The 53,924-nt window shown below is 70.6% G+C and carries 39 protein-coding genes; 28 read left to right on the plus strand and 11 right to left on the minus strand.

What is annotated here, in order from left to right; all coding sequences use genetic code 11:
* The first annotated feature begins 245 nt into the window (after positions 1-245).
* On the plus strand, positions 246-3,776 hold the full coding sequence (gene dnaE, locus ABZU91_RS28825) for a DNA polymerase III subunit alpha (protein WP_355247079.1): 3,531 nt from the start codon (positions 246-248) through the stop codon (positions 3,774-3,776).
* A gap of 45 nt (positions 3,777-3,821) precedes the next feature.
* On the opposite strand, the gene abc-f is transcribed toward dnaE, so the two are convergent.
* Entirely contained in the window at positions 3,822-5,459 is a 1,638-nt protein-coding gene (gene abc-f, locus ABZU91_RS28830; protein WP_355247082.1) for a ribosomal protection-like ABC-F family protein, read from the minus strand.
* A 680-nt stretch (positions 5,460-6,139) separates the two neighbouring features.
* Here abc-f and ABZU91_RS28835 point away from each other — a divergent pair.
* From ABZU91_RS28835 to ABZU91_RS28845, 3 genes are all read left to right on the plus strand, one after another.
* A complete protein-coding gene (locus ABZU91_RS28835; RefSeq protein WP_355247084.1) occupies positions 6,140-7,957 on the plus strand; it encodes a DUF1800 domain-containing protein in 1,818 nt (605 codons plus the stop codon).
* Entirely contained in the window at positions 7,954-9,330 is a 1,377-nt protein-coding gene (locus ABZU91_RS28840) for a DUF1501 domain-containing protein (RefSeq protein ID WP_355247087.1), read from the plus strand. Before ABZU91_RS28835 ends, ABZU91_RS28840 begins: the two co-directional genes overlap by 4 nt.
* Before the next feature lie 101 nt (positions 9,331-9,431).
* The gene (locus ABZU91_RS28845) at positions 9,432-11,486 is read left to right on the plus strand and encodes a PQQ-dependent sugar dehydrogenase (RefSeq protein ID WP_355247089.1); all 2,055 of its coding nucleotides are present in this window, start codon (positions 9,432-9,434) and stop codon (positions 11,484-11,486) included.
* Between the two features lie 67 nt (positions 11,487-11,553).
* Here ABZU91_RS28845 and ABZU91_RS28850 read toward each other — a convergent pair whose 3' ends face one another.
* Both ABZU91_RS28850 and ABZU91_RS28855 read right to left on the minus strand, forming a co-directional pair.
* Complete coding sequence (locus ABZU91_RS28850; protein ID WP_355247092.1) at positions 11,554-12,249, minus strand: response regulator; 696 nt, start codon at positions 12,247-12,249, stop codon at positions 11,554-11,556.
* On the minus strand, positions 12,246-13,829 hold the full coding sequence (locus ABZU91_RS28855; protein WP_355247094.1) for a sensor histidine kinase: 1,584 nt from the start codon (positions 13,827-13,829) through the stop codon (positions 12,246-12,248). Before ABZU91_RS28855 ends, ABZU91_RS28850 begins: the two co-directional genes overlap by 4 nt.
* Before the next feature lie 83 nt (positions 13,830-13,912).
* On the opposite strand from ABZU91_RS28855, the gene ABZU91_RS28860 reads away from it, so the two are divergent.
* The 3 genes from ABZU91_RS28860 (at position 13,913) to ABZU91_RS28870 (ending at position 19,423) form a co-directional block, all read left to right on the plus strand.
* Positions 13,913-15,289, plus strand: a complete 1,377-nt coding sequence (locus tag ABZU91_RS28860) for a cation:dicarboxylase symporter family transporter (RefSeq protein WP_355247097.1) — start codon at positions 13,913-13,915, stop codon at positions 15,287-15,289.
* A gap of 286 nt (positions 15,290-15,575) precedes the next feature.
* Positions 15,576-17,726, plus strand: a complete 2,151-nt coding sequence (locus ABZU91_RS28865) for a serine/threonine protein kinase (RefSeq protein ID WP_355247100.1) — start codon at positions 15,576-15,578, stop codon at positions 17,724-17,726.
* A 278-nt stretch (positions 17,727-18,004) separates the two neighbouring features.
* Positions 18,005-19,423, plus strand: a complete 1,419-nt coding sequence (locus ABZU91_RS28870) for an FAD-dependent oxidoreductase (RefSeq protein ID WP_355247103.1) — start codon at positions 18,005-18,007, stop codon at positions 19,421-19,423.
* A gap of 337 nt (positions 19,424-19,760) precedes the next feature.
* On the opposite strand, the gene ABZU91_RS28875 is transcribed toward ABZU91_RS28870, so the two are convergent.
* On the minus strand, positions 19,761-22,889 hold the full coding sequence (locus ABZU91_RS28875) for a COR domain-containing protein (RefSeq protein ID WP_355247106.1): 3,129 nt from the start codon (positions 22,887-22,889) through the stop codon (positions 19,761-19,763).
* 169 nt (positions 22,890-23,058) lie between these two features.
* Between ABZU91_RS28875 and ABZU91_RS28880 the strand changes: the two genes are divergently transcribed.
* On the plus strand, positions 23,059-24,096 hold the full coding sequence (locus ABZU91_RS28880; RefSeq protein ID WP_355247108.1) for an aminotransferase class V-fold PLP-dependent enzyme: 1,038 nt from the start codon (positions 23,059-23,061) through the stop codon (positions 24,094-24,096).
* Positions 24,097-24,102: 6 nt separating this feature from the next.
* On the opposite strand, the gene ABZU91_RS28885 is transcribed toward ABZU91_RS28880, so the two are convergent.
* The gene (locus ABZU91_RS28885) at positions 24,103-25,275 is read right to left on the minus strand and encodes an acyl-CoA dehydrogenase family protein (protein ID WP_355247111.1); all 1,173 of its coding nucleotides are present in this window, start codon (positions 25,273-25,275) and stop codon (positions 24,103-24,105) included.
* A gap of 98 nt (positions 25,276-25,373) precedes the next feature.
* Here ABZU91_RS28885 and ABZU91_RS28890 point away from each other — a divergent pair, with 98 nt between their 5' ends.
* From ABZU91_RS28890 to ABZU91_RS28905, 4 genes are all read left to right on the plus strand, one after another.
* Complete coding sequence (locus ABZU91_RS28890) at positions 25,374-26,039, plus strand: TetR/AcrR family transcriptional regulator C-terminal domain-containing protein (RefSeq protein ID WP_355247114.1); 666 nt, start codon at positions 25,374-25,376, stop codon at positions 26,037-26,039.
* A gap of 100 nt (positions 26,040-26,139) precedes the next feature.
* Positions 26,140-27,594: an aldehyde dehydrogenase family protein gene (locus tag ABZU91_RS28895; protein WP_355247116.1), complete on the plus strand. Its 1,455-nt coding sequence runs from the start codon at positions 26,140-26,142 to the stop codon at positions 27,592-27,594.
* Positions 27,591-28,730: an alcohol dehydrogenase catalytic domain-containing protein gene (locus tag ABZU91_RS28900; protein ID WP_355247119.1), complete on the plus strand. Its 1,140-nt coding sequence runs from the start codon at positions 27,591-27,593 to the stop codon at positions 28,728-28,730. Before ABZU91_RS28895 ends, ABZU91_RS28900 begins: the two co-directional genes overlap by 4 nt.
* A gap of 41 nt (positions 28,731-28,771) precedes the next feature.
* Positions 28,772-29,308, plus strand: a complete 537-nt coding sequence (locus ABZU91_RS28905; RefSeq protein WP_355247122.1) for an alpha/beta hydrolase — start codon at positions 28,772-28,774, stop codon at positions 29,306-29,308.
* 6 nt (positions 29,309-29,314) lie between these two features.
* On the opposite strand, the gene ABZU91_RS28910 is transcribed toward ABZU91_RS28905, so the two are convergent.
* Positions 29,315-30,061, minus strand: coding sequence for a phosphotransferase (locus tag ABZU91_RS28910; RefSeq protein ID WP_355247125.1), 747 nt, complete (start codon positions 30,059-30,061; stop codon positions 29,315-29,317).
* A gap of 112 nt (positions 30,062-30,173) precedes the next feature.
* Between ABZU91_RS28910 and ABZU91_RS28915 the strand changes: the two genes are divergently transcribed.
* Both ABZU91_RS28915 and ABZU91_RS28920 read left to right on the plus strand, forming a co-directional pair.
* Entirely contained in the window at positions 30,174-30,539 is a 366-nt protein-coding gene (locus ABZU91_RS28915) for a PadR family transcriptional regulator (RefSeq protein ID WP_355247128.1), read from the plus strand.
* Positions 30,536-31,912, plus strand: a complete 1,377-nt coding sequence (locus tag ABZU91_RS28920) for a permease prefix domain 1-containing protein (RefSeq protein ID WP_355247131.1) — start codon at positions 30,536-30,538, stop codon at positions 31,910-31,912. The genes ABZU91_RS28915 and ABZU91_RS28920 overlap by 4 nt, the downstream gene beginning before the upstream one ends.
* Before the next feature lie 126 nt (positions 31,913-32,038).
* Here ABZU91_RS28920 and ABZU91_RS28925 read toward each other — a convergent pair whose 3' ends face one another.
* On the minus strand, positions 32,039-32,896 hold the full coding sequence (locus ABZU91_RS28925; RefSeq protein ID WP_355247134.1) for an SPFH domain-containing protein: 858 nt from the start codon (positions 32,894-32,896) through the stop codon (positions 32,039-32,041).
* A 151-nt stretch (positions 32,897-33,047) separates the two neighbouring features.
* On the opposite strand from ABZU91_RS28925, the gene ABZU91_RS28930 reads away from it, so the two are divergent.
* The 3 genes from ABZU91_RS28930 (at position 33,048) to ABZU91_RS28940 (ending at position 36,011) form a co-directional block, all read left to right on the plus strand.
* Positions 33,048-33,701 carry a transcriptional regulator gene (locus tag ABZU91_RS28930; RefSeq protein WP_355247137.1) on the plus strand — a complete coding sequence of 218 codons (654 nt, stop codon included), beginning with the start codon at positions 33,048-33,050 and terminating at the stop codon, positions 33,699-33,701.
* A 121-nt stretch (positions 33,702-33,822) separates the two neighbouring features.
* The gene (locus ABZU91_RS28935; RefSeq protein ID WP_355247140.1) at positions 33,823-35,391 is read left to right on the plus strand and encodes an MFS transporter; all 1,569 of its coding nucleotides are present in this window, start codon (positions 33,823-33,825) and stop codon (positions 35,389-35,391) included.
* Between the two features lie 11 nt (positions 35,392-35,402).
* Complete coding sequence (locus ABZU91_RS28940; protein ID WP_355247144.1) at positions 35,403-36,011, plus strand: TetR/AcrR family transcriptional regulator; 609 nt, start codon at positions 35,403-35,405, stop codon at positions 36,009-36,011.
* A 40-nt stretch (positions 36,012-36,051) separates the two neighbouring features.
* Here ABZU91_RS28940 and ABZU91_RS28945 read toward each other — a convergent pair whose 3' ends face one another.
* Entirely contained in the window at positions 36,052-37,971 is a 1,920-nt protein-coding gene (locus tag ABZU91_RS28945; RefSeq protein WP_355247147.1) for a helix-turn-helix domain-containing protein, read from the minus strand.
* Positions 37,972-37,985: 14 nt separating this feature from the next.
* On the minus strand, positions 37,986-38,768 hold the full coding sequence (locus tag ABZU91_RS28950; RefSeq protein ID WP_355247150.1) for a 3-hydroxybutyrate dehydrogenase: 783 nt from the start codon (positions 38,766-38,768) through the stop codon (positions 37,986-37,988).
* A 319-nt stretch (positions 38,769-39,087) separates the two neighbouring features.
* Between ABZU91_RS28950 and ruvC the strand changes: the two genes are divergently transcribed.
* The 8 genes from ruvC to ABZU91_RS28990 all read left to right on the plus strand — a co-directional run bounded on the left by ruvC (position 39,088) and on the right by ABZU91_RS28990 (position 48,572).
* Positions 39,088-39,615, plus strand: a complete 528-nt coding sequence (ruvC, locus tag ABZU91_RS28955; protein ID WP_355247153.1) for a crossover junction endodeoxyribonuclease RuvC — start codon at positions 39,088-39,090, stop codon at positions 39,613-39,615.
* Entirely contained in the window at positions 39,612-40,214 is a 603-nt protein-coding gene (gene ruvA / locus ABZU91_RS28960) for a Holliday junction branch migration protein RuvA (RefSeq protein WP_355247156.1), read from the plus strand. The genes ruvC and ruvA overlap by 4 nt, the downstream gene beginning before the upstream one ends.
* On the plus strand, positions 40,211-41,278 hold the full coding sequence (gene ruvB / locus ABZU91_RS28965; protein ID WP_355247159.1) for a Holliday junction branch migration DNA helicase RuvB: 1,068 nt from the start codon (positions 40,211-40,213) through the stop codon (positions 41,276-41,278). Before ruvA ends, ruvB begins: the two co-directional genes overlap by 4 nt.
* 138 nt (positions 41,279-41,416) lie before the next feature.
* Positions 41,417-41,755: a preprotein translocase subunit YajC gene (gene yajC, locus ABZU91_RS28970; protein WP_354856026.1), complete on the plus strand. Its 339-nt coding sequence runs from the start codon at positions 41,417-41,419 to the stop codon at positions 41,753-41,755.
* 279 nt (positions 41,756-42,034) lie between these two features.
* Complete coding sequence (secD, locus tag ABZU91_RS28975) at positions 42,035-43,933, plus strand: protein translocase subunit SecD (RefSeq protein WP_355247162.1); 1,899 nt, start codon at positions 42,035-42,037, stop codon at positions 43,931-43,933.
* Between the two features lies 1 nt (position 43,934).
* Positions 43,935-45,131 carry a protein translocase subunit SecF gene (secF, locus tag ABZU91_RS28980; protein WP_355247164.1) on the plus strand — a complete coding sequence of 399 codons (1,197 nt, stop codon included), beginning with the start codon at positions 43,935-43,937 and terminating at the stop codon, positions 45,129-45,131.
* 102 nt (positions 45,132-45,233) lie between these two features.
* A complete protein-coding gene (locus ABZU91_RS28985) occupies positions 45,234-45,800 on the plus strand; it encodes an adenine phosphoribosyltransferase (RefSeq protein WP_355247167.1) in 567 nt (188 codons plus the stop codon).
* 246 nt (positions 45,801-46,046) lie between these two features.
* Complete coding sequence (locus tag ABZU91_RS28990; protein WP_355247170.1) at positions 46,047-48,572, plus strand: bifunctional (p)ppGpp synthetase/guanosine-3',5'-bis(diphosphate) 3'-pyrophosphohydrolase; 2,526 nt, start codon at positions 46,047-46,049, stop codon at positions 48,570-48,572.
* A 66-nt stretch (positions 48,573-48,638) separates the two neighbouring features.
* Here the strand turns inward: ABZU91_RS28990 and ABZU91_RS28995 are convergent, their stop codons facing one another.
* Both ABZU91_RS28995 and ABZU91_RS29000 read right to left on the minus strand, forming a co-directional pair.
* Positions 48,639-49,478 carry a peptidylprolyl isomerase gene (locus ABZU91_RS28995; RefSeq protein WP_355247173.1) on the minus strand — a complete coding sequence of 280 codons (840 nt, stop codon included), beginning with the start codon at positions 49,476-49,478 and terminating at the stop codon, positions 48,639-48,641.
* 59 nt (positions 49,479-49,537) lie between these two features.
* Positions 49,538-50,410, minus strand: coding sequence for a peptidylprolyl isomerase (locus tag ABZU91_RS29000; RefSeq protein ID WP_355247176.1), 873 nt, complete (start codon positions 50,408-50,410; stop codon positions 49,538-49,540).
* A 266-nt stretch (positions 50,411-50,676) separates the two neighbouring features.
* Here ABZU91_RS29000 and ABZU91_RS29005 point away from each other — a divergent pair, with 266 nt between their 5' ends.
* The 3 genes from ABZU91_RS29005 (at position 50,677) to ABZU91_RS29015 (ending at position 53,799) form a co-directional block, all read left to right on the plus strand.
* Positions 50,677-51,387, plus strand: coding sequence for an MBL fold metallo-hydrolase (locus ABZU91_RS29005; RefSeq protein ID WP_355247178.1), 711 nt, complete (start codon positions 50,677-50,679; stop codon positions 51,385-51,387).
* Positions 51,388-51,458: 71 nt separating this feature from the next.
* Positions 51,459-52,787 carry a histidine--tRNA ligase gene (gene hisS / locus ABZU91_RS29010; protein WP_355247181.1) on the plus strand — a complete coding sequence of 443 codons (1,329 nt, stop codon included), beginning with the start codon at positions 51,459-51,461 and terminating at the stop codon, positions 52,785-52,787.
* 70 nt (positions 52,788-52,857) lie between these two features.
* Positions 52,858-53,799 (plus strand): acyl-ACP desaturase, encoded by a 942-nt coding sequence (locus tag ABZU91_RS29015; protein WP_355247184.1) that lies wholly within the window; start codon positions 52,858-52,860, stop codon positions 53,797-53,799.
* The last annotated feature ends 125 nt before the right edge of the window (positions 53,800-53,924 follow it).

Genomic DNA, 53,924 nt, shown 5'->3' on the forward strand with positions numbered 1-53,924 from the left:
CACCGCCCAAGCCTCGTCAGTCAGCTCACCACGACGTACCACCGGCACATCGTCAACGATCAACCACTACAAGATCGGCAGGACACGCCCTAGGCGCTGCCCGGTCGGCGGGCTGCTGCCGGCTGTCCGGGGAGACGCGGACCACGACCCTCGGCGCGGACGGTGGAGCCGCCGAGATCACCTCGGTAGGGTAGGTCCCGGTCGGCTCCGACCACCTAGATCCACACCGCCGGGGGGCGCCACGCATGGCTGATTCGTTCGCGCATCTGCACGTGCACACCGAGTACTCGATGCTCGACGGAGCGGCCCGGTTGAAGGACCTGTTCGCCGAGGCCAACCGGCTGGGCATGCCGGCGGTGGCGATCACCGACCACGGCAACATGCACGGCGCGAACGACTTCTACAACCAGGCGATGGCCGCCGGGATCACCCCGATCCTGGGCGTCGAGGCGTACGTGGCGCCGGAGTCGCGCTATCACAAGGCGCGGGTCAAGTGGGGTCGGCCGGAGCAGAAGAGCGACGACATTTCCGGTAACGGCGCGATCACCCACAAGACCATGTGGGCCAAGAACGCGCAGGGGCTCAAGAACCTCTTCACCCTCAACTCGCGCGCGTCCATGGAGGGGCACTACGTCAAGTGGCCCCGGATGGACATGGAGCTGATCGCCGAGCACGCCGAGGGCATCATGGCGACCACCGGCTGCCCGTCCGGCGCGGTGCAGACCCGCCTGCGGTTGGGGCAGTTCGACGAGGCGCTCAAGGTCGCCGCGAGCTACCAGGACATCTTCGGCAAGGACAACTACTTCCTGGAGATCATGGACCACGGCCTCTCCATCGAGAGCCGGGTCCGCGAGGGGCTCACCGAGATCGCCCGCAAGCTGGACATCCCGCCGGTCGTCACCAACGACTCGCACTACACGCACGAGGCGCAGGCGACCGCGCACGACGTGCTGCTGTGCGTGCAGACCGGCAGCAACATCGACGACCCGAACCGGTTCCGCTTCGAGGGCGGCGGCTACTTCGTCAAGAGCGCCGACCAGATGCGCGCTGTCGACTCGTCCGAGCTGTGGCAGCAGGGCTGCCGCAACACCCTGCTGGTGGCCGAGAAGGTCGACCCGAAGGGCATGTTCGAGTTCCACAACCTGATGCCGCGCTTCCCGGTGCCCGAGGGCGAGACCGAGGAGTCCTGGTTCCGCAAGGAGACCTTCGTCGGGCTGGCTCGCCGCTACCCGAACGGCATCCCGGAGGGGCACGTCGTCCAGGCCGAGTACGAGCTGGGCGTCATCAACCAGATGGGCTTCCCGTCGTACTTCCTCGTGGTCGCCGACTTCATCCAGTGGGCCAAGAACCAGGGCATCGCGGTGGGTCCGGGTCGTGGCTCGGCCGCCGGCTCGCTGGTGGCGTACGCGCTGGGCATCACCGACCTGGACCCGATCCAGCACGGTCTGATCTTCGAGCGGTTCCTCAACCCCGAGCGGGTCTCGATGCCGGATGTCGACATCGACTTCGACGAGCGTCGGCGCGGTGAGGTGATCAAGTACGTCACCGACAAGTGGGGTGAGGACAAGGTCGCCCAGATCGCGACCTTCGGCACGATCAAGGCGAAGGCCGCGATCAAGGACTCGGCCCGGGTGCTGGGTTTCCCGTACGCGGTCGGCGACCGGATCACCAAGGCGATGCCACCGGCCGTGATGGGTAAGGACATCCCGCTCACCGGCATCTTCGACCCGAAGCACCCCCGTTATGCCGAGGCCGGCGAGATCCGGGGTCTGTACGACTCGGACCCGGACGTGCGCAAGGTGATCGACACGGCCAAGGGCATCGAGGGGCTGATCCGCCAGACCGGTGTGCACGCCGCAGGCGTCATCATGTCCGCCGAGCCGATCATCGAGCACATCCCGTTGACGCGCCGTGACGCCGACGGGGCGATCATCACGCAGTTCGACTACCCGACCTGCGAGTCGCTCGGGCTGTTGAAGATGGACTTCCTCGGCCTGCGCAACCTGACGATCATCGACGACGCGGTCAAGAACATCGAGCTGAACCACGGCCTCAAGCTCGACCTGCTGGGCCTGCCGCTGAACGACAAGGCGGCGTACGACCTGCTGGCCCGCGGTGACACGCTGGGCGTGTTCCAGCTCGACGGTGGCCCGATGCGGTCGCTGCTGCGGCTGATGAAGCCGGACAACTTCGAGGACATCTCGGCCGTCCTGGCGCTGTACCGGCCCGGCCCGATGGGCGTCGACTCGCACACCAACTACGCGCTGCGCAAGAACGGCCTCCAGGAGATCACGCCGATCCACCCGGAGCTGGAGGAGCCGCTGCGGGAGATCCTGGCACCGACGCACGGCCTGATCGTCTACCAGGAGCAGGTGCAGCGCGCCGCGCAGATCCTCGCCGGCTACACGCTCGGTCAGGCGGACCTGCTGCGCCGGGCGATGGGTAAGAAGAAGAAGGAGATCCTCGACAAGGAGTTCATCCCGTTCCGGGACGGCTGCCGCGAGCGCGGCTACTCCGACGAGGCGATCCAGGCCGTGTGGGACGTGCTGGTGCCGTTCGCCGGGTACGCCTTCAACAAGGCGCACTCCGCCGCGTACGGCCTGGTGTCCTACTGGACGGCGTACCTCAAGGCGCACTACCCGGCCGAGTACATGGCCGGACTGCTCACGTCCGTGGGTGACGACAAGGACAAGATGGCGCTGTACCTGTCCGAGTGTCGCCGGATGCGCATCCAGGTGCTGCCGCCGGACGTCAACACCTCGGCCGGGCCGTTCACCCCGGTCGGCAAGGACATCCGCTTCGGTCTGGCGGCGGTGCGCAACGTCGGCGCGAACGTGGTCGCCTCGATCATGCGGTGCCGGGACGAGAAGGGCGAGTACGCCGACTTCTACGACTTCCTGTCCAAGGTGGACGCGGTGGTCTGCAACAAGAAGACGATCGAATCGCTGATCAAGGCGGGCGCGTTCGACTCCCTCGACCATCCGCGCAAGGGCCTGCTCACGGTGCACGCCGACGCCATCGACGCGTACGCCGACGTGAAGCGCAAGGAGGCCGTCGGCCAGTACGACCTGTTCGGCGCCGGCTTCGGCGACGCGGACACCGGCAGCACGACGGTGATGCCGATCATCGGCGACAGCGAGTGGGAGAAGCGCGACAAGCTGGCCTTCGAGCGCGAGATGCTCGGGTTGTACGTCTCCGACCACCCGCTGTTCGGCCTGGAACACATCCTGGGCGCGGCGGCCGACACCACCATCGCCTCCCTCGCCGAGGACGGCGCGGTGCCCGACGGGGCGGTCGTCACCCTCGCGGGCATCCTGTCCGGGGTCCAGCGGCGGGTCACCAAGCAGGGACGGGCCTGGGCCTCGGCCACCCTGGAGGACCTGGCCGGCGGCGTGGAGACGCTGTTCTTCCCCAACACCTACGAGGTGATCGGCCAGTACATCGCCGAGGACGCCATCGTGGTGGTCAAGGGCCGGGTGGACCGCCGCGACGACACCCCCCGCATCATGGCGATGGACATGTCCATGCCGGACGTCAGCACCAGCGCCACCAACAAGCCGGTCACCCTCACCATCCCGGTGCACCGCTGCACGCCGCCACTTGTGGAACGCCTCAAGGAAACCCTGGTCCTGCACCCCGGCGACACCGAGGTGCACGTCAAGCTCCTCAACGGCGGGCGTACCACCACCCTGCGGCTGGGTCCGTTCCGGGTGGCGGCGACCACCGCGCTGATGGGTGACCTGAAGAGCGTCCTGGGCCCGGCCAACGTGAGCTGAGCTGGGCCTCGGTCCGGCCGGCATGCGCCGGCCGGACCGTCGAGCTCAACCCCGGTCGGGGGCCGCGATCTCGCGGAGCTGGCCGTCGGCCAGCCGCAGCCAGCGCTGCACGCCGATCTCGGCGAGGAACCGCTCGTCGTGGCTGACCACGACAAAGGCGCCCTGGTACGCGCTCAGCGCGCTCTCCAACTGGGCGACGCTGACCAGGTCCAGGTTGTTCGTCGGCTCGTCGAGCAGCAGCAGTTGCGGTGCCGGTTCCGCGCAGAGCACACACGCCAGGGTGGCGCGCAGCCGCTCACCGCCGGAGAGCACCCCGACGGGCAGGTTGACCCGGGTGCCCCGGAACAGGAAGCGGGCCAGCAGGTTCATCCGCCTGGCATCCGGCAGGCTCGGCGCGTACGCGGCGAAGTTCTCCGCCACCGTCCGGTCGAGGTCCAACAGGTCCAGGCGCTGCGACAGGTACGCGATCCGCCCGTCGGCCCGCTTGATCTCACCGCCGGCCGGTTCGAGGTCGCCGTTGACGAGCCGCAGCAGGGTCGACTTGCCGACGCCGTTCGCCCCGGTGAGCGCAATCCGCTCCGGGCCCCGGATCACCAGGTCGGCGCCGTCGCCACCGAACAGATCCCGGTCGTCGAAGCGGGCCCGCAGCCCCGTACCGGAGAAGACCGTCCGTCCGGCCGGGACCGTGGTGTCGGACAGGTCGACGGTGATCGTGTCCTCGTCCCGGACCGCGCGACCGGCCTCGTCGAGTCGGGCCTTGGCCGAGCCGAGCCGGGCGGAGTGGGTCTCCTGCGACTTGCCCGCCGACTCCTGTGCGCTGCGCTTGAGCCCTCCGGCGACGATCCGGGCCAGACCGGCGTTCTTCAGGTTCTTGGAGGCGTTGCTGGCCCGTCGGTCGGCCCGCTCACGGGCCTGCTGCATCTCCCGCTTCTCCCGCTTGACCTCCTGCTCGGCGTTGCGCAGGTTGCTCTCGGCCACCTCCCGCGCCGCCTGCACCGCCTCGGTGTACGCGGTGAAGGTGCCCCCGTACCAGTTGATCTCGCCGCGTTCCAGCTCGGCGATGCGGTCCATCCGGTCCAGCAGCTCCCGGTCATGGCTGACCAGCAGCAGGCAACCGGTGAAGTCGGTGAGCACGTCGTAGAGCTTGTGCCGAGCGGCCACGTCCAGGTTGTTGGTGGGCTCGTCGAGCAGCAGCACGTCCGGGCGGCGGAGTAGCTGCGCGGCCAGGCCGAGGGAGATCACCTGACCGCCGCTGAGTGTGTGCAGCGGCCGGTCGAGCGACAGGTCACCGAGCCCGAGCCGGTCCAGCTCGGACCGGGTGCGCTCCTCGACGTCCCAGTCGTCGCCGATCGTGGCGAAGTGCGCCTCGTCGGCGTCGCCGGCCTCGATGGCGTGCAGCGCCGCGATCCGTTCGGCGACGCCGAGCACCTGTGCCACGGCCAGGTCACCGGCCAGTGAAAGGGTCTGCGGCAGGTATCCGAGCAGCCCGTCGACGGTGATGCTGCCGCCGGTGGGTTGTAGCTCCCCGGCGATCAACCGCAGCAGCGTGCTCTTGCCGGCGCCGTTGGGTGCGACCAGGCCGGTGCGACCGCCGGGGACGGTGAAGGACAGCTCCGAGAAGACCGGGGTGTCGTCCGGCCAGGAGAAGGACAGGTTCGAGCAGACGACGAAGGCGTCAGACATTGCGGGTGACCTCAGAGGGTGGGCTGGGCGTGCGTGAGCCGCCCGACGACGAACGGGACCGGTGGAACGACGACATGGCCACGCCGGCCGCGCGCAGGCGCGCCGAACCGATGGCCGAACACGTCCGGTCTCACCCGGAGATGTCGTCGTCACCCGCCATGTCTGGTCTCCCTGGTCGTACCTCTCATCCAACCGGGCCAGTCTAACAACGAATCTGCGGCCCGCCAGCGGGTTCCCGGGTGGCCGCACACGGCCCCGCCGGCGCCGAACCGTGCACCGCCCTCGGCGTCGGTGCGGACCCGCGCTGCGCCGTGCGGAACGGCCGGCGAAGTTGAGGAGAGCGTTAAGTTTGTCAGCTTGCGTACCGTCCGTCGGTGGCCTTCGGTGTGCCGGCGCACCGGTGGTCGTGGGCGGGGTGGTACACCGACGGTGGCCTGCGCCCGAGGGTCGTTCGTCTCCCCGATGCCCGGACCGTTCCCGGGCCTCCAGAGCCCGGCGGAATCACCCTGGGCACGCCGATGGCCCGCGCGAAATCAAGAGGACGTCCAGTGGCCATCCATTGGCCGTTGTCACAGTGCTCGCCGCAGGTGAGGCACGACAATCCACATCGTTGTCGGCCATCCGGAAAAGGCGGATCATCAGCGACCTTTCCCACGGTTTGAGCAGCTCCGGAAGGTTTCATGACCCCCCAACATCGCCCCGAACATCGATCTGCGACGCCGCGCCTCGGTCGCCGGTCCTTCGCCTCCCTCGTCGGCTTCGCCTCGGTCGCGGCCGGCGGCGCGGTCGTCGCCTCCAATTCGGACCGACTACCGTTCTTCGGTGCGGACGGTCCGCCGCCGAGCGACGTGGGGCCACGGACCGAGGCGGTCAGCCTCAACACCTCCGCCAACACGTCCGTCGAACAGAGCTACATGGACGCCAAGTCGGCGACCGAGCTGCGCAAGGCCGCGGAGGCGAGCGCCTCGGACGTCATCCTGTCCCGGCCCTCCGCCGCCGCCGCGCAGGCGAAGGCATCGGTGCCGGAGGGCTTCCCCAACGATCCGATCCTGCACCTCGCGAACCGGGCCACGTTCGGCGCGACGCCCGCGCTGCTCGCCCGGATCAAGTCCATGGGCATCGACGCCTGGATCGACCAGCAGTTGAAGCCGGACTCGATTCCGTACACGACGGCCGAGGTGAAGATCAAGGAACTGCCCGGGATTCATCTCACCCTGGCCCAGGCCTCCGCCACGATCCACACGAACAAGGTGATGGACAGCCTCGCCGACGAGTACCTGTGGGCGACGACGGCGCGCATGATCTGGTCCGACCGGCAGTTGTTCGAGCGGGTCGTCGACTTCTGCACGGACCGGATCAACGTCCCCATGCACTTCGACTTCGGGTCGGTGAGCGCGCCGTACTTCGGGCGGGACGTCATCCGCAAGCACGCGTTCGGCAAGTACGCCGACATGCTCGTCGCCGCGGTGCAGCACGCCGGCCTGGTCATCTACCTCAACCAGTCCCAGTCGCAGAAGGCCCGGCCCAACGAGAACCTGGCTCGGGAACTCCTCGAACTGCACACCGTCGGGGCCGGCGGTGGCTACACGGAGGAGGACGTCCGGCAGGCAGCCCTGCTGCAGACCGGCCTGGGGGTCATCGGTGGAAAGGTGGTCACGGACGCCGGGCACTACACCTTCGCCTTCCGCCCCAACAACCACTACACCGGGCCCATCAAGATCATGGGCTTCAGTCACCCGAACGCATCGGCGGACAAGGGTCTGGAGGTGATCAAGGCCTACGTGAACCACGTCGTGCGCCTGCCGGCCGCCGCCAAGAGCTTCGCCCGCGAGCTGGCCACGAAGTTCGTGTCGGACAAGCCGTCGGACGCCCTCGTCGACAAGCTGGCCAAGGTCTACCTGGACAACGACACCGCGATCGTCCCCGTCGTCCGGGCGATGTTCAGCTCGGTGGAGTTCTGGGCCTCACCGTTCGCGAAGATGCACCGACCGAGCGAGTACCTCGTCTCGATCTACCGGAAGCTGGGGGTGCAGCCGCAGACGGCTCCCGGCTACAAACCGCCGAGCGCCCCCGCGCGGACGCCGTTCGCCGACGGGCTGCGGGGGATGGGCACCGTGCTGAACAACATGGGTCAGGTGCCCGTGCACCGCGGCACACCGGACGGCTGGTCCGATGTCGCCACCGCCTACCTCGGCATCTCGTGGATGTCCACGGCGTGGACCGAGATCGACTTCGTGTTGCGCGGAGGCCGTCCGGCACTGCGTTTCCCCACCGCGGCCAACCTGTTGCCGAGTCCACAGCCCGCCACCGCCGGCGCCTGCGTCGACGCCCTGGCGCAACGACTGGTCGCCCAGAAGCCGACGAGCGCGCAGCGCGCCCTCCTGTTGTCCATTGCCGAGGTCGGTGCCGACAGTCCGGCCAGCGCCACGGCTTTCCAGGGTGCGCTCGTCGACATCGCCAAAGCCCTGCTCGCCTCGCCGCAGAGTCTCCTTCGATGATGGGAAGCAACGTGTACCCCAACGGCCGTGGGCAGGAGAAGCTGCCCGACCCCGCAGAGGTGGCGCTGCGTGCCGCGTACGAGGCCACCGCCTCGAACAACGCCGCGATCCGCGACGACTTCCTCCGACTGTCGGATGTGGAGGAGGCCCAGCAGGAGGGTCGTGGCGTGACCCGACGCGCGGTCGTCGGCGGTGCCGTCGGGGCGGCAGCCGCCCTGGCGACCGCCGAGTTCGCGGTCACGAAGGCGGCGTACGCCGCGGCGCCGACCGGATCAGGCAAAACGCTGATCAACATCTTCCTCGTCGGCGCGTGCGACGGGTTGGGGCTTCTCGCGCCGGGCGACGACGCGATACTCAAGGCCGTCCGACCCAACCTGCTGCTGGACCGCACCGCCATCCCCCTCGAACGGGGGTTCGTGCTCAACAGCGCGTTCACGCCGCTGAAGCCGCTGATCGACGCCGGTCGGGTGGCCTTCGTACCGGCCGTGTCGGACAACAAGCTGCCGCGCAGCCACTTCCAGAGCATCGACATCTGCAGTCTGGGTGGGCTGCCCTCGGAGACGAAGGGCACCGGTTGGCTGGACCGTCTGCTGGACAACCTCGGACCGACCACCACGTTCCAGGCCGTCAACATCGGGGCGCAGACGTCCCGGACGCTCGTCGGCAACCACGTCCCGCTCTCGATCGCCAGTCTCAAGGCCCTCGGAGTACGAGGTGACGCGCGCTACCACGAGCGGACGTTGAAGGCCATCGAAGGGCTCTTCCACGGGCTCGCCCACCCGGCCGGTGACGTGATCGCCAACGGGATGCAGGCCATTCGGACCGCCGAGAAGCTGACCTCCACCGCGTACAAGCCGGCCAACGGAGCGGTGTACACCGGTGCGGTCGGCACCGGGTTGCAGTCCGTCGCCCAGCTGCTGCGGGGTGACGTCCCGGTGGAGGTGATCAACATGGCCTTCGGCGGGTACGACACCCACGCCGCCGAGGGAGTCAACTCCGGTGGTCACCTGTACAACCTGCTCTCCGACCTCGCCAAGGGACTGGCCGCCTTCTTCGCCGACCTGGGTACGAAGGCACAGAACACCACTGTCATCGTCACGACCGAGTTCGGTCGCCGGGTCGCGCAGAACAACGACGGGACCGACCACGGGCACGGTGGCGTCGCGATCGTGGTCTCCGGTCGCAAGCTCGCCGGCAAGGTCATCGGCGGGTGGAAGGGGCTGAAGGAACTCGACAACGGCGACGTGCCGGCGACGAACAACATGTTCGGGCTCTACGGCAAGGTCGCCCAGGGCGTCTTCGGCCTCACGGACTCGGCGGTCAAGAAGGTCTTCCCCAACAACCCGGCGGTCTCCTTCTCCATCTTCGGCTGACCGCCACTTTCGTCGTGCTGCCCGCGGTCGAGTCGGCCGTGGGCGGCACGACGGCATCGGACCGCACCGGTCGATGCCTCTCGACAGAAGAACGGATACGAATGCTCACTCGGATCAACCCGCGTCGCCTGGTGGCGGCAATGGTCACGGCGGCGCTGGTCGCCGTGGCCGTCGCCGTACCGGCAGCGGCGGCCGGACCGTCGACAGTGGTCGGCGTGGCCAGTGGCCGTTGCCTGGACGTGGTCGGCAACCTCAAGACCGCCGGCACCGGCATCAACATCTACGACTGCAAGGGCTCGGCGAACCAGGCGTGGACGCTCACCTCGACCGGTGAGCTGCGGGTCTACGACGACACGATGTGCCTGGACGTCGTCGCCCAGGACACGTCCTCACCGGCCACGGTGCAGATCTACGGCTGCACCGGCGGCGCGAACCAGCGGTGGCGGATCAACACCGACGGGACCATCGTCGGTACCCAGTCCGGTCTGTGCCTGGATGCCGCCGGTACGGCCAACAGCGCGCTCGTCAGCCTGTTGACCTGCACGGGGCAGGCCAACCAACGCTGGACGACGGCGCTGGGCAGCACGGACACCCAGCCGCCCAGCACGCCGGGCAGCCCGCGGGTGAGCGGCCTGACCTGCAACTCGGTGACGTTCGCCTGGAACGCGTCGACGGACAACGTCGCCGTGGCCTTCTACGACGTCTACCACGACGGTCAGTTGATCAAGTCGGTGAGCGGCTCGACGGTGTCGACCAGCCTGACGGTGGTCGGCGGGGCGACCTGGGGGCTGTACGTCAACGCCCGCGACGCCGCCGGCAACGTGTCGCAGGCCAGCTCCACCGTCTCGATCTCCCCACCGCCCTGCCAGGCGGACACCCAGGTGCCCACCGCGCCGCAGCAGCTCACCGGTGTCGCCTCGGGTACGACGGTGACGCTGAGCTGGGTCGCGTCGACGGACAACGTCGGGGTCGCCGCGTACGACGTGTACCGCGCTGGCGTGAAGGTCGGCACGGTCGCCGGTACGCCGCCGGCCACCACCTTCATCGACAGTGGACTCGCGGCGACCACGGCGTACCAGTACTACGTGGTGGCCCGGGACGCGCAGGGCAATGTCTCGTCGCGCAGCGGCACGACGACGGTGACCACCGGCGCCGCGTGCGCCAACCCGGTCTGCACCGTGCGGCAGGTGGCCACCGACACCGACATTCCGTGGGGGTTGGTGACGTTGCCGGACGGCAGCGTTCTCTACAGCCGCCGGGACGCGCAGGACATCGTGCAGCTGAACCCGACGACCGGTGTCAAGACGTCGGTGGGCACGGTGCCGAACGTGCAGAGCACCGATGGTGAGGGTGGCCTGCTGGGTCTGGCGATCTCGTCGAGCTTCGCCAGTGACCGGTGGTTGTACATCATGCACACGTCGCCGAGTGACAACCGGATCGTGCGTATCAAGCTGGAGAACGGTCGGTTGACCACCTCCAGCGAGCAGATCCTGATCAGCGGGATCCGGCGCAACAAGTTCCACAACGGTGGCCGGCTGCGGTTCGGTCCCGACGGCAAGCTGTACGCCAGTACGGGTGATGCGCAGAACGGCACGTACGCGCAGGATCGCGCGGCCCTGGAGGGCAAGGTGCTGCGGTTGAACCCGGATGGCAGCGTGCCGTCGGACAACCCGTTCGGTAACTACGTGTGGAGTTACGGTCACCGCAACCCGCAGGGGTTGGCGTTCGACTCGCAGGGCCGCCTGTGGGAGCAGGAGTTCGGCAACTCCATCATGGACGAGACGAATCTGATCACCAAGGGTGGGAACTACGGGTGGCCGGCGTGTGAGGGCACCAGTGGCACCTGTGGCACGGCGGGCTATATCGCGCCGGTGCGTACGTATCCGACGGCCGAGGGTTCCTGCTCGGGTATCGCGGTGGTGCGGGACGCCCTGTATGTCGCCTGCGCTCGTGGTACGCGCCTGTACCGGGGTGTGATCAGTGGTAGCAGTCTGACGAACGTGCAGACGTACTTCAGTGGCACCTACGGCCGGCTGCGCACTGTCGAGCCGTCGCCCGACGGCGGCCTGTGGCTCACGACCACGACCACCGGTGACAAGGACAGCATCCCGAACAACAGCAACGAAAAGATCCTGCACGTCACCCTCGGCAGCTGATCCGTTGTGCCCCCGCCGACCCGTCGGCGGGGGCACAACGGCATCCGCCGACGCCACCCCGGCCCGCTCAGCGGGGGCGGTACTCGACCTCGGGGCGGCCGGGGGTGCCGTAGCGGGGGGTGCGGACGGCCCGGTCGATCGTCACCAGGTACTCCAGGTAGCGACGGGCGGTCACCCGGGAGATCCCGGTCGCCGCGCTCACCTCGGTCGCCGACAACCCCGCCTCCGGGCCGGCGCCGTCGGCCAGCGCCGCGCGTACCCGGGTGAGGGTCTGGGCGTCGAGCCCCTTGGGCAGGCTGTGTCCGGCGGTGCCCCGCAGGGTGGCGAACATCCGGTCCACGTCGTGCTGGGCGGCCACCTCGCCGTCGGCGAGCGCCTGGGCGCGGTAGTCCGCGTAGCGTTCCAGCTTGTCGCGGAACGCCGCGAACGTGAACGGTTTGAGCAGGTAGTGGGTCACCCCGAGGGACACCGCGGTGCGCACCACCGCGAGGTCCCGCGCGGAGGTCACCGCGAGCACGTCGACGCTGCTGCCGGCCGCGCGCAGCGCCCGACAGACGTCCAGGCCGTGCAGGTCGGGGAGCCGAAAATCCAGGAGTACGAGGTCCACGTCGCCGCCGTCGTTGGCGCGCAGGGCCGCCATCGCCGCCCGTGCGGTGTGTGCCACCCCGACCACCGCGAACCCGGGGACCCGCCCGGTGTACGCGGCGTGCGCCTCGGCCAGCAGCGGCTCGTCCTCGACGACCAGTACCCGGATGTCGGTCATCGCGTGCCGCCGAGCGGTAGTCGGACCGTGAACAGGCTGCCGCCGTCGTCCGAGCGGGTCACCTCGGCGCTGCCGCCGTGGCGGCGCACGACCTGCCCGATCAGCGCCAGACCGAGGCCCCGCCCGGTGCTCTTGGTGGACCAGCCGCGTCGGAACGCGTCCGCCACCCGGTCCTTCGCCAGTCCTGGGCCGCTGTCGGCGACCCGGACCACCAACTCGTCGTCGACAGCGCCGACGAAGACCCGCACGGTACGCGGCGGGGGCGTACCGGCGACCGCCTCCAGGGCGTTGTCGACGAGGTTGCCGACGACGGTGAGCAGGTCGTTCGTCGGCAGCGGGCTGTCGTCGAGGCGGCAGTCCGGCTCGATCACCAGGTCCACGCCGCGCTCGCCGGCCTGTGCGGACTTGCCGAGCAGCAGCGCGGCGAGGGCCGGCTCGGTGACCGCGTCGACCACCCGGTCGGTGAGCTGCTGGGCGAGGGTCAGGTCGCGGGTGCCGAGCCGGACCGCCTCGTCGGCGCGGCCCAGCTCCACAAGCGTGAGCACGGTGTGCAGACGGTTGGCCGACTCGTGGGTCTGCGCCTGCAACGCCTCGGTCAGCGCGCGGACCGAGTCCAGCTCGCTGGCGAGGGCTCGCAGCTCGGTCTGGTCGCGCAGGGTCAGCACGGTGCCGAGCGCCGAGCCCTCGAAGCGGGCGGTTCGCTGGTTGGCCACCAGCACCCGGTCACCGGCCAGCATGGGTTCGTCGAGGGCGTCGCGGCCGGAGCCGAGCAGCTCGGCCACCGCGGGTGGCAGGTCCACGCCGGCGACCGGCTGGTCGATGACCGGCTCGTCCGCGTCCAGCCCGAGCAGCCGTCGGCCCTCGTCGTTGATCAGGGCCACCCGCCGGTCGGTTGTCAGCACGACGAGACCCTCGCGCACCGAGTGCAGGACCGCGTCGTAGTACTCGTACATCCGGGTCATCTGCGTCGGTCCGAGGCCGTGGGTCTGGCGGCGCAGGCGTCGGCTGAGCAGCCACGAACCGGTTGCGGCGAGCGCGAGCGCCGGCGCGGCGACGCCGAGGAGCACGGGAAGCTGGCGCAGCAGCTTGCGGTTGATCGCCCGGGTGGTGATGCCCACCGAGACCAGACCGATGATGCGCTGCTGCTCGTCGTACACCGGAACGACCGCGCGCACCGACTCGCCGAGCGTCCCGACGTTGGTGGTGGTGAACGGATGGCCCGCCAGGGCGGGCCCGATCTCGCCGACGAACGGCTCGCCGATCTGCCTCCGGGTGGGATGGGAGAAGCGGGTGCGATCGGGGGCCATCACGACCACGAAGTCGGTGCCCGTGGCGTGCCGGGTCGACTCGGCGTACGGCTGGAGGGTGCGGGCGGGGTCGGCGGTCGTGAGGGCGGCGCGGACGTCGGGGGAGTTGGCCACGGTCTGCGCCACCGCGAGCACCTCCTCCTGCGCGGCCTGGCGGGAGTCCGTGCGGGCCAGCCAGACGGCACCCGCCGCGCCGGCCAGCACGAGCAGCGTGACCACCACCGCCTGGAGCGCGAAGAGCTGCCCGGCGATGCTCCACTGGCGTCGGGCCACCTCCAACACCTCCCTGAGGTTTTCGCGGTGAACAGAATGACCGCAAGGCTGTCAACGGGTGAGACGCGCTTCACATTGTCGACATGGACACCACCGCACCCACCACCACTGCGGAGCCGCCGGCCCGCCGGGACCGTACCCGCTTTTTGTATCTGGCCGTCATCGCGGCCGTGCTCGCCGGCATCGTGGTCGGCCTGGTCGCTCCCGATTTCGGCAAGGAACTCAAGCCGATCGGCACCGGCTTCGTCAACCTGATCAAGATGATGATCAGCCCGGTCATCTTCTGCACCATCGTGCTCGGGGTCGGGTCGGTCCGGCAGGCCGCGAAGGTCGGCAAGGTCGGCGGCCTCGCCCTCGGCTACTTCCTCACCATGTCGACGGTCGCGCTCGCCATCGGCCTGGTCGTCGGCAACCTCATCCACCCCGGCTCCGGCCTGAACCTGGGCCCGGACCTCGCGGGCGCGGGCAAGGCCGCCGCCGGTGGCGAGGCCGCCGGTACGACGGAGTTCCTGCTCGGGATCATCCCGACCACGATGCTCTCCGCGCTCACCGAGGGCGAGGTGCTCCAGACGCTGCTGGTGGCGCTGCTCGTCGGCTTCGCCGTGCAGGCGATGGGTCGGCGTGGTGAACCGGTGCTCGGCGCGATCGCCGTCATCCAGCGGGTGGTGTTCAAGGTTCTTGCCATGATCATGTGGTTGGCGCCGATCGGCGCGTTCGGGGCCATGGCCGCCGTGGTCGGCGCGACCGGCATGGACGCCCTCAAGAGCCTCGCCCAGATCATGCTCGGCTTCTACGCCACCTGTCTGATCTTCGTGCTGGTGGTCCTGGGCGCGCTGCTCTGGTTCATCGCCCGGATCTCGATCTTCTCGCTGCTGCGGTACCTGGGCCGGGAGTTCCTGCTGATCCTGTCGACGTCGTCGTCGGAGTCGGCGCTGCCCCGGCTGATCGCCAAGATGGAGCACTTCGGCGTCAGCAAGCCGGTCGTCGGCATCACGGTGCCGACCGGCTACTCGTTCAACCTGGACGGCACGGCCATCTACCTGACGATGGCGTCGCTGTTCATCGCCGACGCGCTGGGCAATCCGCTCTCCATCGGCGAGCAGGTGTCGCTGCTGCTGTTCATGATCATCGCGTCGAAGGGTGCGGCGGGCGTGACCGGGGCCGGCATCGCCACGCTGGCCGGTGGCCTCCAGTCGCACCGTCCGGACCTCGTCGACGGGGTAGGGCTGATCGTCGGCATCGACCGGTTCATGTCGGAGGCCCGCGCGCTGACGAACTTCGCCGGCAACGCGGTGGCGACCGTGCTGGTGGGCACCTGGACCGGCGAGTTCGACCGGGAACGGGCGACCGCGGTGCTGCGCGGCGACGACCCGTTCGACGAGGCCACCATGCTCGACGACCACGACGACGAGCCGGCGCGGCGTCGGTCCGACGACGGGAAGGTGACCACCCCGGCCTGAGTCCGGGTCGGCGGCGAGATCGGGGTGTCCGTGTTCCAGGGAGCCCCGCCGTCGCCGCACTCGTTTCGATCACCATGAGTCCGTAGCGGGGTGGCGAGCCCTGCGCATTGACAGCCGCATATTTCGTTCATGCGTGGTGGTAATGTCACTCTAGGCGACGATAGTGAAATTGCGTCAAGGTGACATGTTTGGTTACGCGCCGACAATATTTGTGACTTACCTAACCGTTTTCTTCTCTATTGCGTCACGAATTGGGTGCGTAAACAGCGCCCGGTATCTTCCCTGAGTGCCTGACGCCTCTCGACAGTTGATTGCCGACCGTTACCGGCTGGTCCGTCCACTCGGCCAGGGTGGGATGGGCCGCGTGTGGCTCGCCCGGGACGAGATGCTCCACCGGGACGTCGCCATCAAGGAGCTGGTGGCGTCGCCCGGTCTGCCGGACGGCGAGCGCCGGGAGATGCGGGAACGGTCTATGCGCGAGGCGCGGGCGGTCGCCCGGCTGGGCCACGTCAACGTGGTACGGGTCTTCGACGTCCTGCACTCGGGCGACGACCCGTGGATCGTCATGGAACTGGTCCCGTCCCGGTCCCTGCAGGAGGTGCTCACGGCCGAGGGGTCGATGTCGGCGTCCCGTGCCGCGAGGATCGGGTTGGGCGTGCTGGCCGCGTTGCGCGCCGCGCACCGGGCCGGCGTTCTGCACCGGGACGTCAAGCCGGCCAATGTGCTGCTCGCCCACGACGGCAGAGTGGTGTTGACCGACTTCGGCCTGGCAACGCTCCCCGGCGACCCACGGATGACCCAGACCGGGATGGTGCTCGGCTCGCCGGCGTTCCTCGCCCCGGAGCGAGCCACCGACGGTACGGTGGGCCCAGCCGCGGACCTCTGGTCGCTCGGTGCCACCCTCTATGCGGCGGTCGAGGGTCGCACCCCCTACCAGCGGTCGTCATCGATCGCCACACTGGCGGCGCTCGTGACCGAGCCGCCGCCGCAAGCCCAGCGGGCCGGTCAGCTGACCCCACTGCTTGAAGGGCTACTGCGCCGGGAGCCGAACCAGCGGATCAGTGGCGAGGAGGCTGAGCGGCTGCTCCGCCAGGCCGTCAACCTGAGCGAGCAGGACGCTCCGGAGGGCAGCAACGTCGACGACCCGGTCGCTGCGGGGAATGGCGACGGCGACGGTTCGATCGCCGGGGCGGACGACATCCGTAGGGCGCTCCGGCCGGAGATCGTGCCCGGGCTGGTCACCGCCGAAGTCAGCCCGCCCGCGCCGGGAGGTGCTACCGACGTGCCCTTATCGACGGGAGGGCGCATGCGTCGGGCCCGGCTGAGCGGCGCACTGGCCGCCGGCCTACTGCTGGTGGTGCTGGTGACCGCGACGGTGCTCAACGGTGGGCTGCGCGGCGACGTGAGCGACAAGTCGGCTGCGGCACCGACCGCGAACCCGTCGGCGAGCGGCTTGTCGGAGATCAGGGCGCTGCCGCCTGCGGGTTGGCACTACTACCACGATGATCCCCGCTTTATCCTGCCGTTGCCGGACGGCTGGCAGGCACAGCGTGACGGTGGGCGGGTCGAGTTCCGTGAGCCGGACGGCAGGCGGCTGCTCGTCGTCGACGAACTCCGGCCCATCCCCGGGGACCTTCCTGGCGACCTGCGGACGAGGGAAGCGGCCGAACGCGAGCGGTACGCCGACTACCGGCAGGTGCGGCTCACTGCGCTACGTCTTCAGGTGCGGGCCGCAGAATGGGAGTGGACGTACACCGACGAGGACGGCACGCCGATGCGGGCGGTGAGTCGGGCGTTCGTCGCCCAGAACGGGCACGGCTATTCGATCCGCTGGACCACCCCGGCCGCCGAATGGTCCGCGAGCACGGACCTCTATGCGCTCATCACGGATGGCTTTGGAGGCTTGCCGGTGGTGGGCGTCCCCCGGTCTGGACCCGCCGTGGGGCCGTCCTCGGCCGCGTCCGGGAAGTCCGCGCCGGAAAGCGGCCCCGGCGCGGCGGTCGCAAGAGATCCGGCCCAGCAGTCGGCGGCCCCGTCGCAGGGCGCCACTGACCCAGGGAAGCAGATCCTCGGGTTCGCGAGCAGTCGTTGCATCGAGATTCCGGGCGGCAACGCCACGGCTGGTGTCCGACTGCAGATCGGGGACTGTAGCCGGACGGCGAAGCAGCTGTGGACTTTTCCCGGTGACGGTACGGTCCGCTCGATGGGCAAGTGCCTGGACGTCGCCGGTGGCTCCACCGCGGAGGGCGCCGCCGTTCAACTGGCTGACTGCTCTGGCGCCAGTTCGCAGAGGTTCAACCTGAACAAGGCCCACGACCTGGTCAACATCCAAACGGCCAAGTGCGTTGACGTGCTCGACGCGAACATGGACAACGGTGCCCGGCTGCAGATCTGGCAGTGCAATGGCAAAGCCAACCAGAAATGGCGGACCAGTTGAGCGCCCACGCCGTCGGCGACGGATCGGTTCTGCCCCGCTGTCGGTGACGGAGGTTTCAGTTGACCAGCGTGCATCGAAATGCGGTCCATTATAGAGCGACAACTTTATTTTTGGTTTATTCCCAGCTGGGGGCCCGTTCTCGGCCGCGATCGAGGGAAACTGTTGACAGGCGGCTTTCCCGAATCGAATAATTTCCCTGCCTTGCTGCGAGCCGCACTTGGCATCCCACTGTGCTCGACTGTTGATACCTAGTCTTTCCGGAAGGGGAGGATCGGTAGATGACCAACTACCGCAGTTCACCGCAGCTTTCAAGGCGGGGTGTTCTTGCGTCGGCGGGTGCCGGTGCGGCGGCGGCGCTGCTGGGCGCCGCTGGTCGGCCGGGGGCCGCCGAAGCAGCCTTGCCCGGTCGTGCCGGGACGCGGGTCGTGGTGATCGGCGGTGGGATCGCCGGGGTCGCCGCTGCTTGGCTGATGGATGGGTATTGCAATGTGACGCTGCTGGAGGCGGCGTCCACGCTGGGCGGTCACAACGCCACCGTCCAGCTCGACGTCGATGGCCGTCAGGTGGCCGTCGATCTCGGTGCGCAGTTCTTCGGGTCAGCCTCACACCCGATCTATCACAAACTCGTGACGTCGGTTCTGCAGTTGCCGACCGTACCGAACGCCTTGTACAACACCGTCGCGCAGTATGGGGTGCCCACCCCGGTGATGGTCTCACCCTCGGCCGGGCGTCCGATCACCGACGTGCTGCCCTACCTGCCCGGGCTGCAGGCTATCGGCGCGGTCATGGCCGGGGCAAAGGACCTGGAGACTCGCCAAGACTGGGATACCACCGTCGGCGAGTTCGTCGAGGCATTGGCCATCGATGAAACTCTGAAACAGAGCCTTGTCTATCCGTTTGTGGCGTCCGTGAATGGCGCTTCGATCCCCCAGGCCAAGGCTTTCTCGGCGCGCGCCGCGTTGGCGCTCGGAGTTCGGCCGCTTGTCGGCGACGGTGCCGAGCAACGGACGGAGTACGTCAACGCAAGGGACGGTCTGCAAGCTGTCATCGCGGCTCTCGCCGGTGAGTTCACCACCGTGACCGCGCTGACCAACTCGGCTGCCACTGGGCTTTCTCGGAACGGTGCGCTGTACCGGGTCGTCGATGCCGCAGGTCGAGTGCACGTCGCGGAGCACGTGGTGCTGGCGCTACCACCGGAGCCGGCGACGACGCTGGTCGCTCAACTACCCGGTGCCGATCCGCTCGTTCGAGCCTACCGTCGCTTCGGGTACATGCCGGCGCGGATCGTCGTGCATCGGGACCCCGTTTACATGCCGGCTGCGTCCACGGACTGGTCGTCGTTCAACATCCTGCGAGACGGCGACCACGCAGAGGCGTCGATCGCCTTCCAGCAACTGCGCGGCGACGTCACCCTCTACAAGAGTTGGGCCCTGAACCGCCGGCAGGAGCCGGAGCAACTGCTGGCGGAGACGACCTTCCGCCACCCCGTGATCACGCCGGACTTCATCCGGGCGCAGTCCGTGCTGCACAGCAGAAACGGCTGCGATGGGCTCTGGTTCGCTGGCAGTCACGTTCTCGACGTGGACAGCCAGGAGAGCGCCCTCGTCACCGCTATCCGGGTGGCCGCCAAGCTGTCTCCGCTCTCACCGAACCGCCGCCGGCTGGGCACGTTGCCGCCGTCACCGGTGATCCCCTGACCATCCGCCGAACCTCGCGTCCTGGCCGGGCAGTATGACCCTGAGGGGCTGCGGCGCGTGCGTGGCCGCGGCCCCTCAACGCGACAACCCTCTCCGGAGGCCACTCCGAGTGCCACGAATCGCCTGCCGTCGTGGATCTGGAGCATCCGGTACGACGACCAGGCTGGCCCTCGCGGTCAGCTCGTCGCCACGACGGCCGTCGCACGAAACTCCTGCGGGCGACCACGACCCGCCGATTGATCTCCCTGGCATCGTCACCGATGTCCCGGACGTGGAGTTCGCAGTAGTGGTGCCACGCGTCTGGCGCACCCACGCCGCGGACCGTGCGTCGGTCCGGTCAGGGGATGACAGGTAGGCCGCTGTGGTAGAGGTGCTCGAACTGACGGTGAACCCAAAGGATGCGGCCGTCGGGGCGGACGACCTTGCGGAGGTCGGCGATGGTGACGTCCTGGGCGCGCAACGCGACGTGCAGCGTCCGGAGGGTGGCGCCCTCGGCGATGATCGGTGACGTCGGTGCGCCCGGGATCCGCTCCGCCAGACCGGCGCTGTGGTCGCCGGCGGTGAGCTGGTTCGCGGCCTCCGCAGCGGCGTTCAACGTCTCGTTCGCCATCGCGACCTGCTCCTCGACGGCTTTCCACTGATCGTCGTTGAACTCGAGTTTGAGTTCGGCCATACCCACGCCGAGCAGAGGCTTGAGGAGCATGGTGGTGGCCCTCAGCAGCGGCACGGCCCGGACCCACCACTCGCGTGAGACGTCGATGGTGTAGACGCCGGCGTCGCGCCGACCGGGCTCGAGGACGTGGACGGGCTGGAGCGAGTGTTCGCAGTACAACGTCAGCCGCATCCGGATGGACGTCCACTGCGGATTGCGCAGGGACGCCCCGACGGGAGTGAGGGTGAACAGCCGGGGGCCGTCCGCGGCCTCGTCGTTGAGTTGCCACATCAACGCGGTCAGCTGTGCGTTCACGCTCGCGAGGTTGGCCTTGACGGTGTCGCTGAGGTCGGTGAGCCGCTTACTGAGCACGCGGACATGGCTGTCCACCAGCGCCACGCCGTCCTGTAGGAGGGCCAGCGCGTCGTCGCTGGCGCGCGAACCGCCCAACAGCGAGTCGATGGCGGGAAAGGCGTCGCACCCGGAGATGGGGCACTGCGCGACGGTCTGGCCGTGCGCGTCGCGCAACTTGATGAGCTTGTCGACGTCGAACAGGCCCGCGCCCGGCGCGGCCAGACCGCAGTCGTCACGGCAGCCGACGAGGGCGACGGTGGTCAGGCCGGGCCAGAACCGCTCGATGCAGTAGCGGATCTCGTCGGTGACCTGTCGCAGGTAGGTGACGGCGTCCGGGCCGCGCACCTGGACCTGGACACCGACATCGGTACGCACCGTGAGAAGTGCGCGGGCACCGTACCGGCTCTGCAGGACCATGCCCTGCTGCCAGTGCACGCCCTGCAGGGAGTCGGGCTCCGTGTAGCGCTGGTGATGCAGGCGGACGATGAGCCGGTACATCAGGGAGTCGGGAATGACCACGCGGCCCGCGGGCCCCTCCGAGATGCGGCACACCTCCAGGTACTCGCGGTCGCCGGGGCGGAAGTCGACCCACGCCCTGCGCAGGTCCGGCTGTGCGACGGGAACGAGTTGCGCGATGAGGCTCACCGGCTGGGGAGAGGCGTCGAGGGAGACCTGGTACGTCAGCTCGAAGCGCCCCATGAGCGCCAGGAACAGTCGCTGCTGTTCCCTCGTGTAGACCGTGCCGTCGGGCGCCTGCGCGGCGCTCCACAGCCTCCCGAGCGTGCGGTGTTCGACGAGACCGAGGGCGTCGACGGCGTCCCGGCTGTCGAGGACGGCGGCGATCGCGACGTTGAGCCAGTCCGGTTGGAGGATCACGAACGCGGCCAGTGCGTCGTCGTCCGCGTAGTAGATCCACTTACCCAGGTGGTGGGCATTGCTGGCCAGTGTGCGGGCCTGGAAGGCGTTCAGTCCCTGCGCGGCGGCCGCCGCCTCGTAGCCGTGGTAGTCGATCACCTGCTGGCCACCGGCGCTGACCGCCTCGATCGTCCGCTGCCAGCTTGCCGGGTAGTTACGGTGCACGTGCGGGAGCGTGCCAGCGGCCACGGCGATCGCCTCCCGTAGCGCCTCCAGCCGGTCGTCCGGGACGGCACTGTCGACCTCGTGGAAACCGACGATCAGATCGCCGAAGCGCTGCCGCAGGTGCTGTCCGTCGATGGAGTCCGCCCGCGAGGACGGGCCGCCGTGGGACGCGACCACGAGGACCCGGGCGTCCGGTGCCCGGTGCGCGATCATGGCGATCCAGGATTCCACCATGCCGGCCACGACACCCGGACGTGGTTTCCAGACGACGACGTAGACCGCTGCGGCGCTGAAGAACACCTGGTGGGCCGGCTGGTACGCCTGTTGGCCGCCGAAATCCCACCCGTTCAGGGTGATCTCGCGGCCGGCGTGGCTGACCACCAGCGGTTTGATGTCCATGCCCTGCGTCTGGTGGCGATCTCGCCAGGGTTCGCCTCGCAACGCGCCGAGCAGGGAACTCTTCCCGGCCTCGCCGGCACCCACGAACAGGAGCTTGGCCTCGGAGATCGAGATCCCGTCGGTGCCGACGTCCCGCAGGAACGCCAGCAGCGCTTCCGTGCCCTCCATCTCGGCGGCCAGCACCTCGGGCGCGAGCGGATTACCGCTCACGACGAGGGTCTGCAGCTTGGCGAGCCCGCCGATCGCGTCCGGCAGAGCCGTGAGCCGGTTGCCGTCCAGGTACAGCTCGACAAGGGAGGTCCAGTGCGCGACGGCGTCCGGCAGGGCCGTGAGCTGGTTGCCTTCGAGGGTCAGGTGGGTGAGCGAGGTCCAGGTGGCGACGGCGTCGGGCAGGGTGGTGAGCCGATTGCCGTCCAGGTGCAGCACGGTGAGGGAGGTCCAGTGCGCGACGGCGTCGGGCAGGGCGGTGAGCTGGTTGTCGGCCAGCCGCAGCGCGGTGAGGGAGGTCCAGGAGGCGGACGCGGCGGGCAGGGTGGTGAGGTGGTTGCCGTCCAGGCCCAGCGCGGTGAGGGAGGTCCAGTGCGCCACGGCGTCGGGCAGGGCCGTGAGCCGGTTGCCGGCCAGCCGCAGCACGACGAGGGAGGTCCAGCCGGCGACGGCCTCGGGCAGGGCGGTGAGCCGGTTGCGGTCCAGGCCCAGCGCGGTGAGGGAGGTCCAGGCGGCCACGGCGTCCGGTAACCCGCTGAGCCTGTTGTCACTCAGGTCGAGGGATCTGAGGGAGGTCCAGGCGGCGACGGCGTCCGGCAGGGTGTCCAGGGTGTTGTCGGACAGATCGAGGACTGTCACGTGAGCGAGAGCCGGACTGTCGCGGAGCAGCTCGGCCAGGTCGCCACTGGTGAGGCCGAGACCGCCGAGCTTGACATGCCCGTCGGTGGCGGCAGCTATGCGGTGCCGGGCCTCGACAATCGCACCGTCGTCCATGTCGAAAAGCGTAGTCCCTTGTGCACAATCGGTATCCACGGCCACGTCTGCCGGCGCCACCGCCTCCGCGCCGCGCCGTCTCCGGCCACGGCCGGGCAGACCCACCGACAGGCCGCCGATCGCCGATTGGCCGTCGCTCACCTGCGGTAACCCGCCTAGCGTCGGTGCCATGGAGATCGCGCAGGCGCAGCAGTTGTGGAAGCCGGAGCCCGGCTGGTTGAACACCGCCTCCTACGGGCTGCCGCCCGAGCCGGCCTGGACGGCGTTGCAGGACTCCCTCGCCCAGTGGCGGGTCGGCAGCACGTCCTGGGAGGGCTGGGGAGAGTCGGTGCAGCGGGCCCGGACGGCGTTCGCCGGCCTGATCGGGGTGCCCGACGCCGACGTGGCCGTCGGGGCGACGGTCTCCCAGATGCTCGCGCCGGTGGCGGCGTCCCTGCCGGCCGGCGCCACCGTTGTCGTTCCGGAGATCGAGTTCACCTCGAACCTGTTCCCCTGGCTGGTGCAGCAGGAGCGGGGCGTGACGGTCCGCACGGTGCCGGCGGACCGGCTGGCCGACGCGGTCGACGCCGACACGGACGTGGTCGCGTTCAGCCTGGTGCAGTCGTCCGACGGCGCCGTCGCCGCGTACGACGAGATCGTGGCCGCGGCCCAGGCGCACGGCGCGCTGGTGGTGGTGGACGCGACCCAGGCGTGCGGGTGGCTGCCGTTCGACGGCAGCCGGGCCGACGTGGTGGCCGTGGGCGGCTACAAGTGGCTGATGAACCCGCGCGGCACCGCGTACGCCTATCTCGCCCCCGCGCTGCGCGAGCGCCTGCGCCCCGACGCGGCCGGCTGGTACGCGGGCGGCGACCCGCACGCCTCCTACTACGGGCCGCCGCTACGGCTGGCCGACGACGCCCGCCGGTTCGACATCTCACCGGCCTGGTTCAGCTGGGTGGGCGCCGCCCCCGCCATGGAACTGGTCGCCGAGATCGGCGTGCCGGCGATCCAGACGCACGACGTGGCGCTGGCCAACCGGTTCCTGACCGGCCTGGGCCGGCAGCCGGGGGACAGCGCCATCGTCGCCGTCGACGTGCCGGACGCCCAGCAGCGCCTCGCGGCGGCCGGCATCCGCGCGGCGGTCCGGGCCGGCCGGGTCCGCGCCTCGTTCCACCTCTACTCGACCGAGGCGGACGTGGACGCCGCCCTGGAGGCGCTGGCGGGGTGACGCGGCTCAGGCCAGGTGACCGCCGATCTTCGTGTACCCGCGCAGCAGGTCACGGGAGATGATCAGGCGCTGCATCTCGTCGGTGCCCTCGAAGATGCGGTAGAGCCGGACCTGCCGGTACCAGCGCTCGATGGGCAGCTCCCGGGTGTAGCCCATGCCGCCGTGGATCTGGAGCACCCGGTCGACGACCCGGTTGACCATTCCGGCGCCGTAGAGCTTGCCCATCGACGACGCGTGCCGGGGGTCGAGGCCCTGATCGACGGTCCACGCCGAGCGCAGCACCAGCCAGCGGGCCGCCTCCAACTCGGTCTCCGAGTCGGCGATCATCCACTGGATGGCCTGGTTGGTGCCGATCTTCGCGCCGAACGTCTCCCGGGTGTTGGCGTACTCGATGGCCATCTGCAACACCCGCTCGGCGATGCCGATGGCGTGCGACGGGATGGTGTACCGGCCCTTGCCGATCCACTCCATGCCGAGGGTGAAGCCCTGCCCGATCTCGCCGAGGATGTTGCGGTGCGGCACGCGTACGCCGTCGAAGATCAGTGACGCCGGCCCGCCCTCGCCCATGGTCTGGATGAACTCGGAGCGCCAGCCCATCGCCCGGTCGACCAGGAACGCGGTCGCGCCGCCGTTGCGGGCGCCCTTCTCCCGGTCGGTCACCGCGACGACGATGGCGAAGTCGGCGTCGTGACCGCCGGTGATGAAGGTCTTCTCGCCGTCGAGGATCCAGTCGTCGCCGTCGCGGCGGGCGGAGAGCCGGATGTTGGCGGCGTCCGAGCCGGCCCCCGGCTCGGTGATCGCGAAGCAGGAACGGCGCTCGCCCTCGATCGTCGGGATGAGGAACTCCCGCTTCTGCTCCTCGGTCGCGTGGAACAGGATGTTGTCGGCCTCGCCGCCGAAGCGGAACGGCACGAACGTGTGGCCCAGCTCCGTCCAGATCAGTGACTGGAGGACGGCCGGCAGGTTCATCCCGCCGTACTCCTCGGGGGTCGCGAGGCCCCAGAAGCCGAACTTGCGCGCCTTGAGTTGCAGCTCGCGTACCTCGGAGTGGTCCAGGCTCGGCTGGTGCGCCCGCTCCCGGCGGAGAACCTCCGTTTCCAGCGGCATCACCTCGCGTTGGATGAACGACCGGGCGGTGTCCCGCACCGCCCGCTCCTCGTCGGTGAGCGAAAAGTCCACGATCGTCCTCCTGGCGTCGGCGTGGCCGGTCACCATTAAACTAGCGGTGTAAGTTTTGATGCGTCCAGACCCCATCGCCCAGACCGACGAGGAGCGCAGTGCCCCGACCCCGCCAGCCCCGGCTCACCCGGCAGCTGATCGTCGAGACAGCCACCGCGCTGATCGACGCCGAGGGCCTGCCCGCCTTCTCCACCCGCCGGCTCGCCGCCGCGCTCGGAGTGCAGGGGCCCTCGCTCTACAACCACTTCGCCACCAAGGACGAGATCCTCGACGCGGTCGCCGACGGGGTCACCGGCACCGTCGACACCAGCGGATTCGTCAGCCGGGACTGGGTCGCCGCTTCGCGTGACTGGGCGTGGTCGTACCGGCGGGCGCTCACCGCGCACCCGAACATCGTGCCGTACCTGGCGCAGGGCCCGGGTCGACGACCGGCCGCCCTCGCCATGGCGGACGCGGTCTACGGTGGCCTCGTCCGCGCCGGCTGGCCGCCGGCCCGGGCCACCCACATCGGCGCGGCGCTGCGCTACTTCGTGGCCGGGTCGGCGCTCGGCTCGTTCGCCCGCGGGTTCGTCGAGGACCCCGAGCTGTACGCCGCGCACTATCCGCACCTGCGCCAGGCGCACCGGCTCGCCGAGCACCAGCAGAGCGTGGACGAGGGTGCCTTCGCTCTCGGCCTGGACGCGCTGCTGCACGGCCTGGTCGCCGAGTACGACCGCACCGTCGGCCCCCTCGGCACTGTGGAGTCTGGCCAGCCCAGCGGGTAGCGTCCAAACTCCCAGCGCTAGTTTAGCCGCCACCGCCCGCCGCACATCCCACCACCGATCCCGGTCGCCATCGCCCGTCGCCCACCCTCGAAGGGACGCCATGGACCTCGCCGCCCCGCCGTCACCGCTGCCCGACCTCCTGCGCCTCCGGCGCCACGTGCACATCGGCGGCGACTGGACGCCTCCCGCCGGCACCGACGTGATCGAGGTGGAGAGCCCGAGCACCGGCGACATCGTCGGGCAGGTGCCCGCCGGTACGGCGGCCGACGTGGACGCCGCCGTCGCCGCCGCCCGCGCCGCCTTCGCGGGCTGGGCGGCCACCGCGCCCGCCGAACGCTCCGCTCACCTCGACCGGCTGTACACGGCCCTCGCCGCCCGCGCCGACGACCTCGCCCACGCCATCGCCGTGGAGCAGGGCTCGCCGCTCAAGCTCGCCACCCGCGTGCAGGTCGGACTCCCGCTGACCGTGCTGCGCGACCACGTGGCGCTCGCCGCCCGCCCACCGGTCGAGGAGACCATCGGCAACTCCCTCGTCGTCCGCGAGCCGATCGGCGTGGTGGGCGCGATCACCCCCTGGAACTACCCCCTGCACCAGGTGATGGCGAAGGTGGCGCCCGCGCTCGCCGCCGGATGCACGGTCGTGCTCAAGCCCAGCGAGCTGACCCCGCTGACCGCGTACCTGCTCTTCGACGCGGTCAGCGAGGCCGGCCTGCCGCCGGGTGTGCTCAACCTGGTGCCCGGCACCGGCGCGGTCGTCGGTGAGGCCCTGGCCGGACACCCCGACGTCGACCTCGTCTCGTTCACCGGCAGCACCGCCACCGGCACCCGGATCATGCGCAGCGCCGCCGACCGGATCGCCCGCGTCGCGCTGGAGCTGGGCGGCAAGTCCGCCAACGTGATCCTTGGTGACGCCGACCTGGCCGCCGCGGTCAAGGTGGGCGTGGGCAACGCCCTGCTCAACTCCGGTCAGACCTGCACGGCGTGGACCAGGATGCTGGTGCACCGCGACCGGTACGACGAGGCGCTCGACCTGATCGCGAAAGCGGTGGCCGGCTACCGGCTCGGCGACCCGTTCGACCCGACCACCCGGCTCGGCCCGCTGGTCTCCGCCGCCCAGGCCAAGCGGGTACGCGGTCACATCGACCGGGCGCTCGCCGACGGCGCGCGGCTGGTCGTCGGTGGCCCGGACGCCCCGGTCCCGGCGCGCGGTCACTTCGTCGCCCCGACCGTCTTCGCCGACGTGCACCCGGACAGCGCGCTCGCCCAGGAGGAGGTCTTCGGTCCCGTCCTCGCCGTCATCCCCTTCGACGACACCGACGAGGCCGTGGCCATCGCCAACAACTCGCGCTACGGGCTGGCCGGCGCGGTCTGGTCCGCCGACACCGAGGCGGCGCTCGCGGTGGCGCGACGCCTGCGTACCGGGGCCGTCGACATCAACGGCGCGCCGTTCAACCCGCTCGCCCCCTTCGGCGGCTACAAGCAGTCCGGCCTCGGCCGGGAGTTGGGCACGCACGGGCTCGCCGAGTTCTGCGAACTGAAGGCGATCCAGCGATGACCGGTCCCGAGCTGTCCCCGGCCGCGCCGGGAGGTGTCGAGTCGGCGTCCGCGCCGGTCGTCGTTCGCGCGCTGGTCGCGCGCGGGCCCGGCGCCGAGCTTCGGGTCGAGCGGGTACGTCTGCCCGCCCCCGGCCCCGGCGAGGTGCGGGTGACGATCCGGGCGGCCGGTGTCTGCCACTCCGACCTGTCCATGGTCAACGGCACCATCGCCGCGAGGTTTCCGCTGGTCCTCGGGCACGAGGCGACCGGGGTGGTGGCCGAGGTCGGGCCGGGCAGCCGGCTCGCGATCGGCACACCGGTGGTGCTGAACTGGGCGCCGGCCTGCCGGGCCTGCTGGTGGTGTCAACGCGGCGAGCCGTGGCTCTGCGCCGACACGACGGCCCCGACCGTGCCGCGTGGCGAGACCGAGGACGGGGTCCCGCTGCACCTGACGCTCGGTCTCGGCGCGCTCGCCGAGGCGGTGGTGGTGCCGGAGAGCGCTGTCGTCCCGATCCCCGCCGGGTTGCCGCCCGAGCAGGCCGCGCTGCTCGGCTGCGCGGTGCTCACCGGCCTCGGCGCGGTCCGGACCACCGCCCGGGTCGCGCCCGGTGAGTCGGTAGCTGTCGTCGGGCTCGGCGGGGTCGGCCTGGCCGTGCTGGCCGCGGCCCGCCGGGCCGGTGCCACGACGATCCTGGCCATCGACGTCGCCGAGGCGAAACGGGACCTGGCCCTCGCGGCCGGGGCGACCGACTTCCTGCTCTCCGACGACCGGCTCTCCAAGGAGGTACGGGCGCGCACCGAGAGCCGTGGCGTCGACCACGCCTTCGAGTGCGTCGGTCGGGCCGCCACCATCCGGGCGGCCTGGCGACTCACCCGTCGTGGGGGCGGGGTCACCGTGGTCGGCATGGGCGCCAAGGACGACATGGTCAGCCTCGGCGCGCTCGACATCTTCCACTCCGCCCGTACGCTGCGCTCCTCGGTGTACGGCTCGTCCGACCCGGACCGGGAGGTGCCGGTGCTGGCCGGCGAGCTGGCCGACGGCACGCTGGACCTGGGTGTGCTGGTCAGCGGCACGATGTCGCTGGACGAGGCGCCGGTCGCGTTCGACCGCTTGGCGCGGGGAGAGGGCGCCCGCTGGGTCGTCACGCTGGACTGACTCGTGGTGTGATCACGATGTCGACCCTGAGGAGGAGAACTGTGGGGCGCAGCGCGATCATCTTCCACGGGACCGGTGGTAGCCCGGACGTCGCCTGGTACCGCTGGTTGGCGGGGCGGCTGGAGGCCCGGGGTTACGGGGTCGAGGTGCCGCATCTCCCGGGCATCAACGTCGAGCCGATCGCGACGTTCCTGCCGACGGTGCTGGCCGGGCGCCACGTCGACGAGGACACCGTTCTGGTGGGCCACTCCGGCGGCGCGGCACTGCTCCTGGCGCTGCTGGAGCATGTCGAGGTGACCGTGGCCCAGGCGGTCCTGGTCGCCGGCTACTGCACCCGGCCCAACACCAGCGAGGAACCGGTTCTGCAGGAGCGCTACGACTGGGAAGCGATCCGGTCGCACGTGCGGGACATCTACTTCGTCAACTCGCGTGAGGACCCGTACGGCTGCGACGACCGGCAGGGACGGGCGATGTTCGAGCGGCTCGGCGGCACCCAGATCGTGCGGGACGACGGCCACTTCGGCGACTACGACCAGCCGTACGAGCGGTTCGAGCTGCTCGACCGACTCATCCCCTGACGCTTGTCACATCCGCGCCCGCAGCACGTCGACCTCGCAGCCGGGCGCCGATGGGTCGAAGCCGTGCTCGGTCAGCCAACGGATCACCACCAGGCTGCGCCACGACCACCACGCCCGGATCACGTCGAGGTCCACGTCGTCCCCGTAGCCGGCGACGACGTCGCCGAGGTGCTCCTCGTGCCCGAGAGTCAGAATGGCGAGGTCGAACAGGGCGTCGCCCCGGCTCGCCTCGGACCAGTCGAGCACGCCGGTGATCTCGTCACCGTCGACGAACACGTGGTCCGCCTGGAGGTCGCCGTGGGTGAACACCGGTGTCCACGGTCGGAGCGCCGTCTCGGCGATGTGACGGTTGCGGGTGACCAGGTCGGTGGGGAGAGCGCCGTTCGCGACGAGCCATGCGCACTCACGGTCGAGCCGCGTGGCCAGTTCGTCGAGGCTGCGACCGGGCCAGGGCGGCAGCGGCGCGTCGTGCAGCGTCCGTACGGCGGCGCCCGCCGCGGCCCACGCCGTCGCCGGCGCGGTCGACGGTTCACCGAGGCGGCCGAGCGCCCGCCCGCGTAGGGCGGCGAGCGCGAGCACGGGCGGGTTGCGCCACAGGACCTCCGGGGTCGGCACGGGTGCCAGCGCCATCGCCGCCACCTCGACGTCCACGTGATCCGGATCGGCGTCGATCTTGAGGAACATGTCGCCGACGCGCACGGTCGCCCGCTCCTGGTGGGCGACGACGACCTCGATCTCCGGCACGTCGGCCATTCTCGCGGGATCGACCGCCGAGTCCCCACTGGTTTTCGCGCCGGAGTCGTTGCAGCGGTGGAATGCCTAGCACTACTATGCATCGTACTTCTAGGTAAGAGCGGGAGGTTCCGTGAAGGTCGCCAAGGACCTGGTCGCGGCGTCGGCGACGCCGATGGTGCTCGGCATCCTGACCGAGGGTGAGAGCTACGGGTACGCCATCCTGCGGCGGATAAACGAGTTGTCCGGAGGTGAGCTGGACTGGACCGAGGGGCTGCTCTATCCGCTGCTGCACCGGCTCGAGCGTCTCGCCTTCGTGGAGTCGAGCTGGCAGGCGGTCGCCGGCGAGCGCAGGCGCAAGTACTACCGCATCACCGACCGGGGCCGGGCCGAGTTGGCCGAGCAGCGCCGACAGTGGGACACGGTCGTGGGCGCGCTCAAGGAGGTCTGGCACGACCGGATGCCCCTGCCCGCGCGTCCGCTGGAGGGTCTCGCGTGACGGCGTACGACGGTCCGCGGGAGTTGGAGGCGCAGGTCGCGCAGTGGCGTCAGTACGTGCTGCGGCGCGGGACGCTGAGCCCGGCCGACGTCGACGAGCTCGAAGATCACCTGCGCGGCTCGGTCGACGCGCTCGTCGCGGCGGGTCTCAGCTCCGACGAGGCGTTCCTGGTCGCGGTCAAGCGGATGGGCAGCCTCGACGAACTGTCTCGGGAGTTCGCCCGGGAACATTCGGAACGGCTGTGGAAGCAGCTCGTGCTGACCGGTGACTCCGGCGACCCGGCCGCCGGTGCGCGCTCCCGCCGGGACCTCTGGATCATGTTCAGCGCGGCGGTCGGCGCGGTGGCCTCGGTCAAGGTGCCCGCGCTGTTCGGGTTGACCTTCGACGACGACGGATCGTTCTACACGCGTAACGTCACCCTGTTCGCGCTGCCCTGGCTGGCGGCGTTCCTCGCCTGGCGTCGGCGAGCGCAGCCGGTGGTGATCGCGGTGCTGGTGGCGTTGTTCGCCCTCGGCGCGGTGGCGGCCAACGTCTACCCCCTGGCGGGCGACTCGCAGTCCATTGTCGTCACCAGCGTCCACCTGCCGATCGCGCTGTGGCTCGTGGTGGGTCTGGCCTACGTCGCGGACGACTGGCGTTCCACACGTCGACGCATGGACTTCATCCGCTTCACCGGCGAGTGGTTCATCTACTTCGTGCTGATGGCCCTCGGCGGCGGAGTGCTCGCCGCGTTCCTGTTCGCCACCTTCCGGGCCATCGGGATCCTCCCGGAGGCGTTCGTCTCGCAGTGGCTCCTGCCCTGTGGCGCGGCGGCCGCGGTCGTGGTGGCCGGGTGGCTCGTCGAGGCCAAGCAGAGTGTCGTCGAGAACATCGCGCCGGTCCTCACGCGGCTGTTCACCCCGCTGTTCACGGCCGCGCTCCTCGCCTTCCTCGTCGCCGTCGTGTGGACCAGTCACGGCATCGACGTCGAGCGCGAGGCGCTGATCCTGTTCGACCTGCTGCTGGTCGTGGTGTTGGGGCTGCTGCTCTACTCGCTCTCGGCGCGCGATCCGCTTGCCCCGCCCGGCGCGTTCGACAAGCTCCAACTCGCGCTCGTGGTCAGCGCGCTGGCCATCGACGTACTGGTGCTCTTCGAGATCACCGGACGCATCACCGACGACTACGGCGGCACGCCCAACCGGGCGGCGGCGCTCGGTGAGAACGTGGTCCTGCTGGTCAACCTCGCGTGGTCGGCCTGGCTCCTGCTGAGCTTCGTCCGTCGGCGGACACCGTTCGCGGCGCTCGAACGCTGGCAGACCGGTTACCTGCCGGTGTACGCCGCCTGGGCCTGGATCGTGGTCCTCGTCTTCCCGCCGTTGTTCCACTACGCCTAGCCGAGCAGGTCCGGTCACCGCGGCCGGGGGCGGATGCGGTGCTGAGCGGTATACCGCAGAGGAATGAATATTCCTCCGAGGTATACCGCTCCTGGGCACATTCGCCTGGCCGGCCCGGCGGCCGCGTCACTTACCGGTGACGATGCCGGGGTTGATGCACAGGCCCGGGTTGGCGCCGTTCTTCTCGGCGATCTCCAGGCAGCGGGTCACCTTGTCGACCTTCGCGTTGGTCTCGGTGATCTGCTTGGAGATCTCGGCGTTCTTGCGGTCCTGCTCCAGGTTGCGGGTCTGCGCCAGCTTGTCCTGGAACGCCTTGATGTTGCCCTCGGTCTTGTCGTCGTGGTTGACCCGCGTGATGGTCACCGACAGGATGTCGACGTCGGTGGCGAGGCGGTTCTCGCCGCTGGTCTTGATGTTCGCCGCGAACGGCTTGAGGTCCACGTTCAGGTCACCGGTCCGCGCGTCGATCTTCTCCAACGGGTTGTACGCGGCGAACGCGTCGTTGACCGCGCTGTCGAGCTGCACGCCCACCCGCTGTCCCCGGAAGCTGTCGAAGTCGCCCTTGTAGTCCATGAACTGCTTGGGCGCGTTCTCCGGCTTGACCTGCCACTCGATGAGCACCTCGACGCAGGCGTCGGCGAGTGTCCCCGTGCGTACCCGGACGCAGTTGTCGCCGCCGATGTGGTCGTACTTCTGTCGGCCCGCGTCCCACTCGCCGACCTTCTGCCAGGGGGCCACCCACTTCAGGCCGGAGCCGGTCACCTCGCCGGTGGGCTTGCCGAAGCTGGTCACGATGCCGACCGAGCGGATGGGCACCGAGTGGGCGCTGGAGGCGAGGCCGACCAGCAGGGTGAGGGCGACGAAGCCGAGTGCGGCGAGGGCGGCCACCCGCTTGAGTGACCGCGCGGGGGCGACGAGTGCCAGGACGGCGCAGACGGCCAGGGCGACGGCGAAGACGATCGCCATGGTGAAGCCGACAGGCATGGGATGGAGGGCCTTCCGCTGGGCTGTGTGGATCATCAATCTAGGAGGTCGGGTCAAGTCGGGCCGCGCCGGTAAATTCCGCGCCGGGCGCATCCGCCGCGCCCACTCGCGGCGAACCCCGGGTAGAGAACACCTATCCGGGGGTACGCCTGTGCTGACCGATCCGATGCCGGCCGACGCCGTGCAGACCGCGCTCAAGCGGGTCTCGCTGGCGGCCGAGGACCTGGACGGTAACCGTGTCGCCTCGCTGATGCTGGAGCTGGCCGCCGAGTGGGGCGTGCCGGCGCTCTGGGAGCAGGTCTGCCAGCCACTGCTGGCGCGCCTGCCGGGGCGCGACGCCGCCGAGATCGCCGTGGAACACGCCCTGTCCGAGGGCGTCCGGGTGGGGCTGGACGTCCACCGCCGGCAACCCGGGCGGTCCCTGCCGACCGGTGGGGTGCTGCTCGCCGGCGCCGACCGGGAGGCGCACTCGCTCGGCCTGCACGCCCTTGCCGCAGCCCTGCGGGAGCGGGGGCGCGGCTGCCTGCACCTGGGGTCCGCGCTGCCGTGGCCCGCGCTGACGAGCGCCGTGCGCCGGGCGCGTCCGTACACCGTCGTGCTGTGGTCGCAGACGCCGGTGACCGGCCGCGCGTACCGTCTGGTGCGCTTCGCCCGGGATTTTTCCCACCTGCGGGTGTACGGCGCCGGACCGGGCTGGATCGAACCCCTCGCCGCGCCCGCAGGCCACCTGGGCGCGCTGCCGGCAGCCGTCGACGTCTGCCTGGCCGAGCCGGAGCCGGCGGAGTGGCGGCACGCGGAGACGTGACGCGGACCACTTGCGATACGAAACAGTTCCGTATCGTTAATGGCGGTCGTACTCTGGTCGCCGTTACGAGTCTGGCCCGTATCGTATTGCTGAGCGGGTGCAACCGGGGGGAGAACCGGGCATGGAGCTGCACGACAACACAGGACACCCGAGGAGGTGGGCGATCCTGGGGGTGCTGGTGATCAGCCTCCTCGTCGTCGTCCTCGACAACACGATCCTCAACGTCGCCCTGCGCACGCTGGCCGACCCGGTGCACGGCCTCGGGGCCAGCCAGGGCGAGCTGGAATGGGCCATCAACTCCTACACGCTGGTCTTCGCCGGCCTGCTGTTCACCTTCGGGGTGCTCGGCGACCGCGCCGGCCGCAAGCGCTTCCTCATGATCGGGCTGGCGCTGTTCGGCCTGGCGTCGCTGCTCTCCGCGTACGCCGACAGCCCCGCGCAGCTCATCGCGGCCCGCGCCCTGATGGGGGTCGGCGGCGCGGCCATCATGCCGGTGACGCTCTCGATCATCTCCAACGTCTTCGACCCGCGTGAGCGCGGCCGGGCCATCGGCGTCTGGGCCGGCGCGGTCGGCCTGGCGGTGGCGATCGGCCCGATCCTCGGCGGCACGCTGCTGGAGCACTTCTGGTGGGGCTCGGTCTTCCTGATCAACGTCCCGGTGGTCGTCGCCGGCGTGATCCTGGTGGCGCTGCTCGTCCCCGAGTCGCGTGACCCGCGTCCCGGCCGCGTCGACCTGCTCGGCGTGCTGCTCTCCGTGGTCGGCCTGATCGCCCTCTCCTACGGCATCATCGACGGCGGCGAGCACGGCTTCGACCGCCCGGTGGCCTGGGGTTCGATCGTGGTGGGTCTCGCCGTGCTGGCCTGGTTCGTGCGGCACGAGCTCCGCTCCGACCACCCGTCGCTGGACGTCCGGCTGTTCAAGGTGCCGCGCTTCGCCGCGCCGGTGGCCATCGTCGGCCTGGTGTTCTTCGCCGCGATGGGCGTGATGTTCTTCAGCTCGTTCTACCTGCAGCTGGTCCGCGACTACAGCCCGCTGCAGACCGGTCTGCTCTTCCTGCCCTTCGCCGGCGCCCAGCTGGTCTTCGCACCGCGCAGCGCGGCGATGGTCCGCCGCTACGGCGGCCGGGCGGTCGCCGCCGTGGGGCTGGGGCTGACCGTGGTGGCGCTGGCCGCGTTCGCCTTCATCGGCGCGTCCACCCCGATCTGGGTCGTGCTGGTCGTGTTCTTCATCCAGGGCGTCGGGATGGCCAACATCATGCCGCCGGCCACCGAGTCCATCATGTCGGCGCTGCCCCGTGAAAAGGCTGGCGTGGGCTCCGCGGTGAGCAACACCGTCCGTCAGGTGGCCGGCGCGCTCGGCGTGGCGGTCCTCGGCTCGGTGCTCAGCGCGGTCTACCGCAGCGACGTGGGTGACGCGCTGACCGGCCTGCCCGCGCAGGCGCAGGACGCGGCCAACGAGTCGATCTCCGGGGCATACGCGGCCGCCGGACGACTCGGACCGGCGGCTCCCACGCTGATCTCGGCAGCCAACGACGCCTTCGTCACCGCCATGCACTGGGCGGCGGCACTGTCCGCGATCGTCGCGGCCCTCGGCATGCTGGTGGTGCTGCGCTGGATGCCGGGTCGCGACGCGCTTGCTCCGGCGTCGGCGGCTCCCGCCGCCGAGCCCGAGTTGGCTGGGACGGCCTAGGTTCCGGGACAATGTCCGACATGACGTCCACCGCCGATGCTCCGCGGTCGCCCGGGCGACCGCGGAGCCTCCGCGCCGACGAAGCGATCGTCGAGGCCACTCTCGACCTGCTCGCCGAGGGCAGCACCATCGAGGCGCTCTCGATCGAGGCGATCGCCACCCGCGCTGGCGTCGGCAAGGCCACCATCTACCGCCGCTGGGCGGGCAAGGACGCGCTGCTGATCGACGCGCTGCGCCGGCTCAAGGGCATCATGCCGCAGCCGACCGGCAACTCCGTCCGCGACGACCTGCTCGTGCTGGTCGGCGCGGTCGGGCAGAACGTCGACCCCCGCGCGGCGAAGATCATGCCGTGCCTGGTGCCGGCGGTGAACCGCAGTCCGGACCAGTTCCAGCTCTACCAGAACATCATCGAGCCCCGGCGGCAGCTCATGCGCGAGGTGCTGCGGCGCGGCATCGACGAAGGGCTGCTACGGCCCGACATCGACGTCGAGGTGACCATGGCGCTGCTCACCGGGCCGATGCTGATCCAACGCGTACTCCAGTGGAACCCGGAGTTGGACGACCGCAACCTGCCGACGCAGGTCGTCGACGCCGTCCTCGAGGGCATCCGCGCCCGCTGACCCGACCGCGCCCTGGCCGCTCTCTCGACCGTGTGTCGGGTCAGCCCGCCGGGGCGCGCAGCCGATGCAGGCGCAGCGCCAACTGCACCTCCAACGCCCGCTCGGGTCGCTGCCAGTCCGCGCCCAGCAACTGTCCGACCCGCTCCAGCCGCTGCGTCACCGTGTTGACGTGCACGTGCAGCTGCTCGGCGGCCCGGGCCAGGCTGCCGCCCACCCCGAAGTACGCCTCCAACGTCTTCACCAGTGCCGTCCCGCGCCGGGCGTCGTAGTCGACGACGGGCCCGACCGTGGCGGTGAGGAACTGGGCCACGTCCTTCTCGCCCCGGTCACCCACCGTGCCCAGCAGCAGCCCGACGAAGCCCAGCTCCGCGGTGCTCGCCCCCTGACCGGCACGGCCCAGCGCGCCGAGCGCGGTGAGGCAGCGGTCCGCCTCGTGGAACGTTCCCGCCAGCGCCGTCGGCCCGGTCGCCGGCCCACTCGCCCCGGCGGTCACCGGCCGGCCCGTCACCCGCGACAGGTCCCGCGCCACCGCTCGGGCGCTGCCGCCGGCGTCCTGGCCCGGCAGCATCAGGACCACCCGACCGTCGCGCGCCGCCGCCAGGCCGCCCCGCGCCGAGGCGTACGTGGTCGCCCAGGAGAGCACCCGCTGCCGAGCCGAGCCGGTCGCCGCGATGGCGTCATCGCCCACCGCCACCAGCACGTGCGGCGCGTCCAGGTCCACCCCGAGCCGGCGGGCCCGGCTGCGCAGCGCGTCGGTGTCGCGCAACGGGCGGGCGATCAGGTCGTCCAGCAGCTCGCCACGCACCCGCCCCTCCGCCTCCGCGACCGTCCGGCGGAACAGCAACAGCAGGGCGGTCACCAGAGCGGCCCGCTCCAGGATGCGCTGGTCGGCGTCGACCAGCTCGTCGTCGGGGCGCAGCACCAGCGCGCCCAGGTTCTCCGTGCCGGCCACCACCGCCGCGTACCACAGTGGACCACGGCGCACGCTGCGTCCCTCGGTACGGGACGCGGCCACCGCCTCCACGATGTCCGCCCGCTCGGGCTCGTCGATCTCGCCGACCCGGGCCAGCAGGCGGCCCTCGGCGTCCAACGCCAGCAGCGCCCCGCCCAGCACGTCCGTCACCGCGGCGGCCACGTCCTCCACGCCGCCGCCCCGCAGCACCAGCGCGGTCATCCGGTCGTGCGCCGCCGCGGCCCGCTCCACCGAGCTGCTGTGCGCCCGGATGGTGGTGTTCGCCGCCGACAACTCGGCCAGCGCCGCACGGGTCTCGGCCAGCAGCCGGGCCGTGTCGATCGCCACCGCGGCGTGCGCGGCGAGGGAGACCAGCAACGCCACCTCCTCCCGGGCGAACGGCCGGGCCGAGCGGTTGGCCGAGTAGAGCACCCCGATCGAGGTGGAGCCGAGCCGCAGCGGCACACCGAGGATCGCCACCAGGCCCTCCTCGCCCACGCCGGCATCGATCTCCCCGGTGTGGTGGAAGCGCGCGTCCTCGCCGTAGTTGGCGGTGACGTACGGCGCGCCGGACTGGGCCACCAGACCACCCAGGCCGGCGCCCATCGGCAGCCGCAGACGCTGGAAGCGTGCCGAGACGGACCCGTCGGTCACCCGCATGTAGGTGTCGCCGCGCTCGTCGTCGTTGAGCGTCATGTACGCCACGTCGGCGCCCAGCAGGTTGCGCGCCCGGTGCACGATCGCCCTTAGCACGTCGTCCAGGTCACGCAGCCCGGCCAGGTCGCTGACCGTGTCGTACAGGCCGGACAACTCGGTCTCCCGGCGACGGCGGCGCTCCAGCAGCGCGCGGACCCGCAACGCCACGGTCTTGGCCTGCTCCAGCTCGGCCAGCCGGTCCGCAGGCACCCCGGCGGCCCGCGCGGCCACCAGCGGACCCTCGAACTCCACCGCGGCGGCCTCGCGGGCGAGCAGTTCGAGGAACTCCACCGGCGACGACATGGTCGACATTGTGCTCGGGCCCACTAGTTGGCCGTCCAGCCCCCGTCGAGAGCGATCGACGCGCCCGTGATGAAGGACGCCGGAGGCGAGCACAGGTATGCCAGCAACTCGGCCACCTCCTCCGGCTCGATCAGCCGCTTGACGGCCGCCCGGGCCAGCATGATCTTCTCGACGACCTCGGCCTCGTCGATGCCGTGGCTGGCCGCCTGGTCGGCGATCTGGCTCTCCACCAGCGCGGTCCGCACGTACGCCGGGTTGATGCAGTTGGCCGTCACCCCGTGCGCGGCACCCTCCAGCGCCACCACCTTCGACAGCCCTTCGAGGGCGTGCTTCGCCGAGACGTACGCCGCCTTGTACGGCGAGGCACGCAGGCCGTGCACCGAGGAGATGTTGACGATCCGGCCCCAGTTCCGGGCGTACATGTGTGGCAGCGCCCGGCGGATCAGCAGGAACGGCGCCTCCACCATCACCCGCTGGATGTACTCGAAGCGCTCGACGGGGAAGTCCTGCAACGGCGCCACGTGCTGGAGACCCGCGTTGTTCACCACGATGTCCACGTCCACGTCGAGGGATTCCACGACCGCCGTGTCGGCCAGGTCCACACCCTCGGCGCGCCCGCCGGCCTCCGCGGCCACGGCCTTGGCCGCCTCCAGGTTCCGATCCACCACGAGCACCTTCGCCCCGGCCGCGGCCAGGCGCAGGGCGCACGCCCGCCCGATGCCACCGCCGCCTCCGGTGACCAGGGCGGTCCGGCCGGCGAGGTCGACCTGTACGACGTGGGGGACCGCCACGGGTTCTGCCGTCATGGCGCAAGAAGTTACGAGCTGTGTCTCCGCCGGCACATGGGCCGGGGCCACATACTCCTGGGCAAAGCTGTGTGCCCGCCGGTTGGTCATCCTGGGTCGCCGAGTGGTCAAGACCCGCGCAACGTCCCCGATGGTGCTGTCTCCGGCGAGCGGGATGCAGCAACTTCCCCGATGTTGTGAGGATCTTGGGCGCGGGGCGCGGGGCGCGGGGCGCGGGGCGCGGGGCGCGGGGCGCGGGGCGCGGGGCGCGTGTCCCGTGGGGCCGGTGGGAAGGGCGGGGGTTAGGGTGTCGAACACACGTACTGGGGGAGGGGGCGGCGTGCGGGTGCTGGGGGTCGACCCGGGGTTGACGCGCTGTGGGGTGGGCGTGGTCGAGGGCGTGCCCGGTCGACCCTGCACGCTTGTCGCCTACTACGTCGTCTACACCGATCCGGCCGACGACCTCGCGTTGCGGCTGCTGCACCTGGACCGGTCGCTGAACGAGCTGGTCGCCGAGCACCAGCCGGAGAGCGTGGCCGTCGAGCGGGTGTTCAGCCAGCACAACGTCCGTACGGTGATGGGCACCGCCCAGGCCAGCGGGATCGCCGTGCTGGCCGGGGCGCGGGCCGGGCTGCCGGTGCAGACGTACACGCCCAGTGAGGTGAAGGCGGCCGTGACCGGCTCCGGTAAGGCCGACAAGGCGCAGATGACCGCCATGGTGACCCGGCTGCTGCGGTTGGCCGAGCCGCCGAAACCGGCGGACGCGGCCGACGCGCTGGCCCTGGCCATCTGTCACGTGTGGCGCGGCGGCACCCGTTCCAAGCTGGCCGTCGCGGCCGACCGGGCACGACGAGGAGGAGCACGATGATCGCCAGCGTGCGCGGCACGGTGACCGCGACCGGTCCGGATCTGGCCGTGATCGAGGTCGGCGGGGTCGGTCTGGCCGTGCACTGCGCCCCCGGGACGCTCGCGGAGCTGCGGGTGGGGCAGCCGGCGCGGCTGGCGACCAGCCTGGTGGTCCGGGAGGATTCGCTGACCCTCTACGGGTTCGCCGACGACGACGCCAAGGCGCTGTTCGAGCTGCTGCAGACGGCCAGTGGGGTCGGCCCGCGGCTGGCGCAGGCCGTGTTGGCCGTGCACACGCCGGACGCGGTGCGTAAGGCCATCGCCAACGCCGACACCGCCGCGTTGACGCGGGTGCCCGGGATCGGCAAGAAGGGCGCCGAGCGCCTGGTGCTGGAGCTGCGGGACCGCATCGGCCCGGTGTCGATCGGCGCCGACGGGGTGGGCGGCGTGACCGGCGGCGCCTGGCCCGACCAGGTCCGGCAGGCGCTGGTGGGTCTGGGCTGGACGGCCGGGCAGGCCGACCAGGCGGTGGCCGCCGTGGCGGAGAGCATCGAGGGTGCCACCCCGCCCGTGCCGGTCCTGCTCAAGCAGGCCATCCGACTGCTGGGCCGTACCCGATGAGCGACACCGACGGGCTCGTCTCGGCGTACGTCAGTGATGCCGACCGGGACGCGGAGGCGACCGTACGGCCCCGGCGGCTGGCGGAGTTCATCGCCCAGGACCGGGTACGCGACCAGCTCGACCTGCTGTTGCAGGGCGCCATGCGGCGGGGCTCGCCGCCGGACCACATCCTGCTCTCCGGGCCACCCGGCCTGGGCAAGACGAGCCTGGCCAACATCGTCGCCGCCGAGTTGGGCGCGGGCATCCGGGTGACCAGCGGCCCGGCGATCGAACGGTCAGGCGACCTGGCGGCGATCCTGACCAGCCTCGCCGAGGGCGACGTCCTGTTCATCGACGAGATCCACCGGATCGCCCGACCCGCCGAGGAGCTGCTCTACAGCGCGATGGAGGACTTCCGCGTCGACGTGGTGGTCGGCAAGGGGCCGGGCGCGACCGCGATCCCGCTGGACGTCGAGCCGTTCACCCTGGTCGGCGCGACCACCCGGTCGGGTCTGCTGACCGGGCCGATGCGGGACCGGTTCGGCTTCGTCGCGCACCTCGACTTCTACGCCCCGGCGGATCTGGAGACGCTGCTGCACCGCTCGGCGCGCATCCTCGGGGTGCCGATCACGCCGGACGGCGCGGCGGAGATCGCCGGCCGGTCCCGAGGCACTCCGCGGATCGCCAACCGGCTGCTGCGCCGGGTCCGCGACTACGCGGAGGTCCGCGCCGACGGTGTGGTCACCCTGGGCACCGCCCGCAAGGCCCTGACGGTGTACGACGTCGACGCGCTGGGTCTGGACCGGCTGGACCGGGCGGTGCTGACCGCTCTGGTGGAGTCGTTCCGGGGCGGCCCGGTCGGCCTGTCCACCCTCGCGGTGGCGGTGGGGGAGCAGCCGGACACGGTCGAGGAGGTCTGCGAGCCGTTCCTGGTGCGCGCCGGCCTGTTGGCGCGTACGCCCCGGGGACGGGTGGCCACGGAGGCCGCCTGGCTGCATCTGGGGCGTACCCCGCCGAATGGTACATTTGGGGCGGATGTCGCGCCAGCACCCGATCTGTTCTCCGTGCCACCCGATCAGCCGTAATGTGAACGTGATCTGTGCCGCATTCGGTGTTCTCAGGTGCAGGGATTAGACTTCGCCGCGGTCTGTACAGGATGTGAGAATCCGCCTCCGCTCTGGCACTCCCCGTGCCGGACAGGGGCCAATGGGAAGGCAGTAACCGTGCAATACCTTGCAGCGGGTGGTGGGGCCGGCGGCTTCACGCCGATCCTGATGATCGTCCTGCTCTTCGGCGTCATGTACTTCATGATGATCCGTCCCCAGCAGAAGCGTCGCCGTGACGCCGAGGCCATGCAGTCGGCGCTCGGTCCGGGCGACGAGGTCGTCACCATCGGCGGGCTCTACGGCACGGTCACCGGCGTCGAGGACGACGCCGTCCTGCTCGAGATCGCTCCGGGCGTCCAGACCCGCTACGCCCGGCCGGCCATCGCCCGGGTGGTCACCCGCGCGGAGCTGCCGAGCGAGCCGGTCACCGAGGACGCGGACACCGTCAAGGAATGACCTTCCCGCAGGGGGTCGACGGTTTCGGCGCACGGCCGGCCGACCGGCCCCCGGGGTCACCGCGCCCGACGGGGCAGCGGACGTGACGTGAAAACTGGATAGTTGGGTCGACGCCGGGCGTCGGCACGTTCCCGTGGCCGTCGGCGTCCCCCGTCCGGCGTGTCCGGCCACTGTGTCGGCATCCCGTCGGCTCAGGTCAGACCGTTGGCCGGGACCCCCGGCCCGACACTCGCCGCCGCCGCGCGCAGCGGCGCGACCGTACAGGGAGACAGGACAACCGTGGCACCACCTCAGGGACAGATGCGACCCGGCCGGCAGCTCGCCGTGCTCGGGTTCATCTTCGTGGTCCTCTACCTTCTGGTGTTCTTCGCGGGCGGTGCCAGCGGCAGCTTCAAGGACCGGCTCGAGCCCAAGCTCGGTCTGGACCTGATCGGCGGCACCCGGATGACGCTGGAGGCGACCAACAACGTCGACGGCAAGCCTCCGACGGCGGAGAACCTCGAAGAGGCCCGCCAGATCATCGAGAGCCGGGTCAACGCGTTCGGCGTGGCCGAGGCCGAGGTGGTCACCGAGGGCAACCGGAACATCGTCATCTCCCTGCCGGGTGAGAACCGGGACCTGACGGACGTGGGCAGCGCCGCCGAGCTGCGCTTCCGCAAGGTGCTCAAGGCCGCGGACGGCAGCGGTACGGCCGCTGCGCCGCCGGCGGCCACGCCGGCGCCGGGCAGCGTCACGCCGTCCGGTGCCGCGACGCCGCCGGCCCCGTCGGGCAGCGCCGCGCCGAAGGTGAGCCCGTCGGCCAGCGGCGGACAGGGCGGGATGGCGCCCGCGCCGAGCGCCAGTGCCACGCCGACCCCGTCGGCCTCGGCGAGTGCCGCGCCGTCGGCGAGTGCCAGCGCCGAGCCGGTGCCGGCGAGCATCGAGCAGCAGCGCAAGGCCGTCGAGCAGAAGGTCGGTGCCGCCGCCTGGCAGGCTGCCAGCGCGTTGCAGGCTCCCGCCGACCTGAGCACCGACCCGTCGTTGGGTGACAAGCTCAAGCCGTTCAGCACGCTGACCCCGCAAGAGGTCGCCGTACTGCCGGCGCAGATGCAGTTCAACGTGCCGACGATCGGCTGCGCCCAGCTCGACAAGCGCCCGCCGGCGTCGATCTCCGACCCCAAGCAGCAGGTCGTGTCCTGCGAGGACGGGGCCTCGAAGTACCTGCTCGACCAGGCCAAGGTCGAGGGCACCGACGTGGACGACGCCGACGCGGTGCTCGACCAGACCAACGCCTGGGTGGTCAGCCTCGACTTCACCGGCGACGGCCAGGGCAAGTGGACCGCGTTGACCCGTGAGTCGTTCAACAACGAGGGCCAGGCCTGCGACGCGACCGCTCTCGGTCAGGACGGCAAGTGCCGGGTCGCCGTGGTGCTGGACAACGAGATCGTCTCCTCCCCGGAGATCCAGGGCGTGCTGACCGGCAACTCCCAGATCACCGGTAACTTCACCCAGAAGGACGCCAGCGCCCTCGCCAGCCAGCTCCGCTACGGCGCGCTGCCGGTGACCTTCGAGCCGCAGGAGTCGCAGAACGTCACCGCGACCCTGGGCGCCAGCCACCTGCGGGCCGGTCTGCTCGCGGCCGGCATCGGCATGCTGCTGGTCATCATCTACGCGTTCTTCTACTATCGGCTGCTCGGCTCGGTCATCTTCCTGAGCCTGATCCTCTCCGCGCTGCTGGTCTTCGGCGCGCTGGTGGTGCTCGGCCGGCAGATCGGCTTCACGCTCACCCTCGCCGGCATCGCCGGCATGATCGTCTCGCTCGGCGTGGCGGCGGACTCGTTCGTCATCTACTTCGAACGACTCAAGGACGAGATCCGGGAGGGGCGCAGCCCACGCAGCGCGGTGCCCCGCGCCTGGATCCGGGCCCGGCGGACCATCATCTCGGCCAACGCGATCACCCTGCTCTCGGCGGTGGTGCTCTACGTGGTCTCGGTCGGCACGGTCAAGGGCTTCGCGTTCGCGCTCGGCCTGGCCACGGTGCTGGACCTGGTCGTGGTCTTCCTCTTCCGACACCCGATCATGACGATGTTCGCCCGGACCCGGGCGTTCCTGTCCCCGCGGGTCAGCGGCCTGGGCCGAGCGCTTCCGGCCCGCAGCCAGCAGACTCAGCCCCGCAACCCGCGCGCCAAGGAGGCCTGAGATGGCTGAAAACGGTTTGGCGAGCCGCCTCTACAACGGCGAGGCCGGTCTCAACATCGTCGGCCGGCGCAAGCTGTGGTTCGGCGTCGCCGGTGTCCTGGTCCTGATCGCGATCCTGAGCTTCTCGATCCGCGGTTTCAGCCTGGGCATCGAGTTCGCCGGTGGCAACTCGTTCCAGGTGCCCGCCAGCGTCGGCACCCTGGACGACGCCGAGCGTGAGGTCAACTCGGCTCTCGCGGCCGAGAACACCGGCATCGAGGTCGCGACCGCGCAGAAGGTCGGCGGTCCCGGCGGCGACTCCTACGAGCTGCGCACGGCGCAGCTCACCGCCGAGCAGACCAACGCCGTGAAGGCCAAGATCGCCGACGACCTCGGCATCGACGTGAGCCAGATCAGCGGCAACCAGGTCAGCGAGGCGTGGGGCAGCCAGGTGACCGAACGGGCCGTGCTCGGCCTGGTCATCTTCATCGCGCTGGTGATGGTCTATCTGATCCTGCGCTTCGAGTGGCGGATGGCCGTCGCCGCGGTCTCGTCGCTGTTCATGAACCTGATCCTCACCGCCGGCATCTACTCGCTTGTCGGCTTCGAGGTCACCCCGTCGACGATCATCGGCTTCCTCACGATCCTGGGCTTCGCGCTCTACGACGTGGTGGTGGTCTTCGACAAGGTGCAGGAGAACACCCGGGGCATCACCGCCAACAACAACATGACGTACAGCGAGGCGGCCAACCTGGCCGTCAACCAGAGCCTCATGCGGTCGCTGAACACCTCCGTGGTGGCCCTGCTGCCCGTGGGTGGTCTGCTCTTCATCGGTGCCGGCCTGCTCGGCGCGGGCACCCTGAAGGACCTCGGCCTGGTGCTGTTCGTCGGTATGGCGGTGGCGTTCCTGACCTCCATCCTGGTGGCGACGCCGCTGCTGGCGCTGCTCAAGAACTACGACCCGCGCATCCAGGCGCACAACAAGCGGGTGCTGGCCCGCCGGGGTGCGTCGGGCCGTGGCGAGGCCACCGGCAAGGTCGCCCCGACCGCGACGCCGGTCGACGGCGAGACGGCCGACGTGATCGACCCGGACTCCGCCGCGCTGGCCGGAGCGGCCCCCAAGGTGGGTTCGCGGCCGGCGGGCAAGCGGCCGACCGGCGCGCGGGGCGGTCGCCCCGGCGGCGGCGGTAACCGGCCCGGTGGCGCCAAGCGGCGCTGACCGCCCCGGGGCTGACCCGCGAGGAAACGCCCGGACGGCGTCCGGCATGCTGTGCGAGCAGCAAGCCGGACGCCGTCGTCGTCGGAAGGGAACGGAACAGCCGTGACGGAGACCCACAGCACCGCGGCGCGCGGAGACAGCGGCCCGGAGGCCGCCCGGTTGGTGGCCAGCCGGGTGCTGGACGTGCCGGACTTCCCCAAGCCCGGTGTCCTGTTCAAGGACCTGATGCCGCTGTTCGCCGACGGTGCGGCGTTCCGTGAGGTGGTCGACGGGATCGTCGCGTACCACGGGCGGGACGCCTTCGACGTCGTGGTGGGCATCGAGGCGCGCGGGTTCGTCGTCGCGGCGGCCGTCGCGTACGCGGCCGGGGTGGGTGTGGTACCGGTGCGTAAGGCCGGAAAGCTGCCCCGCCCGGCGCACTCGGTGTCGTACGCCCTCGAGTACGGCGAGGCCACCCTGGAGGTGCACGAGGATGCCTTCACCGCCGGCCACCGGGTGCTCGTCGTCGATGACGTGCTGGCCACCGGCGGCACCGCCGAGGCGACGTGGGACCTGGTCGAGCGCGCCGGCGGTACGGTGACGGGCTTCACCGTGCTCCTGGAGATTGGGTTCCTGGGCGCGCGGGAGCGACTGGCACCACGTCCGGTCCATGCCCTGCTGACCGTTTGATACCTGTTCTGCGGACGTCCTGGTAGGGGTGCCCCCGCGTTCCTGCGTGACCGGGTGTGACGGCCGGCGGCACCGCGGCCTGGTCGGCCCGGTCGCCCGGGCGTCGACCATCCGGCGGAGCGGCAGGGGACCGTCCGTGCGGGTAGCATTGCCCATTGCTGACGCCGGCGGTGCGCCGTCCGGCTACGCGAGACCAGGCCGGCCGACACACGGCCGGCGTGTTTCCGGCGAGCGGTGAGGAGGCCGGTGTCCCACGATGTCGTTCCTCCGGCGGAGGGCACGGTGCATCCCACAGGCGACGCTGACGGCTCGGTGACCGACCGGAACGGCGACGCGCCGGCACGGGTGACGGGCACCGACAACGGCTCCGGCAGGGCTCCTGTCGACGGCGCGACGGCTCCGACCGGGGTCACGGCGAGCGCCGTCGAGGCGTCGCCCGGCGCCGACGGGGTCGTGGTTCCGTTCCCGAGCGACGCCGGTGTCGATCCGTCGCCGAGCGGTGGTTTCGGGCTCTCCAGCGCCCCCACCGGCCGGCGGGTGCGCGCCCGGCTGGCCCGGTTCAACGCGCCCTGGCAGACCTCGCAGGTCAGCGAGGTGCTGGAGCCGCTCATCGCGAGCCACCGGGAGAACCACCCGAAGGCCGACGCCCGGCTGCTCCAACGCGCCTTCGACACGGCCGCGCGGTGGCACTCCGGGCAGTACCGCAAGTCCGGCGACCCGTACATCACCCATCCCCTTGCCGTGGCGACGATCCTCGGCAACCTGGGGATGGACACGACCACGCTTGTCGCGGCGCTGCTGCACGACACGATCGAGGACACCGAGTACACCCTCGACGCGATGCGCGCCGACTTCGGCGGCGAGGTCGCCCTGCTGGTCGACGGCGTCACCAAGCTGGACAAGGTCAAGCTGGGCGACGCGGCGAAGGCCGAGACGATCCGCAAGATGGTCGTGGCGATGGCCAAGGACCCGCGGGTGCTGGTGATCAAGTTGGCCGACCGGCTGCACAACATGCGTACCCTGTCCTTCCTGCCGGCGCCCAAGCGTGAGCAGAAGGCCAAGGAGACCCTGGAGATCCTGGCGCCGCTGGCCCACCGCCTCGGTATGAACACGATCAAGTGGGAGCTGGAGGATCTGGCCTTCGGCACGCTGTTCCCGAAGCGGTTCGAGGAGATCAACCGGCTGATCGGTGAGCACCAGCCGCAGCGCGAGTCGCTGCTGCGGCAGGTCACCCAGAAGGTCGGCACCGACCTGAAGGCCGCCAAGATCAAGGCGGAGACGACCGGACGGCCGAAGCACCTCTACTCGATCTACCAGAAGATGATCGTGCGGGGTCGCGACTTCAACGACATCTACGACCTGGTGGGTGTGCGGATCCTGGTCGACACGGTGCGTGACTGCTACGCGGCGCTGGGGGTCATCCACGCCAACTGGCAGCCGGTGCCGGGCCGGTTCAAGGACTACATCGCCATGCCCAAGTTCAACATGTACCAGTCGTTGCACACGACTGTCATCGGGCCCACCGGCAAGCCGGTGGAGATGCAGATCCGCACCTACGCGATGCACCGCACCGCCGAGTTCGGCATCGCCGCGCACTGGAAGTACAAGGAGCACAAGGGCACCCAGGTGGTCGGCCCGCCGGCCCACATCGACGAGATGACCTGGCTGCGGCAGCTGCTGGACTGGCAGCGCGAGGCGGCCGACCCGAGCGAGTTCCTGGACGCGCTGCGCTTCGACCTGTCCAGCCAGGAGGTGTACGTCTTCACCCCGAAGGGTGACGTCATCCCGCTGCCGACCGGGTCGACGCCTGTGGACTTCGCGTACGCGGTGCACACCGAGGTCGGGCACAAGTGCATCGGCGCGCGGGTCAACGGCAAGCTCGTGCCGCTGGAGTCGACGCTGTCCAACGGCGACGTGATCGAGATCTTCACCTCGAAGTCCGAGACGGCCGGCCCGACGCAGGACTGGCTGGGCTTCGTCAAGAGCCCCCGCGCCCGCACCAAGATCCGCCAGTACTTCAACAAGGAGCGGCGCGAGGAGGCGATCGAGGCCGGCAAGGACGCGATCGTCAAGGCGATGCGCAAGCAGGGCATGCCGTTGCAGCGGATGCTCACCTCGGACGCGCTGATGTCGATCGCCCGGGACCTGCACCTCGCCGACGTGGCGTCGCTGTACGCGGCGGTCGGCGACAGTCAGGTCTCCGCGCAGTCGGTGGTGCAGAAGTTGATGGCGGCGTACGGCGGCGAGGAGGGCGCGGCGGAGGACATCGCCGAGACCGCCGTCGCCACCCGACCGCCGCGCAGCCGGCAGAGCAGCGCCGATCCCGGTGTCGTGGTCCGGGGCGTCAGCGACGTCTGGATCAAGTTGGCGCGCTGCTGCACCCCGGTCCCGCCCGACTCGGTGTTCGGTTTCGTCACCCGTTCCGGCGGGGTGAGCGTGCACCGTGACGACTGCGCCAACGCGGAGGACCTGCGGGCGCAGCCCGAGCGTGTCGTCGAGGTGAGCTGGAAGCTCACGTCCGCGTCCACGTTCCTGGTGGCGATCCAGGTCGAGGCGTTGGACCGGCACAAGCTGCTCGCCGACGTCACCCGGGTGCTCTCCGAGGAGCGGGTCAACATCCTGTCCGCGACCGTCACCACCACCCGCGACCGGGTGGCGGTGAGCCGGTTCAGCTTCGAGATGGCCGACCCGAAGCACCTGGGCCACCTGCTGGCCACCGTCCGCAAGGTCGACGGTGTGTTCGACGCGTACCGGGTCACCTCCGGCGCCTGACGCGTACCCCACACACGAGAGCGCCCGCCGGCTCAGCCGGCGGGCGCTTCGTCATCCTGGTGGGCGTCAGCCCTGCGGCGCGCTCATCGTGAGGGTCTTGATGACGACCTCCTTCTTCGGGTGGCCGCCACCGGCCTGCTGGGCGAACGCCCCGTCGTCGCCGGCCTTGGCCACGTCCTTGACGATGTCCATGCCGCCGGTGACGGTGCCCAGCACCGTGTACGCGGGGTCGAGCGGGGAGTCGCCGTACACGATGAAGAACTGGCTGCCGGTGCTGCCCGGCTGACCGGAGTTGGCCATCGCGATGACACCCTCCGGGTACGGCGGGCGCTTGTCGGTGGGCAGGTTCTCCTCCGGCAGCCGGAAGCTCGGGCCACCCGTGCCGTCGGTGTCCCGCCAGCCCTTGCCGGTGGCGCTCGGGTCACCGCACTGCAGCACCTTGATGCCCTCGGTCACCAGGCGGTGGCACTTGGTGTTGTCGAAGAACTTCTTCTCGGCGAGGAGGCTGAACGCCCCCGCCGTGCACGGCACCTGCGACCGGTCGACCTTGGCCGTGATCGGGCCCAGGTTGGTGTCGATCGTCATGGTCTGCACACCGTCGGCGGACTGCTGGTTGCTCGGCACCCCGACGTCCTTGATCTGCGGGGACCGCTGGTCGGCCGGCATCGCGTTGTAGACGCACTCGGACGCCCCGGGCGCCGACGCGGCGTCCTTGCCCTTGTCGTCGTCGCCGCCGAGTGTCGTGGCCAGCCAGACGGTGCCGGCGACCACGAGCACCAGCACGGCGGCCGCGCCGACGATCGCCTGCGTCTGGCGGCGCTTGCGGGCCTTGGCCGATCGCTCGGCCATCTCCTTCTCGAGTCTGGCGCGTGCCGCCGCGCGCTGCCGCTCTCTGGTGGACGTCACGCCTGGATCCTCCTGGCTGTCTGCTGCGGGGTGCCGCTTGAGGTGGGTGGGGCGACCGGTCAGCCGGCGCTCGGGCTGCTGGCCGGGGCGCCGGACGGCGGCGGTGCCGCGCCGGTGACCGGCTCGCCGACCGTGAGGCTCTGGATCACCACGTCGGTCTTGGGCTTGACCTTCGCCCCGGTCCCATTGTCCACGGTCGGCTGGGCGCCGATCTTCTCCACCACGTCCAGCCCGCCGGTGACCTTGCCGATCACCGGGTACTTCGGGTCCGCCGTGGTGAAGTCCTTGAAGAAGATCAGGAACTGGCTGCCGTTGGCGCCCGGCGGGTTGGAGATCATCGCCACGGTGCCCTTGGGGTACGTCGGCGGCTGTCCGGGCGCGGGGCTGGCCGACGGTGACGGCGCGGTCGGCACGTCCTCGTCGTAGAACGAGTAGGTGGGCCCACCGAGGCCGGTGCCGCTGGGGTCACCGCAGCGCAGCGCGCCGTCGGTGGTGATCTCGTGGCACTTGGTGTTGTCGTAGAACGACCGGCTCGCCAGGTGCGCGATGCTCGCGCCGGCGCACGGCGAGCTGGTCAGGTTCAGCTCGGCGGTGATCGGCGCGCCCTGGTTGGTGGTGACGGTCATCGCCCGGGTGCCGTCGGTCGGCAGACCCTTGGTCTCCGGCGTGCCGACGTCCTTGAGGTTGGTGTTCGCCGTCGCGTCCTGCGGCGTCCAGAGGCAGGTGTCCTCCGCGGCCGTGTTCTGCTTCGGGTCGGAGTCGAACGCCCCGAGCGCCCAGGCCGACCCGGCCACGATCACCGCGAGGACTAGGAAGGCGCCGACACCGGCCTGGATCTGCCGACGCCGCCGCGTGGCTGCCGCCCGGCGTGCCATCTGCCGGTCGAGCTTGGCCCGCGCCAGTTTGCGCTGCCGGTCCCTGCTGGAAGCCACAGGTGCTCCCCTTTCTTCGCCTGATCGTCACCGGCGGCCGGCTCTCCCGGCCCGTCCGGGCGTCGCGTGTGCCGCGCCACACGCCCGCCAGAGTGTACGGCTAGTGACTGGGAATGTGGTGTACGAGGTCCACCCCGTCGCGAGCAGCGCTTATCGGAGGTTGTCACTGTGCCTGTCGGGGCGTGCGGGACGGACGCGGCAAACCCGCTCGGCCCGCCGGATAGGCTGCTGGGCAGGACGACAGCTCGACGGAGAGGACAGCGCCCGTGCTCGTGGCCGGCTTTCCCGCGGACGCCTTCGGCACCAACTGCTACGTGGTCGCCACCGCGCCGGGGGAGCAGTGCGTGGTGGTCGACCCCGGCATCGGGGTGCTCGACCAGCTCGACGCGCTGCTCGCCGAGCACCGCCTGCATCCGGCCGCCGTGCTGCTCACCCACGGCCACCTGGACCACACGTTCTCGGTGGCCCCGGTCTGCGGCGCGCGCGGGATCACCGCGTACGTGCACCCCGGCGACCGGGAGATGCTCGCCGACCCGTCCAAGGGTCTTTCGGCCGACCTGACCTCGCTCTTCGGCGGCCGGCTGAGCTACAGCGAGCCGGACGACGTGGCCGAGCTGACCGACGGCGCCACCCTCACGCTCGCCGGCCTGGAGATCGCCGTCGACCACGCCCCGGGCCATACCGGCGGATCGGTGCTGTTCCGGCTGCCCGGCGCCGGGTCGGGCTGGGAGGCGGACGAGATCTGCCTCTCCGGCGACGTCCTCTTCGCCGGCTCGATCGGCCGCACCGACCTGCCCGGCGGCAGCATGCCGGCCATGCTCGCCAGTCTGCGCGACAAGATCCTCCCGCTGGCCGACGACACCGTCGTGCTGCCCGGCCACGGCCCCAGCACCACCATCGGCCGTGAGCGCGCCAGCAACCCGTACCTCGTCGAGGTCGCCGGCACGTCGCCGGCCGCGCCCACCCGGGGCCTCTAGCTCTCGTCCGCGCCGCGCGCGGACCCACGACACCACCGCGCCGTGGGCGCGGAACCGCAAGGAGTACGCCGATGAGCAAGCCCACGCCCATCTCCGGGTTCCCGGAGTGGACCCCCGGTCAGCGGATGATCGAGCAGTTCGTGCTCGACAAGATCCGGGCCACGTTCGAGCTGTACGGATTCGCCCCGCTGGAGACCCGCGCGGTGGAGCCGCTGGACCAGCTCCTGCGCAAGGGGGAGACCTCCAAGGAGGTCTACGTGATCCGGCGGCTGCACGCCGACGGCGACAGCGGCGGCGGTGACGACCAGCTCGGCCTGCACTTCGACCTGACCGTGCCGTTCGCGCGGTACGTGGTGGAGAACGCCGGCAAGCTGACCTTCCCATTCCGCCGCTACCAGATCCAGAAGGTGTGGCGGGGGGAGCGGCCGCAGGAGGGGCGCTACCGGGAGTTCGTCCAGGCCGACATCGACATCGTCGACCGGGACACCCTGGCGCCGCACCACGAGGCGGAGATGCCGCTGGTCATCGGGGACGCGCTGCGCGCCCTGCCCATCCCGCCGGTGACGATCCAGGTCAACAACCGCAAGATCTGGGAGGGCTTCTTCCGCGGCATCGGGGTGACCGACTCCGAGGCGGCGCTGCGCAGCGTCGACAAGCTCGACAAGATCGGCCCGGCGAAGGTGGCCGAGCTGCTGGCCGAGACCGCCGGGGCGAGCGAGGCGCAGGCCAAGGCGTGTCTCGCGTTGGCCGAGATCTCCGCACCGGATGCCTCCTTCGCCGACGCCGTTCGCGCGCTCGGGGTCGCCGACCCGCTGCTCGACGAGGGCGTCGAGGAGTTGGTCCGGGTGGTACAGACCGCCGCCGACCACTCGCCCGGCCTCTGCGTGGCCGACCTGCGCATCGCCCGTGGCCTGGACTACTACACCGGCACGGTGTACGAGACGCAGCTTCGCGGCTACGAGCGGTTCGGGTCGATCTGCTCCGGCGGCCGGTACGACAACCTGGCGACCGCGGGAGCCACCTCGTACCCCGGTGTGGGTATCTCGATCGGGGTGACCCGGCTGCTCGGGCTGCTCTTCGGGGCGGGGGAGCTGTCCGTCTCCCGTTCGGTGCCCACCTGTGTGCTGGTGGCGCTGGCCGACGAGGAGCACCGTGCGACAAGCGACCGGATCGCGGCGGCGCTACGTCGTCGGGGTATCGCCACCGAGGTGTCGCCGAGCGCGGCCAAGTTCGGCAAGCAGATCCGCTACGCCGAGCGGCGGGGCATCCCGTACGTCTGGTTCCCCGGGGCCGACGGCACGTCGGACGAGGTGAAGGACATCCGCTCCGGTGAGCAGGTCACGGCCGACGCGCAGGCCTGGACGCCCCCGGCGGGTGACCTGAAACCGGCGGTGGTTTGACGGCTCCACTGGCGCTAACGGTCGCGGGGACCTACGGTAGCGTAAGTTACGCCACCGTAGGGAGTTACTCGTGACCGTGAGCACCGCACTGAGCCAGACCGCCCTGCTCGTCGAGCTGGAGCCGGTCGTCGCGCGAAACCTGGACCGCCATCTCTCGCTGGCGAAGGAGTGGTTTCCGCACGAGTACGTGCCGTGGAGCGACGGTCGTACCTTCGACGGTCCACTCGGCGGTGAGGCGTGGTCGCCCACCGACTCGGCGATCCCGGACGTGGCTCGCACGGCGCTGATCGTGAACCTGCTGACCGAGGACAACCTGCCCTCGTACCACCACGAGATCGCCACCCTGTTCGGTCGTGACGGCGCGTGGGGCACGTGGGTGCACCGGTGGACCGCCGAGGAGGGGCGGCACGGCGTCGCGATCCGCGACTACCTGACCGTGAGCCGTGCCGTCGACCCGGTGGCGTTGGAGCGGGCTCGGATGACGCACATGTCGGAGGGCTACACCAACGCCCACGGCGACGAGGTGCTGCACTCGCTGGCGTACGTCTCGTTCCAGGAACTGGCCACCCGGATCTCGCACCGCAACACCGGCAAGGCCACCGGCGATCCGGTCTGCGAGGCGCTGCTGGCCCGGGTCGCCGCCGACGAGAACCTGCACATGGTCTTCTACCGCAACCTGCTCGCCGCCGCCTTCGAGCTGGCCCCGAGTCAGGCCATGCGGGCCGTCGCCGACGTGGTCGCCGACTTCCAGATGCCCGGCAACGGCATCGAGGGCTTCGCCCGCAAGTCGGTGGCGATCGCCCTCGCCGGCATCTACGACCTGCGCCAGCACCGTGACGAGGTGTTGCAGCCGGTCCTGCGCCAGTGGGACGTCTTCAACGTGACCGGCCTCAACGCCGACGGCGAAGCCGCCCGCGAGCAGCTGGCGGCCCAGCTCGACGTGCTGGAGAACGCCGCAGCCCGCTTCGAAGAAAAGCGCGACGCAAGAGCAGCCCGCCTCGCTTCCCGCTAAACCCAACCCGCCCCGCCCCCCGCCCCCCGCCCCCGCCCCCCCCCCCCCCCCCCCCCCCCCCCGCCTTGCTCTTAAATTAGTAGGGAAAAAAGGCACACCCCCCCACTCGTCCCCACAAAAATCAA

Origin of the sequence: Micromonospora sp. NPDC005174 (assembly GCF_040608495.1) — a bacterium.
GTDB lineage: Bacteria > Actinomycetota > Actinomycetes > Mycobacteriales > Micromonosporaceae > Micromonospora.

Bases quoted from the DNA above. Each gene is read 5' to 3' on its own strand.
- dnaE (WP_355247079.1), top strand. From the start codon at position 246: ATGGCTGATTCGTTCGCGCATCTGCACGTGCACACCGAGTACTCGATG.
- abc-f (WP_355247082.1), bottom strand. From the start codon at position 5,459: ATGTCTGACGCCTTCGTCGTCTGCTCGAACCTGTCCTTCTCCTGGCCG.
- ABZU91_RS28835 (WP_355247084.1), top strand. From the start codon at position 6,140: ATGACCCCCCAACATCGCCCCGAACATCGATCTGCGACGCCGCGCCTC.
- ABZU91_RS28840 (WP_355247087.1), top strand. From the start codon at position 7,954: ATGATGGGAAGCAACGTGTACCCCAACGGCCGTGGGCAGGAGAAGCTG.
- ABZU91_RS28845 (WP_355247089.1), top strand. From the start codon at position 9,432: ATGCTCACTCGGATCAACCCGCGTCGCCTGGTGGCGGCAATGGTCACG.
- ABZU91_RS28850 (WP_355247092.1), bottom strand. From the start codon at position 12,249: ATGACCGACATCCGGGTACTGGTCGTCGAGGACGAGCCGCTGCTGGCC.
- ABZU91_RS28860 (WP_355247097.1), top strand. From the start codon at position 13,913: ATGGACACCACCGCACCCACCACCACTGCGGAGCCGCCGGCCCGCCGG.
- ABZU91_RS28870 (WP_355247103.1), top strand. From the start codon at position 18,005: ATGACCAACTACCGCAGTTCACCGCAGCTTTCAAGGCGGGGTGTTCTT.
- ABZU91_RS28875 (WP_355247106.1), bottom strand. From the start codon at position 22,889: ATGGACGACGGTGCGATTGTCGAGGCCCGGCACCGCATAGCTGCCGCC.
- ABZU91_RS28880 (WP_355247108.1), top strand. From the start codon at position 23,059: ATGGAGATCGCGCAGGCGCAGCAGTTGTGGAAGCCGGAGCCCGGCTGG.
- ABZU91_RS28895 (WP_355247116.1), top strand. From the start codon at position 26,140: ATGGACCTCGCCGCCCCGCCGTCACCGCTGCCCGACCTCCTGCGCCTC.
- ABZU91_RS28900 (WP_355247119.1), top strand. From the start codon at position 27,591: ATGACCGGTCCCGAGCTGTCCCCGGCCGCGCCGGGAGGTGTCGAGTCG.
- ABZU91_RS28910 (WP_355247125.1), bottom strand. From the start codon at position 30,061: ATGGCCGACGTGCCGGAGATCGAGGTCGTCGTCGCCCACCAGGAGCGG.
- ABZU91_RS28925 (WP_355247134.1), bottom strand. From the start codon at position 32,896: ATGCCTGTCGGCTTCACCATGGCGATCGTCTTCGCCGTCGCCCTGGCC.
- ABZU91_RS28935 (WP_355247140.1), top strand. From the start codon at position 33,823: ATGGAGCTGCACGACAACACAGGACACCCGAGGAGGTGGGCGATCCTG.
- ABZU91_RS28940 (WP_355247144.1), top strand. From the start codon at position 35,403: ATGTCCGACATGACGTCCACCGCCGATGCTCCGCGGTCGCCCGGGCGA.
- ABZU91_RS28945 (WP_355247147.1), bottom strand. From the start codon at position 37,971: ATGTCGACCATGTCGTCGCCGGTGGAGTTCCTCGAACTGCTCGCCCGC.
- ABZU91_RS28950 (WP_355247150.1), bottom strand. From the start codon at position 38,768: ATGACGGCAGAACCCGTGGCGGTCCCCCACGTCGTACAGGTCGACCTC.
- ruvA (WP_355247156.1), top strand. From the start codon at position 39,612: ATGATCGCCAGCGTGCGCGGCACGGTGACCGCGACCGGTCCGGATCTG.
- ruvB (WP_355247159.1), top strand. From the start codon at position 40,211: ATGAGCGACACCGACGGGCTCGTCTCGGCGTACGTCAGTGATGCCGAC.
- secF (WP_355247164.1), top strand. From the start codon at position 43,935: ATGGCTGAAAACGGTTTGGCGAGCCGCCTCTACAACGGCGAGGCCGGT.
- hisS (WP_355247181.1), top strand. From the start codon at position 51,459: ATGAGCAAGCCCACGCCCATCTCCGGGTTCCCGGAGTGGACCCCCGGT.